Annotated in this window: 58 protein-coding genes, 1 other RNA gene and 3 pseudogenes (1 of these 62 running past the window's edge); 59 read left to right on the plus strand and 3 right to left on the minus strand. The window is 28.8% G+C overall.

What is annotated here, in order from left to right:
* Positions 1-133: 133 nt before the first annotated feature.
* Positions 134-277, minus strand: a complete 144-nt coding sequence (locus P344_RS06425) for a hypothetical protein (protein ID WP_156028604.1) — start codon at positions 275-277, stop codon at positions 134-136.
* A 362-nt stretch (positions 278-639) separates the two neighbouring features.
* Between P344_RS06425 and dnaA the strand changes: the two genes are divergently transcribed.
* From dnaA to P344_RS00125, 27 genes and pseudogenes are all read left to right on the plus strand, one after another.
* Entirely contained in the window at positions 640-1,992 is a 1,353-nt protein-coding gene (gene dnaA, locus P344_RS00005) for a chromosomal replication initiator protein DnaA (RefSeq protein WP_025316846.1), read from the plus strand.
* 167 nt (positions 1,993-2,159) lie between these two features.
* Positions 2,160-3,278: a DNA polymerase III subunit beta gene (gene dnaN, locus P344_RS00010; protein WP_025316847.1), complete on the plus strand. Its 1,119-nt coding sequence runs from the start codon at positions 2,160-2,162 to the stop codon at positions 3,276-3,278.
* A gap of 180 nt (positions 3,279-3,458) precedes the next feature.
* Entirely contained in the window at positions 3,459-5,387 is a 1,929-nt protein-coding gene (gene gyrB, locus P344_RS00015) for a DNA topoisomerase (ATP-hydrolyzing) subunit B (protein ID WP_025316848.1), read from the plus strand.
* 18 nt (positions 5,388-5,405) lie between these two features.
* Positions 5,406-7,847, plus strand: a complete 2,442-nt coding sequence (gyrA, locus tag P344_RS00020; protein ID WP_038677519.1) for a DNA gyrase subunit A — start codon at positions 5,406-5,408, stop codon at positions 7,845-7,847.
* Between the two features lie 26 nt (positions 7,848-7,873).
* Positions 7,874-9,142, plus strand: coding sequence for a serine--tRNA ligase (gene serS / locus P344_RS00025; RefSeq protein WP_025316849.1), 1,269 nt, complete (start codon positions 7,874-7,876; stop codon positions 9,140-9,142).
* Positions 9,143-9,210: 68 nt separating this feature from the next.
* Positions 9,211-9,303: signal recognition particle sRNA small type (gene ffs / locus P344_RS06225), an RNA gene on the plus strand.
* Positions 9,304-9,327: 24 nt separating this feature from the next.
* Positions 9,328-9,771 carry a deaminase gene (locus tag P344_RS00030; protein WP_025316850.1) on the plus strand — a complete coding sequence of 148 codons (444 nt, stop codon included), beginning with the start codon at positions 9,328-9,330 and terminating at the stop codon, positions 9,769-9,771.
* A gap of 56 nt (positions 9,772-9,827) precedes the next feature.
* On the plus strand, positions 9,828-11,975 hold the full coding sequence (gene dnaX, locus P344_RS00035) for a DNA polymerase III subunit gamma/tau (protein WP_025316851.1): 2,148 nt from the start codon (positions 9,828-9,830) through the stop codon (positions 11,973-11,975).
* Between the two features lie 201 nt (positions 11,976-12,176).
* Positions 12,177-12,470 (plus strand): toprim domain-containing protein, encoded by a 294-nt coding sequence (locus P344_RS07135; RefSeq protein WP_236681387.1) that lies wholly within the window; start codon positions 12,177-12,179, stop codon positions 12,468-12,470.
* A 63-nt stretch (positions 12,471-12,533) separates the two neighbouring features.
* Complete coding sequence (locus tag P344_RS07990) at positions 12,534-12,584, plus strand: hypothetical protein (protein WP_330216931.1); 51 nt, start codon at positions 12,534-12,536, stop codon at positions 12,582-12,584.
* A 13-nt stretch (positions 12,585-12,597) separates the two neighbouring features.
* Complete coding sequence (gene tmk, locus P344_RS00045; protein WP_038677522.1) at positions 12,598-13,245, plus strand: dTMP kinase; 648 nt, start codon at positions 12,598-12,600, stop codon at positions 13,243-13,245.
* Positions 13,235-14,080, plus strand: coding sequence for a DNA polymerase III subunit delta' (locus tag P344_RS00050; RefSeq protein ID WP_236681388.1), 846 nt, complete (start codon positions 13,235-13,237; stop codon positions 14,078-14,080). Before tmk ends, P344_RS00050 begins: the two co-directional genes overlap by 11 nt.
* Position 14,081: 1 nt before the next feature.
* Positions 14,082-14,804 (plus strand): tRNA1(Val) (adenine(37)-N6)-methyltransferase, encoded by a 723-nt coding sequence (locus P344_RS00055; RefSeq protein ID WP_025316854.1) that lies wholly within the window; start codon positions 14,082-14,084, stop codon positions 14,802-14,804.
* 11 nt (positions 14,805-14,815) lie between these two features.
* A complete protein-coding gene (gene tilS, locus P344_RS00060; RefSeq protein ID WP_025316855.1) occupies positions 14,816-16,153 on the plus strand; it encodes a tRNA lysidine(34) synthetase TilS in 1,338 nt (445 codons plus the stop codon).
* A gap of 81 nt (positions 16,154-16,234) precedes the next feature.
* On the plus strand, positions 16,235-18,307 hold the full coding sequence (ftsH, locus tag P344_RS00065; RefSeq protein WP_025316856.1) for an ATP-dependent zinc metalloprotease FtsH: 2,073 nt from the start codon (positions 16,235-16,237) through the stop codon (positions 18,305-18,307).
* Between the two features lie 381 nt (positions 18,308-18,688).
* The gene (locus tag P344_RS00070) at positions 18,689-18,874 is read left to right on the plus strand and encodes a hypothetical protein (RefSeq protein ID WP_025316857.1); all 186 of its coding nucleotides are present in this window, start codon (positions 18,689-18,691) and stop codon (positions 18,872-18,874) included.
* A gap of 285 nt (positions 18,875-19,159) precedes the next feature.
* Positions 19,160-20,094 (plus strand): annotated as a pseudogene (locus P344_RS08005) (isoaspartyl peptidase/L-asparaginase).
* 95 nt (positions 20,095-20,189) lie between these two features.
* A complete protein-coding gene (locus P344_RS00080) occupies positions 20,190-20,738 on the plus strand; it encodes a M20/M25/M40 family metallo-hydrolase (RefSeq protein WP_025316859.1) in 549 nt (182 codons plus the stop codon).
* Positions 20,725-21,000, plus strand: coding sequence for a hypothetical protein (locus P344_RS00085; protein ID WP_025316860.1), 276 nt, complete (start codon positions 20,725-20,727; stop codon positions 20,998-21,000). Before P344_RS00080 ends, P344_RS00085 begins: the two co-directional genes overlap by 14 nt.
* A gap of 3 nt (positions 21,001-21,003) precedes the next feature.
* Entirely contained in the window at positions 21,004-21,222 is a 219-nt protein-coding gene (locus tag P344_RS00090; protein WP_025316861.1) for a hypothetical protein, read from the plus strand.
* Positions 21,223-21,323: 101 nt separating this feature from the next.
* Entirely contained in the window at positions 21,324-22,181 is an 858-nt protein-coding gene (locus tag P344_RS00095) for an Hsp33 family molecular chaperone HslO (RefSeq protein WP_025316862.1), read from the plus strand.
* A gap of 108 nt (positions 22,182-22,289) precedes the next feature.
* Positions 22,290-22,709, plus strand: coding sequence for a hypothetical protein (locus tag P344_RS00100; RefSeq protein ID WP_025316863.1), 420 nt, complete (start codon positions 22,290-22,292; stop codon positions 22,707-22,709).
* Positions 22,710-23,050: 341 nt separating this feature from the next.
* Entirely contained in the window at positions 23,051-23,347 is a 297-nt protein-coding gene (locus P344_RS00105) for a hypothetical protein (RefSeq protein ID WP_025316864.1), read from the plus strand.
* A 271-nt stretch (positions 23,348-23,618) separates the two neighbouring features.
* The gene (locus P344_RS00110) at positions 23,619-23,840 is read left to right on the plus strand and encodes a hypothetical protein (RefSeq protein WP_156028490.1); all 222 of its coding nucleotides are present in this window, start codon (positions 23,619-23,621) and stop codon (positions 23,838-23,840) included.
* Between the two features lie 167 nt (positions 23,841-24,007).
* Positions 24,008-24,934, plus strand: a complete 927-nt coding sequence (locus P344_RS00115) for an ABC transporter ATP-binding protein (protein ID WP_025316866.1) — start codon at positions 24,008-24,010, stop codon at positions 24,932-24,934.
* A 195-nt stretch (positions 24,935-25,129) separates the two neighbouring features.
* Positions 25,130-25,930: a hypothetical protein gene (locus P344_RS00120; protein WP_025316867.1), complete on the plus strand. Its 801-nt coding sequence runs from the start codon at positions 25,130-25,132 to the stop codon at positions 25,928-25,930.
* Positions 25,931-26,007: 77 nt separating this feature from the next.
* Positions 26,008-29,346, plus strand: a complete 3,339-nt coding sequence (locus P344_RS00125) for an ABC transporter permease (protein ID WP_025316868.1) — start codon at positions 26,008-26,010, stop codon at positions 29,344-29,346.
* Positions 29,347-29,425: 79 nt separating this feature from the next.
* Here the strand turns inward: P344_RS00125 and P344_RS00130 are convergent, their stop codons facing one another.
* On the minus strand, positions 29,426-29,845 hold the full coding sequence (locus P344_RS00130; protein ID WP_025316869.1) for a hypothetical protein: 420 nt from the start codon (positions 29,843-29,845) through the stop codon (positions 29,426-29,428).
* 155 nt (positions 29,846-30,000) lie between these two features.
* On the opposite strand from P344_RS00130, the pseudogene P344_RS08010 reads away from it, so the two are divergent.
* From P344_RS08010 to P344_RS00255, 29 genes and pseudogenes are all read left to right on the plus strand, one after another.
* Positions 30,001-30,539: pseudogene (locus tag P344_RS08010) on the plus strand (tRNA-dihydrouridine synthase).
* Between the two features lie 23 nt (positions 30,540-30,562).
* Positions 30,563-32,065, plus strand: a complete 1,503-nt coding sequence (gene lysS / locus P344_RS00140; protein ID WP_025316872.1) for a lysine--tRNA ligase — start codon at positions 30,563-30,565, stop codon at positions 32,063-32,065.
* A gap of 8 nt (positions 32,066-32,073) precedes the next feature.
* Positions 32,074-33,078, plus strand: coding sequence for a class-II aminoacyl-tRNA synthetase family protein (locus P344_RS00145; RefSeq protein WP_025316873.1), 1,005 nt, complete (start codon positions 32,074-32,076; stop codon positions 33,076-33,078).
* A 2-nt stretch (positions 33,079-33,080) separates the two neighbouring features.
* Positions 33,081-33,635, plus strand: a complete 555-nt coding sequence (locus P344_RS00150; protein WP_051477548.1) for a 2-C-methyl-D-erythritol 4-phosphate cytidylyltransferase — start codon at positions 33,081-33,083, stop codon at positions 33,633-33,635.
* Positions 33,636-33,889: 254 nt separating this feature from the next.
* Positions 33,890-34,339 (plus strand): 30S ribosomal protein S6, encoded by a 450-nt coding sequence (rpsF, locus tag P344_RS00155; protein WP_025316874.1) that lies wholly within the window; start codon positions 33,890-33,892, stop codon positions 34,337-34,339.
* Positions 34,340-34,362: 23 nt separating this feature from the next.
* The gene (locus P344_RS00160) at positions 34,363-34,824 is read left to right on the plus strand and encodes a single-stranded DNA-binding protein (protein WP_025316875.1); all 462 of its coding nucleotides are present in this window, start codon (positions 34,363-34,365) and stop codon (positions 34,822-34,824) included.
* Positions 34,825-34,839: 15 nt separating this feature from the next.
* Positions 34,840-35,064, plus strand: coding sequence for a 30S ribosomal protein S18 (gene rpsR / locus P344_RS00165; RefSeq protein WP_025316876.1), 225 nt, complete (start codon positions 34,840-34,842; stop codon positions 35,062-35,064).
* Between the two features lie 344 nt (positions 35,065-35,408).
* Positions 35,409-35,576 (plus strand): hypothetical protein, encoded by a 168-nt coding sequence (locus P344_RS07155; protein ID WP_236681391.1) that lies wholly within the window; start codon positions 35,409-35,411, stop codon positions 35,574-35,576.
* 15 nt (positions 35,577-35,591) lie between these two features.
* A pseudogene (locus P344_RS00170) lies at positions 35,592-36,839 on the plus strand (cation:dicarboxylate symporter family transporter).
* On the plus strand, positions 36,793-36,939 hold the full coding sequence (locus P344_RS06430) for a hypothetical protein (protein ID WP_156028491.1): 147 nt from the start codon (positions 36,793-36,795) through the stop codon (positions 36,937-36,939). The pseudogene P344_RS00170 and the gene P344_RS06430 overlap by 47 nt, the downstream one beginning before the upstream one ends.
* Before the next feature lie 30 nt (positions 36,940-36,969).
* A complete protein-coding gene (locus P344_RS05825) occupies positions 36,970-37,323 on the plus strand; it encodes an NAD(P)/FAD-dependent oxidoreductase (protein WP_269078618.1) in 354 nt (117 codons plus the stop codon).
* 224 nt (positions 37,324-37,547) lie between these two features.
* Positions 37,548-37,835 carry a hypothetical protein gene (locus P344_RS00180; RefSeq protein ID WP_025316878.1) on the plus strand — a complete coding sequence of 96 codons (288 nt, stop codon included), beginning with the start codon at positions 37,548-37,550 and terminating at the stop codon, positions 37,833-37,835.
* A 3-nt stretch (positions 37,836-37,838) separates the two neighbouring features.
* Entirely contained in the window at positions 37,839-38,069 is a 231-nt protein-coding gene (locus P344_RS06435; protein ID WP_156028667.1) for a hypothetical protein, read from the plus strand.
* Positions 38,070-38,523: 454 nt separating this feature from the next.
* Positions 38,524-38,910 carry a hypothetical protein gene (locus P344_RS00185; protein WP_025316879.1) on the plus strand — a complete coding sequence of 129 codons (387 nt, stop codon included), beginning with the start codon at positions 38,524-38,526 and terminating at the stop codon, positions 38,908-38,910.
* A 93-nt stretch (positions 38,911-39,003) separates the two neighbouring features.
* On the plus strand, positions 39,004-39,651 hold the full coding sequence (locus tag P344_RS00190; RefSeq protein ID WP_025316880.1) for a nitroreductase family protein: 648 nt from the start codon (positions 39,004-39,006) through the stop codon (positions 39,649-39,651).
* A gap of 159 nt (positions 39,652-39,810) precedes the next feature.
* Positions 39,811-40,107, plus strand: coding sequence for a 50S ribosomal protein L31 (rpmE, locus tag P344_RS08015; RefSeq protein WP_025316881.1), 297 nt, complete (start codon positions 39,811-39,813; stop codon positions 40,105-40,107).
* Positions 40,108-40,218: 111 nt separating this feature from the next.
* Positions 40,219-41,064, plus strand: a complete 846-nt coding sequence (locus tag P344_RS07165; RefSeq protein ID WP_248679143.1) for a P-loop NTPase family protein — start codon at positions 40,219-40,221, stop codon at positions 41,062-41,064.
* Positions 41,065-41,080: 16 nt separating this feature from the next.
* Entirely contained in the window at positions 41,081-42,118 is a 1,038-nt protein-coding gene (locus P344_RS07170; RefSeq protein WP_248679145.1) for a hypothetical protein, read from the plus strand.
* 21 nt (positions 42,119-42,139) lie between these two features.
* A complete protein-coding gene (locus P344_RS00205; protein ID WP_248679147.1) occupies positions 42,140-43,018 on the plus strand; it encodes a DHH family phosphoesterase in 879 nt (292 codons plus the stop codon).
* Positions 43,019-43,107: 89 nt separating this feature from the next.
* A complete protein-coding gene (locus P344_RS00210; RefSeq protein ID WP_025316882.1) occupies positions 43,108-43,692 on the plus strand; it encodes a thymidine kinase in 585 nt (194 codons plus the stop codon).
* Positions 43,693-43,915: 223 nt separating this feature from the next.
* Complete coding sequence (locus P344_RS00215) at positions 43,916-44,104, plus strand: hypothetical protein (RefSeq protein WP_025316883.1); 189 nt, start codon at positions 43,916-43,918, stop codon at positions 44,102-44,104.
* 14 nt (positions 44,105-44,118) lie between these two features.
* Positions 44,119-44,250: a hypothetical protein gene (locus tag P344_RS07715; RefSeq protein ID WP_269078598.1), complete on the plus strand. Its 132-nt coding sequence runs from the start codon at positions 44,119-44,121 to the stop codon at positions 44,248-44,250.
* Positions 44,251-44,557: 307 nt separating this feature from the next.
* Positions 44,558-45,634 carry a peptide chain release factor 1 gene (prfA, locus tag P344_RS00225; RefSeq protein ID WP_025316884.1) on the plus strand — a complete coding sequence of 359 codons (1,077 nt, stop codon included), beginning with the start codon at positions 44,558-44,560 and terminating at the stop codon, positions 45,632-45,634.
* Entirely contained in the window at positions 45,634-46,491 is an 858-nt protein-coding gene (prmC, locus tag P344_RS00230; RefSeq protein ID WP_025316885.1) for a peptide chain release factor N(5)-glutamine methyltransferase, read from the plus strand. Before prfA ends, prmC begins: the two co-directional genes overlap by 1 nt.
* 42 nt (positions 46,492-46,533) lie before the next feature.
* Positions 46,534-47,949, plus strand: a complete 1,416-nt coding sequence (locus tag P344_RS00235; RefSeq protein WP_025316886.1) for a hypothetical protein — start codon at positions 46,534-46,536, stop codon at positions 47,947-47,949.
* Between the two features lie 98 nt (positions 47,950-48,047).
* Positions 48,048-48,587 (plus strand): L-threonylcarbamoyladenylate synthase, encoded by a 540-nt coding sequence (locus tag P344_RS00240; RefSeq protein ID WP_025316887.1) that lies wholly within the window; start codon positions 48,048-48,050, stop codon positions 48,585-48,587.
* A gap of 15 nt (positions 48,588-48,602) precedes the next feature.
* Positions 48,603-48,971 carry a hypothetical protein gene (locus P344_RS00245; RefSeq protein ID WP_025316888.1) on the plus strand — a complete coding sequence of 123 codons (369 nt, stop codon included), beginning with the start codon at positions 48,603-48,605 and terminating at the stop codon, positions 48,969-48,971.
* Positions 48,972-49,097: 126 nt separating this feature from the next.
* Positions 49,098-50,111, plus strand: a complete 1,014-nt coding sequence (locus tag P344_RS00250) for a hypothetical protein (RefSeq protein ID WP_025316889.1) — start codon at positions 49,098-49,100, stop codon at positions 50,109-50,111.
* A gap of 42 nt (positions 50,112-50,153) precedes the next feature.
* Positions 50,154-53,009: a ring-infected erythrocyte surface antigen domain-containing protein gene (locus P344_RS00255; protein ID WP_025316890.1), complete on the plus strand. Its 2,856-nt coding sequence runs from the start codon at positions 50,154-50,156 to the stop codon at positions 53,007-53,009.
* Positions 53,010-53,041: 32 nt separating this feature from the next.
* Here P344_RS00255 and P344_RS00260 read toward each other — a convergent pair whose 3' ends face one another.
* Positions 53,042-53,467 (minus strand): hypothetical protein, encoded by a 426-nt coding sequence (locus tag P344_RS00260; protein WP_148552263.1) that lies wholly within the window; start codon positions 53,465-53,467, stop codon positions 53,042-53,044.
* 615 nt (positions 53,468-54,082) lie between these two features.
* Between P344_RS00260 and P344_RS00265 the strand changes: the two genes are divergently transcribed.
* The 3 genes in view from P344_RS00265 to P344_RS00275 are tightly spaced (at most 12 nt apart) and all read left to right on the plus strand, a layout consistent with a single transcriptional unit that may run on beyond the window.
* Positions 54,083-55,489 (plus strand): BMP family ABC transporter substrate-binding protein, encoded by a 1,407-nt coding sequence (locus tag P344_RS00265; RefSeq protein WP_025316892.1) that lies wholly within the window; start codon positions 54,083-54,085, stop codon positions 55,487-55,489.
* Between the two features lie 12 nt (positions 55,490-55,501).
* Positions 55,502-57,073 (plus strand): ABC transporter ATP-binding protein, encoded by a 1,572-nt coding sequence (locus tag P344_RS00270; RefSeq protein ID WP_025316893.1) that lies wholly within the window; start codon positions 55,502-55,504, stop codon positions 57,071-57,073.
* Positions 57,057-57,671, plus strand: partial view of an ABC transporter permease subunit gene (locus P344_RS00275; RefSeq protein ID WP_025316894.1) — the start only. It continues 1,554 nt past the right edge of the window; only the first 615 of its 2,169 coding nucleotides appear in the window; the start codon lies at positions 57,057-57,059; the stop codon falls past the right edge of the window. The genes P344_RS00270 and P344_RS00275 overlap by 17 nt, the downstream gene beginning before the upstream one ends.

Below are 57,671 nucleotides of genomic sequence, written 5' to 3' on the forward strand. Positions count from 1 at the left end.
TTATTTCAATTAACAATATTAATCATTTGTTGAACTGTATGATGACTTAGATAGGGGATTTTGTATAAAGATCAAAAAATGTTTCTTCTAATTCATCTTTACCACTCCATTTAACTTTGGGGGAATAACATCGCTATCTTTGACTAAATTTAATTGTTGCTGAATTTTGTTGAATTACCACTGGTAAAGCACTTCAATTTACAAGATTATAGTTATATTGTAAAAATTCATTTTGCATATTAACATCATTAATTGAAAAACCTTTTTTAATTTTCATTTTAATTCTTTTTACCAAGTAAAAACTAAATTTAACAAAAAAATCTTCTATTTTTAGACATTTTTATATATCAAAATTATTAATGTCATCTTTTATCCACCACATTTTTTAAAATTAATTACATCAACAATATCAAAAAATAATTAGTTTTCCACAATTGTTATAAACATATACTAAATATGTTAATATTGTTAATAAGAATATAAATAGCCAATAATTATTGAAATTATCATATTTTTAAATTATTAACTACCTGTGGAAAACTTTGAAATTAAAGAGATGATTAAAAAAAAGACTATGACTTTTCCACATATTTATTTATAATAACTATTGGAATAAATAATTGGAGTGAATTAGAAACAATGAATACAAAAGAGTTATGAAACAATGTCAAAGAGATTTTATCACGTGATGAATCAATTCCCCCTGAAATATATAACTACTATATTAGTGATACCCAAATTTATACTGTTTCGGATAATAATTGTTTAATTACAACAAAATCAGAAATTGCAATTGGTGTTTTTGAAGCAGGTCTTAATGAAAAAATCAAACAAATTCTAAAAAAATTAACCGGGATTGAATATAACATTTCTTTTGAACTAGAAAAAAATATTAATAAGATCCCAACGACTAATAACAATATTGATACTTTAATTGGTTCTGATGATAATTCTTATTATGATTATTATACTTTTGAAAACTTTGTGAAAGGTGATTCTAACCGTGAAGCCTTGCAAGCCGCGTTAGCTGTTGCGGTTGACCTGGGAAAAAAATGAAATCCTTTATTTATCTATGGTGATTCCGGTTTAGGAAAAACCCATTTATTACATGCAATTAAAAATAAAGTTGATGAAATTTATCCCGGAACACAAAAAGTAAAATATTTAAAAGCGGATGAATTTGGAAAAATGGCAATGGATATTTTAAACCAGGGTCATGAAGTTATTGAAGCTTTTAAAACTTCTTATGATAAATTTGATTGTTTATTAATTGATGATATTCAATTACTAGCCAAACGAAATAAAACTAATGAGTTATTCTTCTATATTTTTAACTCTTTTATTGAAAAAAACAAACAAATTGTTATTACTTCTGATAAATATCCCGATGATCTTGGTGGTTTTGAAGCACGGATTATCTCTCGTTTTTCTTATGGGTTAAGTATTGGTTTGGATTTTCCCGACTTTGAAACAGCTATTAAAATTCTTGAACAAAAATTAAAACAACAAAATAACTTAGCTTTATTTTCAGAAGAATCACTAGAATTTATTGCTTTAAACTTTAATAGTGATGTTCGAAAATTAGAAGGAGCAATTAAACGGTTATTGTTTTTAGCTATCATGAACAAAAAACCAGAAGAAATTATTACCTTAAAAGATGTTGAAAAAGCATTCAAAAATGCCCCACTCCAAAATAATGAAAAAATAACTCCAAAAAAAATTAAACAAATTGTTGCTGATCATTATAATATAACAGTTAAAGCAATGATGAGTAAATCACGAATTAGTAATGTTATGCAAGCACGCCAATTAGCGATGTATTTTTGTCGGACAATTCTGGATGAACCCTATACCAGAATTGGGATCGAATTTGGTGGGAAAGATCATACTACGGTTATGAACAGTGTTAAAAAAGTTGAAAAACAAATTGCAACAAATAAAGAATTCAAACAACTTGTAAATTCTATTCGTAAGAAGATTGAAAGTAAATAACATTGTTTTCCACTCAATAATTTAATATTTAATAAGACAAAAATTAAAAGATATTATCATTTTTCCACAATATCAACACTATAATAATAATAAATTAAAGAATAATTTATAACAAAAGTGTATAATATTCTTATAAGATATAAATATGAAATTATGAGGTGCAATATATGATTATAAATATCAAAAGAGAAAAAATATTAGAAGAATTACTAAAAGTAAGTAGAATTATTTCACAAAGGACTTTAATCCCATCATTACTAGGAATCTTAATTGAAGTAAAAAAAGATAAAATTACTTTTATTACATCAGATGGTGATACTTCCATTAAATCAGAAATCCCAGTGGGCAAGGATTTAGTAATTAAATCAATAGGTGGCATTTTAATTAAAAATAAATTTATCATCGAAGTTATCCGCAAAATTGAAGATGAATTTATTACCTTAGAAGCAATTGAAGGTAGTTTAGTTAAAATTAAAGCTAATAATTTTGATTCAATATTAAATACCCTAAATGCTTCAGATTACCCTCATATATCATTTGAAACAGAAGGAAAAGAAATTACCTTTAATAATAACCTTTTAAAAGAAATTATTTCACAAACTTCTTTTGCCATTGGGGAAAGAGAAAAACGAATTGTGTTCAATGGTTTAAACATTCGAACTGATAAAGCAAATAATTTATTAGTAATTACGGCAACTGATTCGTTTCGTTTAGCATGCAAAAAAATTAATTATATTAGTGAAAATGATTTTGATGTTATTATTCCAGGAAAATTTATTAATGAGATTGGTAAACTTTTAACTGAAAATGATGATATTAAAATGAAGATTAGTGATAAATCTGTATGTATTATTTTAAATAATACAATAATACAATCAAAAATCATTGAGGGAAAATATCCTGACACAACCAAAGTAATTCCTGAGAATTTTGTTAGTTTATTGACATTAAATAATCGTGATTTAATTAAAATAATTGAAAGAGCTAGTGTATTATCAAATGAGTCCATGACCACAATTGTGACCTTAAAAATCAAAGACAATAAGGTATTTATTACTTCTTTTACCCAAGAAATTGGTAATTCCGAAGAAGAAATTAAAGATTTTCATTTAAGTGGAACTAACCAAACCATTACTTTTAATTCAAAATACATCTTAGATGCTTTAAAATCATTTAAAACAAAAGAAGTAACAATTAAAATGATTGATGAAACAAAGCCTTTAATTATTGTCGCAGATGAAGAACCAAGTTTACAACAATTAGTATTACCAATTCGTTCATATTAATAATTTATAAATTGTTTATAAGTTATTTTTTTATTTTTTACGATTTTTTTTGTATAATTTAGATACTAATTTTTGATAATAAAAAAAAATAATATTGCAGAAATTAATTAGATAATTCACACCTAATTTCTCTTAAAAATGGTAAAATATGACTGTATTGGAAATGAGGTTCTTTGTATTATGAATAATAACTATGATTCAGGTTCAATCCAAGTTTTAGAGGGATTAGAAGCAGTTAGAAAACGTCCAGGAATGTATATTGGTTCAACTAATATTAGAGGGTTACACCATTTAGTATGAGAAATTGTTGATAATTCAATTGATGAAGTTTTAGCTGATTATTGTGATCAAATTGATATTGTAATAAATAAAGATAATTCAATTACAATTAAAGATAATGGGAGAGGAATCCCTGTTGATATTCATAAAAAAACCAAAGTTTCAGCCTTAGAAACTGTTTTTACTGTTTTACATGCTGGGGGAAAATTTGATTCAAATACTTATAAGATTTCTGGTGGTCTGCATGGGGTGGGAGCCAGTGTTGTTAATGCTTTAAGTAAATATTTAAAAGTAGAGGTTTATAAAGATAATAAAAGTTATTTAATTGAATTTCATCATGGGGGAAAGATTTTAACACCCCTAAAAGAAATTGGAACAACTGAGTTAAGAGGGACAACAATTACTTTCCAACCAGATAAAACTATTTTTAAAGAAACAACAATTTTTAGTTTTTCAATTATTGAAGCAAGAATTAAACAATTAGCTTTTTTAAATAAAGGTTTAAAAATTTCATTAACTGATCTGCGAGAAGATGAAGTTAATAAGGTAACCTATCAATTTGATAATGGTATTAAAGATTATGTGGGAGAATTAAATAAAACAATTGGGTTACCGGTTAATGATATTTTTTATGTTGAAGGTAGTGAGGATAATATTCAAGTAGAATTTGGTCTGCAATATAATGATAGTTACTCTGATAATATTTTTTCATTTTGTAATAATATTAATACCCATGAAGGGGGAACCCATGAGGAAGGGATTAAGTTAGCAATCCAAAGGGAAATTAATAATTATGTTAAGAATTTAAATAAAAATAATAATAATAATAAAAATAATGATGACAAGTTTAATTGGGATGATTTAAAAGAAGGCTTAGCATGTATTATTTCTGTTCGAATTCCGGACCCCCAATTTGAAGGACAAACAAAAACGAAGTTATCAAATACGGAAGTTCGTAAAATTGTTTCAAATATTGTGGGGAAAGGATTAAATAGTTATTTATTAGAAAACCCCGATGATGCCAAAAAAATTATTGAAAAAATTAATTTATCACTCAAAGCACGAATTGCAGCGCAACGAGCAAAAGAAAATACACGACGAAAAACGGTTATGGATAGTTTTTCGTTACCAGGTAAATTATCAGATTGTGAAACAAAAGATGCTAATATTGCTGAATTATATATTGTTGAAGGGAACTCTGCGGGTGGAAGTGCCAAGGCAGGACGTGATCGGAAATTTCAAGCAATCTTACCATTACGCGGAAAAGTTTTAAATGTTGAAAAAGCTAAACAAATTAAAGTATTTGAAAATAATGAAATTATTTCAATTATCACTGCTTTAGGAGCGGGAATTAAAGATAATTTTAATTCAAAAAAATTACGTTATCGTAAAATTGTTATTATGACTGATGCTGATGTTGATGGGTCCCATATTAGAATTTTATTATTAACTTTCTTCTATCGTTATATGAAAGGTTTAATTGAAGAAGGTTGTGTTTATATTGCCCAACCACCATTGTATAAAATTCAACATGGTAATAAGGTTCAATATGCTTATTCAGATAGCGAATTAGAAGAAATCAAAGCAGGATGAAAAGAAGATAATATTAATAATTTTAACATTCAACGGTATAAAGGATTAGGAGAAATGAATTCTGATCAATTATGGGATACCACAATGAATCCTGAAAATCGCTTATTATTAAAAGTTTCTGTTAATAATGCAATTGAAGCAAATGCAATATGTAATGAACTAATGGGTGACAATGTGGAACCACGTAAAAAATTTATTAAGGAAAATGCTAAATATGTGAAGAATTTAGATATTTAATTAAGAGGAGATTAATAAATGAGTGCAGAAGATAATAAAAATTATGATGGTGAGATTAAAGTAATTGATATTGCTGATGAAATGAAAACTAGTTTTTTAGATTATGCAATGTCTGTCATTGTTTCACGTGCAATTCCTGATGTTCGTGATGGATTAAAACCAGTTCATCGTCGCATTCTTTATGCCATGTGGGATTTAAATATGACCCACGATAAACAACATAAAAAATCAGCGCGAATTGTAGGGGAAGTTATTGGTAAATACCACCCCCATGGTGATACTTCTGTTTATGAAGCAATGGTTAGAATGGCCCAGGACTTTTCTTATCGTTACCCTTTAATTGATGGACATGGTAATTTTGGATCATTAGATGGTGATGAACCAGCGGCGATGCGTTATACAGAAGCACGGATGAGTAAAATTGCCGGGGAGTTAATTAAAGATATTGAAAAAGAAACTGTTGATTTCAATGATAACTATGATGGTAGTGAAAGAGAACCTTCTTATTTAACAGGATATTTTCCTAATCTTTTAATAAATGGTGCAAGTGGAATTGCGGTTGGAATGGCTACTAATATTCCACCTCATAACTTAAATGAAATTATTAATGGTGTTATTGCTATTACAAGAAATAAAGATATTACAACCGCTCAATTAATTAAAATTATAAAAGGACCTGATTTTCCAACAGGAGCTTTAATAACAGCGGGTAATAGTTTATTAAAAGCTTATGAAACTGGGAATGGTTCAATTATTATTAGAGCTAAAATAAATATTGAAGAAAAAAATAATCTAAAAAATATAATAATATCAGAAATTCCTTACCAAGTTAACAAAGCACGATTAGTAGAAAAAATTGCTGAATTAATTAGGGAAAAAATAATTAATGGAATTGCTGATTTAAGAGATGAATCAAACCGGGATGGGGTGCGCATTGTTATTGAACTAAAACGAGATGCGCAAGAAACTTTAATTTTAAATAAGTTATATAAGATGACCCCGTTGCAAACTAATTTCTCATTAAATATTTTAGCTTTACATAAGAATCAACCAAAAATTATGGGTTTAAAACAGATTCTGAATTATTTTATTGAACACCAAGTTGAGATAATAATTAAACGAAGTATTTATGAATTAAATAAAATTACTAGTCGGTTATCAATTTTAAAAGGTTTAAAAATCGCGTTAGATAATATTGATGAAGTTGTGGAGATAATTAAAAAGTCCGATAGTTCACAAACAGCAATTTCTGCGTTAATGAAACGTTTTGAATTAGTTGTTGAACAAGCAAAAGCAATTTTAGAAATGCGTTTGCAAAGATTATTAGAATTAGAGGTTCAAAAAATTAATGATGAAATAATTGAAATTGAAAAAAGAATTATTGAACTTAATAGTTTTATTAATAGTCGTGAAAAACAATTAGAGTTAATGATTACAGAATTAGAAGTTATTAAAACAAAATATGGCGATGAACGCCGTAGTATGATTATTAAGGAAGAATTAACTAAAATTGATCCTGAAGAATTAATTAAGCGAGAAGAAATTTTAATTATGTTAACAAAAGATGGTTATGTAAAAAGAGTCTCAAATGATACTTTTAAACCACAGAATCGAGGCGGTAAAGGAGTAATCGGATTATCTAATTCAGAAGATGTCTTAAGTAAAATTATAAGTGCTAATAGTATTGACTCCTTATTAATTTTTACTGATACAGGAAGAGTTTATAAATTGCGAGCATACCAAATTGAATCTTATTCTCGACAAGCGAGAGGAATTCCAATTATCAATTTAATTTTAATTGATAAGAAAGAAAATATTAAGTCTATTTTAGCTATTAATGAATTAGATGAAAGTACTGATAATTTATTCTTTGTAACTAAAAGAGGAATTATTAAAAAAACTAAGTTATTAGAATTTAACCAAATTCGAAATACTGGGAAAGTTGCAATTGAATTAAAAGCAAATGATGAAGTAGTTGATGTTATCTTAACAAAGGGAAATGATGATATTATTATTGCAAATAGTGAAGGAAAAGTAATACGTTTTAATGAAACTGAAATTCGTGCTATGAACCGCCAATCAGTTGGGGTAAAAGGAATATCAAATGGCCCTAATAGTGAAGTTATAGGAATTTGTTCTGGCCGTGATGCAAAGTATATTTTATCAATTACTACCAATGGTTTTGCGAAAAAAACATTATTAGAAGAATATCACATTACTGGACGTGGTACTAAAGGGGTCAAATCAATGGCTTTAACCGAGAAAAAAGGAGATTTAAAATTTGTTAAATCAGTTGTTGGTGATGAAGATATTTTATTAGCAACAAAACATGGTAATATAATTAGAATTGCACTAGATCAGATTCCAGTTTCTGGACGAACTACAACTGGAATTAAAATTATTAAATTAGAAAATGATGATGTTTTAGAAGCTAGTGAGTTAATTAGAAAAAATGATTAAGAAAATGAGGAAGGAGATAATTAAAAATGTTGGACCAAAAATATGTGATTGAAAATATTGAGCAAGTTATTAAAAGATTAAATGATCGCCAAGATGATTTTTCATACTTAAAACAATTAGTTGATTTATCTGATCAACGCAAAAAATTAATTGCAAAATCTGAAAAATTAAAAGAAATTAGAAATAGTAATTCAAAAAAAGTTGGCGAATTAATGGCAGCAAAAAAAGTATCAGAAGCTGATGAACTTAAAAAATTAATTTTAGAAGCAAAAAAAACTATTGAATCACTAGATGAAAAATTAACCATTGTTGAAGAAAAAATTAAAGCAATTCTAGATGTTACTCCTAATATTCCTGATGAATCAGTACCAGTTGGAAAAGGCGAGGATGATAATGTTGAGATTAGAAAATGAGGAAATATTAGAAAAATAAATAATGTTAAAGAACATTGGGAAATTGCAACTAATTTAGATATCATTGATTTTGAAAGAGGAACTAAATTATCAGGATCAAAATTTATTATTTATAAAGGTTTAGGAGCACGGTTAGAAAGAGCAATTATGAATTTAATGCTAGATGAGCATTTGAAACGTGGCTATGTTGAAGTAATTCCTCCCATTTTGGTCCAACCTCAAATAATGCATGGAACAGGAAATTTACCAAAATTTGCAGCAGATGCTTATTATGTTGAAAAAGATAACTTATTTTTAATTCCAACAGCCGAAGTGCCAGTTACTAACATGTACCGTGAAGAAATCTTACAAGAATCACACTTACCAATTTGCCATTGTGCATATACACCATGTTTTAGACAAGAAGCCGGATCAGCTGGTAAAGATACAAAAGGAATCATTCGTCTCCATCAGTTTAATAAAGTTGAGATGGTAAAAATTACAACTCAGGAAGAATCTTTTAATGAACTAGAAAAAATGGTCAATGATGCTGAACATATTCTACAATTATTAGAAATCCCTTATCGAGTAATCATCTTATCAACCGGAGATATGGGATTTTCTTCATCAAAAACCTATGATTTAGAATTATGAATGCCTGGGCAAGATAAATATCGAGAAGTATCATCATGTTCAAATTGTAAAGATTTCCAAGCAAGAAGAATAAAATTAAGATACAAAGATAATTCTGGTATTGTTAAATTAGCTCATACATTAAACGGTTCAGGATTAGCAATTGATCGTGTTATTGCTGCAATCTTAGAAAATTGTCAAAACGCTGATGGTAGTGTAACAGTACCTAAATCCTTGCGACCTTACTTAGGGACAGATAAAATTAGTTAAAATGTTTCACGTGAAACATTTTATTTTTTAAAAATTAACCTTGCAAGTAAAACAATATAATATATAATAGTAATGTCATTACAATAGTTACATTCAAAACTGGTCAGGTCCGGAAGGAAGCAGCCATAAGACTAAGAACTATGTGTAATGGCATTTTTTATGGTATAAAGGTTATGGTGATATTAATGAAACATGAAAATGAGATATTTGAGAAGTTATTAAAATTTTCGCAGAAAGCAGTAAAGAAAAATCAGGTTCCAATTGCTGCGGCAGTAGTTGATAAAAACCGCCAAATTATTGGTCTAGGTAGTAATAAAACAAACAAAAAAATTATTACTTCGCATGCTGAAATTTTAGCGTTGAACGCAGCTTGTAAAAAGTTAAAAACTAATAAGTTAAATAATTGCTCAATTTGAATAACTGTTGAACCATGTATGATGTGTTTAGGAGCAATTTTTAATGCTGGAATTAGGCATATTTGCTATTTTTTAGAAAACGAAAAATCAGGTTTCATTAAATCTAACCATACCTTTGACTTATCAAAAATGTCTATTCACAAAGTTAAAGATCCTGAAAAAAATAATCAAGTAAAAAAAATTATGAAAGACTTTTTTAAAAAACTAAGATAGATAATTTTAGAATTAAATAGTAAAATTATCTTAGAGTAACTTTTAGGAGGAATAAAATGAATTATATATCATTGTATCGGAAATACCGACCAAATAACTTTGATAAAATAATAGGCCAAAAAGAAATTAAAACAGTATTAAAAAATGCTATAAAAAATAATACATTTTCACATGCTTATTTATTTTCCGGGCCTCGGGGAACCGGAAAAACTTCAATTGCTAAAATTTTTGCTAAAGCAATTAATTGTTTAAATTTAGTGGAATGTAATCCTTGCAATACATGTGAACATTGTGTAGAAATTAATCGCGGATCATCTGTTGATATTTTTGAAATTGATGCTGCTTCCAATAATGGGGTTGATGAAATTCGTGAAATTAAAAATAATGTTCAACTTTTACCTACTAAAATGAAGTATAAAGTTTATATCATTGATGAAGTTCATATGCTAACAAACTCAGCTTTTAATGCATTGTTAAAAACATTAGAAGAACCACCACATCATGTTATTTTTATCATAGCTACTACTGAAAGTCATAAAGTTCCTGCGACAATTATTTCACGTTGTCAAAAATATAATTTTAAAAAAATATCAAAAATTGAACTTGAAAGTAATATTAAAAAAATCTTGGAAAATGAAAATGTAAAATTTGAAATTCCGGCAATTCAACAAATTGTTTTATTGTCAGATGGTAGTGCTCGTGATTCATTAAGTATTCTTGAACAAGTTATTATGTTTTCTGATGGGGCAATAACTCTTGAAAATGTAAATACAATCTTTGCAACAATTTCAAAACAGAAAAAATTAAGTTTACTAAAAGAAATTTTTGAATATCAAACTAATAACGTTTTGCTTCAAGCCAAAGAAATTTATTTATCTGGAGCTGATTTTGAACTATTAACGATTAATATGCTAGATATTTTAAAAGAAATTTTTGAATATCAACAAACTAAGAATTCAGTTTTTTTAAGTGTGCTATCAGAAGAAGAAACACAAATTTTTGCAAGTAAACTAGTTGCGAAAGAATTATTAGAGTTAATTGATCTTTTCACAGAAATGTTAGTAAAAATGAAAATGAATAAAGCACAAGACATGTATTTTGAATTAATTCTTTTAAAAGCATTAGCTATCTTTGAAAATAATAAAAAAGATTTTGCTGATTTAGATTTGACATTAATTAGTGATAATAAGCTTACAGGTAATCATACTGATTATATTGAAAATAAATTTAAAAATATCAATATAAATGGAATAAATTTTGATAATCAAAATCACGAAAAGCCTTTAGTAAATGCAGAAAATTCAATAGATAATGGCCAACATTTTAATAGCGACAAAGAAGATATAAAAATTAAAGAAGAACCTAAAATACACCATGATTTTGTGCAACCAAATATTTTTTCCTTTGGTGATGAAGAAGATTCTGAAGTAGAAAATAATAATATTGAAATTAAAATAGAAGGAACCATTGAAAATCCAGTTTCAACAATTGAAACTGCCGAACTACCAGAACAAAAAATTAATGAGTCTAATGAACCTATTAATGAACCTATTATAGTTAAAGAAGAACAACAAGTAACTCAAATCGAAGCATTAAAAAAAGATCACGAAGAAAACAATGTTGAGGAGCCTAAACAACCAGAAAATATTTATAATTTAAATAAATTTAAAGATAATGTTAAAACAAATATTGACATCTATAAATTCTCAAATATTAATTATTCAATGCAACAAATTTTAAATATTTTAGTAAGCGCCGAAAAAAAACAACGTGAACGTTACGAAATTTTATTTGAAACTTTAATTAAAGAAAAAAGCAAAGATATTCCACTGGAAAAAATTATTAGTTTTTATAATGTTAAGTTTGTGGCTGCTTCTGATCAAGGAGTAATCATTGTAACAAATACAAAACCAGAAGCTAACTGAATTAGTCATGAGATGTGTGATTGAGAATTCAGAAATAAAATTTTTCAGAAACTAGATTTTGATTTTGTTATTATTGCACTAAGTGAAACAGAATGAAGTGATGTTAAAAATGATTATGTAAAATTGCGACAAGCTAAAAAATTACCAATGAGTTCAATTATTGATGTTGAAGAATTTTATCAAGATTTATTAGTAAAACAAATTGATAATTATGAAGAGCATAAAGAAGCTATTGAAAATGGTAAAGAAATTTTTGACAACATTAAAATTATTGAATAAGTTATTTTAGTAGGGGGATAAAAATGAATAATTATGATGAAATAATTGAAGAGTTAAAAACTATTTTAGGGATTGGTAAAAAAAGTAGCCGAAAGAATTTTCAATAAATTAGTAATCAATCCAGATGTTAATATCAATCTCAGTGAATTATTATCCCAAATAAAAGAGCAATTTAGTCAGTGTCCAACTTCTTTTTATTAAATGAAAGATAATCAATGTTTATTTTGTTATAATAATTTAATAGACAATACAAAATTATGTATTGTTACCAATGTTTTTGATGTTTTTACTTTTGAAAAAGCTAAAATCTTTAATGGTTTATATCATGTTTTAAACCAGGAAATAAATGTTAAAAATGGTATTACACCAGACAAAATTACAGTTAAAGAATTAGAAAGCAGATTAAATGATAAAATAATAAATGAAGTTATTATTGCAGTAAGTTCAACTTTTGAAGGTGAGGTAAGTGCTCAGTATTTAAAAAATATTATATAAAAATACCATATTAAAGTTTCAAGGCTTGCAAGAGGAATCCCTATTGGGGGAACGCTTGATTATATTGATGAATCAACTTTAAAGCAAGCTTTAGAAGGTCGAAAATATATATAAAGGGGTGAAGGTAATGTTATTTATATCATTCGAAGGGATTGATGGCTCTGGAAAAACAACCATTGCTAAATTATTAAAAGAAAAGTTAAAAAGCCAAGGTTATGAAGTTGTGTTAACAAGAGAACCGGGGGGCAATGAGATTGCTGAGCAAATTCGTGATATTATTTTAAGTAAAAAAAATTCACAAATAAATCCATGAACTGAAGCATTATTATATATTGCCGCACGGAAACAACATGTGAGTGAAGATATTTTACCGGCTTTAAAAAGAGGAGCCGTTGTTCTTTGTGATCGCTTCATGGATTCAACTTCTGCTTACCAAGGTTATGCCCGGGGACTTGGAATTAGAACGTTAGATGAAGTTCAATCAATTGTTTTAGGAACAACAAAACCAGATTTAACATTATTTTTTGATATTGAACCAACAGCTGCTCGTGGAAGAATGAAAGCACGGTTTGAAGATGAAATGGATCGTTTAGATTTAGAAAAACAATCTTTTCATGAGAAAGTTTATGAAGGTTACCAAGTCTTAATTAGTGAACATTCCGACCGAATTAAAGTAGTTGATGCGCGTAAATCAATTAATGAAGTTTTAGAACAAGTGTCATATTATATTGATGAAGTTTTAACAAAATTACAAGGAAATAAAAATGATGATTAATAATTTTGCACCAGCAGATTTAAAAAAACTTAATATCTTAAAAGAAAAAATTAATAATAATCTTTTACCTAATCAATTAATAATTTCATCAAATAATATAACAAAATTAAATGAATTTGCTAAACTTCTTAGTATGTTTTTAGTTTGTGAAAAAGAGCGGACTTTTGATTGTGACTGTGCAAATTGTGTTAGAATTCAAAACAATACTTATTATGATTTAAAAGCATATGGTGATTTTAATACTAGTATTAAAAAAGAAGAAATTCAAAATATTATTGAAGTTTTTAATTACTCTGCTTTAGAAAACAAAGGAGTAAAGATCTATATTATTAAAGGAGGAGACTTACTAACTTTAGAAGCGGCTAATGCTTTGTTAAAGTTTTTAGAAGAACCAACCGATAATACATATGCCATTATTTTATCTAATCAACGCAACAGAATTATTGAAACAATTAAATCACGATGCTTAAATATTATTTTAACAAATGATTTTAATGCGGTTAAAGATGAGAGTGATGATGCCAAACAAAAGTTTGTGCAAGCTTTTTTTAAAAATCTTGTTCACCAAAAAAATAACAATTATATTTTAATTCGCCAATTATTTGATTATACACCAATTAACTGTTATGAATATTTATCTGAAATTGCTAATGTCATCAAGAATAATAAGTGAGAACAATATAACCTAGATGAAAAAGAAATACTCTCGTTATTAAAACCAATTAAACATCATATTATTGAAGAATGTTCTTCAGCATGTAATCTTTTAGGGGGAAGTTTTAACAAGGAATTAATTTTAGAACAAGCAATAATTAAAATTAACCAGGTGGTATAAAATGAAGGTATTAAATGATTTATTAGATTTTGAAGGTTTACAATTATATCAAAGAACTGATATGTTTAATTTTTCTCTTGATTCAGTGTTACTAGCCAGATTTGCACGGTTAAACAGCCGCACTAAAAAAATTATTGATATTGGAACCAATAATGCGGTGATCCCATTAATTTTGAGTTGCTATACAAATGCTCAAATCACGGGGGTTGAAATACAAGGGGCAGCAGCCCAATTAGCGCAGGATAATGTGCACTTAAACAAAAAATCTTCGCAAATAACAATTATTCATGATGATATTAAACATTATGCCCAAGTTAATGCCCGCAATAAATTTGATTTAGTAATTTGTAATCCGCCATTTTTTAAAGTGGGAGAATCAAAACTGAATGAAAAAAGTGAACTGTTAATTCCGGCTCGCCATGAAGTTCACTTAACTTTGCCAGAAATAATTAGTGCAGCGCAGAAAATAACCGAGAACCGTGGTTATTTAGTACTAGTTCATCGAGCAACCAGATTAGATGAAGTTTTAAACTTATTAACAACCAATGATTTTGCTGTTAAAAGGATTAAATTTATTCACCCCTTTCGCGATAGTGAAGCAAATAATTTTTTAATTGAAGCACGTTTTAAGGGGGCACCAGGGGTTATTATTGAACCACCATTTATTGTACATAATGAAGATGGTAGTTATACCGAAGAAATTAAAGCGATGTTTAGAAAATAAGGGGGAAGATGATGAATTTTGATATGTTAGATAAGAATCAAAAATATATTATTGCTGTCTCGGGCGGACCCGATAGTATGTTTTTACTGGACAATATTTATCAAAACAAAGAATTTGATATTAATAATTTCATTGTCGGGGCTGTTAATTATAAAAAAAGATCAGATAGTGATATCGACCATCAGATTGTTATTGATTATTGTACCCGTCATAAAATTGCTTATTATGTCAAAGAAGTTAGCAGTGATGATTATCTAAAATATCAACAAGTTTCTCATAATTTTCAAACAATTGCCCGGGATATTCGTTATGATTTCTTTATTGAACTTGCCCAGCAGCATGCTTGTAGTGCTGTTTTAGTAGCTCACAATTTAATGGATAATATTGAAACCTATATTTTACAAAAGCAACGCAATAATATTGTTGAACATTATGGGTTAAGTCCAGATAGTATTTATTATTCAAAGTTTAGTCCAAACACGATAGCTATTAAAAGAATTATGTTAGATACTTGCCGGGAGTTTATTATTGAGTATTTAAATAATAATAAAATTAATTATGCGCTAGATTATACTAATATTTTAGGAATTTATAACCGAAATGTTATTCGGAGCGAACTTCAGAATTTCAATTTTGCAGATTTACTAACCGAAATGAAAAATCAAAATCATGCTAATGAAAAATTGAAACAAGCTGTCAAGGACTATTTAATTGATAATTTTGGTCAAATTAATGTTCCTAGTTTTAGCAGCATAACTGATTTAAAATTACAAAAGATGATTGTTTTTAATTATTTTAAAATGGCTAAGTTAATTAGTTTAATTATTAATAAAAAACGGAAATTTTTAGATGAAGTTGTGAAAGAAATAGCATCACCAAAACCAAACATTATGATTAAAATCAATGAGGAATACTTTTTAGTAAAAAGTTATGAAAATGTTGAAATCAAAACTAAGTTCCAATTAGCTTTGACAACTGTTATTATTGAGGATGGTCAACAAACATACCATTGAAAAAATCACATAATTACCGAATCAACAAAAAATAATTTTACTTTTTTTGTAAAAGCTGAACAGTTACCATTAAAGATAACCAATGACCCTGCAATTTTAAAAAATGTCTTGTTAAATGGTAAACAGTTAACAAAGATCTTTATCAAAGAAAAAATTAATCTGTTAATTCGTTTAAATTATGTTATTATAGATAAAAACAATGAAATTGTTGCAATTAATGATTTATTAAGAGCAAAATTGCACAAACCCTCATATATAAGTGAAAAATGTATGTTAAACAAGAAATATAATTTTAATGAAAAAGAAAAATTTATTATCTATTTTATGATAAAATAGTTTAGAATTACTGTTATTAAATTATTTTATGTTTGGTTATTAAGAAAATCATAGGTTCTACCATTAGGAAGGAAAAAAAATATGAACAAAAAGAGATTATGACTAGGGATTATATTAAGCTTAATTTTTATTGCTTTAATTATCTTAATGATTTTTATTTGGATGAGATCAGATGTCACAAAAATTAATCAAGGAAAAATGCAAGAAATAGTTAAGACGGGTAATTATGATGGCAAAAAAATGGATGAAATTTCAGTGAATGCCGCTGTTGGTCGTAATACTGTTGTTGTTCAAGGTGAAATTAAATATAAAGATGGTGGTAAAACTGTTGTTGTTAAATATTCATCAGAATGAGACCGTGGAAGTTTTGATGCTTTCAGTTATTACACGACAACTGATCCATCAGACCCTAGTAAAGTAACCTATCATAATCGTTGAATAGAAAGTTTCACTGCAAAAAGTGTTACTTTAAATGGTGGTTTTAATACCTATGATCGTGAATTTGTTCCATATTGAGAACAAGCGTTAGTGCAAATTGTCCCATGAGTATTATTAATTGGGGTTTCAATTTGGTTAATGGTTAGATTAACAAAAGCTTCTGGTGGAATGGGTGGTGCTAATCCATTCTCAATGGGAAAAAATAAAGCTCGTCAAATTCAATCAAATGTTCGCTTTTCTGATGTGGCGGGAATTAACGAAGAAAAAACTGAATTAGTTGAATTAGTTGATTATTTAAAAAATCCACAAAAATATTCAACAATGGGAGCGCGTGCTCCAAAGGGAGTGTTAATGGAAGGGCCACCGGGAACCGGGAAAACTTTATTAGCAAAAGCTGTTGCGGGAGAAGCTGGTGTGCCATTCTTCTCAATTTCTGGTTCTGAATTTGAAGAAATGTTTGTTGGGGTTGGTGCCTCAAGAATTCGGGAAATGTTTGGTGCCGCTAAGAAAGCGGCTCCATGTATCATTTTTATTGATGAAATTGATGCTGTTGGTCGTAAACGGACAATTTCAATTGGTAGTGGGGCCAATGAGCAAACCCTAAACCAGTTACTAGTTGAAATGGACGGATTTGGTACTAACACCGGAGTTATTGTGATGGCTGCTACCAACCGAGTTGATGTTTTAGACCCTGCGTTATTACGCCCAGGTCGTTTTGACCGCCAAATTCAAATTTCATTACCTGATATTAATGAACGGGAAGCTATTTTATGTTTACATGCTCGGAATAAATCAATTTCAACTGAAGTTGATTTCCGTCGAATTGCGGAAAGAACACCAGGGTTCTCTGGAGCACAGTTAGAAAACGTTTTAAATGAAGCAGCAATTTTATGTGTCCGCAAAAATATTAAAGTAATTACTGTTGATATTATTGATGAAGCGATTGACCGGGTAATTGGGGGACCAGCGAAAGAATCACGTAAGTACTCTGTTTTAGACAAACAAATTGTTTCTTACCATGAAGGTGGGCATGCTTTAATTGGATTAAAATTAGAAGCGGCAAGTAAAGTCCAAAAAGTAACAATTATTCCCCGGGGACAAGCTGGTGGTTATACAATTATGACCCCAAAAGAAGAAACAATGTTCCATAGTAAAGAAAACTTATATGCTACAATTACTGGATACTTAGGCGGAAGAGCGGCCGAAGAAATTATGTTTGGAAAAACTAAAATTACTACTGGGGCGCATGATGACCTTGAAAAAGCAACTAATATTGCTCGTCATATGGTTACTGAATATGGAATGAGTTCTTTAGGACTAGTTCAATTTGAATCACCAAAAGATGAATACACCGGTGGGGTGAAACGTTATTCAGAAGATGTTGCTGCTAAAATTGATACCGAAGTTCGTAAAATCTTGGATGATTGTTATGTAACTGCTAAAGCAATTATTTCAGAAAATATGGAAACGCTTCATTTATTAGCTGAAAGTTTACGTGTCTTAGAAACCTTAACTGCTGAACAAATTGAATTTATTAATAAAAATAACCGTTTACCAGATGAAGTTCTTCGTGAAAAAGAACGTTCAGCTAAACATAAAGAAAAAGAAGAAAAAGGTGAAATTTTAGAAGTTAAACCACGTGAACGTAAAAAAGAACCACCAAAAGATGACGACGATCACGATAAAAAAGATGATAAATCAAATAATAAAAGCTAAGAACACTGTCACTTGACAGTTTTTTCTTTTTAAATTAAGAAATCAAGGGGACAATGAAATTATCTTGTTTTTTTATTATTTAAGGTATAGTTAAATTTAAGAGGGGTATATTTATATGGGTCGTGGTAAAGATTTTGTATTAACAATTTCATATTTTGTTAACGAAATAAAGAACATTTTTTATTAGAACAAGATGAAGTAGCTGTCACTTCATTTGCGAATATTGCAACTAAAAATGATGTGTTTATTACAATCTCATTGGCGGGAACCGACACTTTTTTTTAGAAAGCGCGGGCCAATGTGCAAAGTCGAACGAAGCACATTGGATTGCAATTACTAGTTGTTTCGGGTTCAGTTTTTTAAAATGCGGACCAATTAATTGTGTTAGAAAGTAAAGAATGAAATATTTGGAACTTGTATAGTTTACGAGGACAAATGCTATTTGAATTTTGAAATGTTGTTTATTTAGCAACCATTCATAAATTAATGGAATCCGGAAATTACAAAAAGACCTTTGATTTATATCAGGAAACAGATGACTTAAGTAATGTAAAGATTAAGATGTAACATATTGTTAATTTAAAAAAATATTGGTTTAATCCAATATTTTTATTTATTTAATTTAATAATTATGGTTAAATTATAATATGATTAAATACTAATTTATCAAAGACATTTTTTGAATGGGATTAAAAATAATCTTTTTTATTTTATTTTTGGAATTTTTTTACTATTTTTAATAAAATTTAAAAAATAAAATAGTAATTAATATTTAATTATACTAAAAAACTATTTAATAGTTGATAAGCAAGGGGGATTAGATAAAATAAGGCTTTATTGCCCACTTGGCGCATGACTTATGAAGGGGTTAGCACAGTTGTTGATTGTTTAATAAAAATGTCACTGCGGGTGATATTTTAGAAACAATTATTAAAATAGTTGAAGATTACCTTACTATAAATCAGTTGGTTATGGAGAATTACCAAATGAAAATGGAGAAGTTAAATTAGACGCTGCTTTTATGAATGGTAATAATTTGACAATTGGTACAGTCGCGGGAATTAAAGATTTTAAAAATCCAATTAGTATGGCCAAACATCTTGCGGAACATGAACGCCATAATATATTGTTAGTTATTAGTGGTGCTGAAGCATAGGCGCATAAAAATGGGTTTGAAAGAAAAAATATGTTAACAGACCGTGCTAAATTAATGTATAACAACAAAGTTGCTGAACAAAGTGCTGCAAAGTTAAAAGTCTATGACGGTCATGACACTGTAGGAACGATTATTTTATATAACCAAGGATCAATGGGCAGCGGGGACGTCTACTAGTGGATTATTTATGAAAAAGCCGGGAAGAGTAGGTGACTCGCCGCTATCGGGATCCGGGTTTTATGTTGATAGTACAGTTGCTGGTGTTAGTGCGACTGGTTTAGGAGAAGACATTATGAAAGGATGTCTATCCTATGAAGTAGTTCGCCAAATGGCAATGCTACCTAACAAATCTGTTCAAGAAATTATTGATAAAGTTCTTTTTAATTTTCATCAAAAATTAAAAACAAGGTTTGGCGAAGTCGGAGGGATTTTCTTAATTGCAATGCGAAACAATGGGGAATGGGGAGTAGCTAGCAATGTTAAATTTTCATTTGTGGTGGCCACCACACATAAGTAACCACAAATCTATGTTGCTAATCCAAATTCCGACTTTACGAAAACTAATTATGATTTAGCAATCAAAAAATGACTAGATAACTATGAGAAAAGAATTAAGAGCCCACTTAAATAACTAAGTTTATTGAAAGAGAGGTTATGTTATGGAAGATATTGAAATGATTGCTTTTAAAATTATTTTAAATGCTGGAGATGTATTTTCCCATATGTATGAAGGTTGATGATAAAGGGCTATTGTTTGCTAATCTATATGCAATTAAAATTTTAAAAGATTTAAGTTATTATCCCAAAACTAAAATTCGGATTATTTTTGGGACCGATGAAGAATCACGAGGGTTAGGAATTAATTATTATATTAGTAAAGAAAAACCACCAATAATGGGTTATACCTCCGACAGTGTGTTTCCTGTTGTGTTTGCTGAAAAAGGAATTTTTACTTATTGATTAAATAAAAAAAATAATAATTTTGCTAATCAAATTTTTAATTTAAAAGGAGGAGATCGTTCAAATGTTGTTCCTGATTATTGTGAAGTAACTTTAAAAAACTTAGACTTTGATTTACCTGTACAACTTAATGATTTTTTAAAACAATATAATACAAATGATCAATATAAATTTGAAATAAAAAATAATAATGATTCTTGAATTATACACTCCTACGGGGTAACTGCCCATGCTAGTACTCCGGAAGAAGGGTTTAATGCTATTCATAATTTAATTAAGTTAATTATATGAATTACCATTAGTGCACGATGATAACTATAATTTTACTTTTGATGGGGCAAAAATGAATTGTCAAGTTAAAAATGATGAAATGGGAAATTTAACTATGAGTTTAGGATTGGTTGAACAAAATAACAAGGTGATTAAATTCAAATTTAATGTTCGCTATCCACAAAATACTAATATGACTGATTTAATTACTTGTTTAACAAAAATTATTGAACCATTAGATATTTATATTAGTGAAGAAAACGATACACCCACGCTATATTTTTCAAAATCAGCTCCTATGATTTAAATTTTGCATAATATATATCAAAAGGTAACTGGTTATCAAGATGAAATTGTAGCTTCCAAAGGATCAACTTATTCAAAACTAATGTCTAATATTGTGGCCTTTGTGGTAACTTTCTCGGGTGAGGAAACAACAGAGCACCAACCAAATAAATTTATTGATTTGCAAAAATTATTTAAAGCAATGGATATTTATGCCAATGCGATAATTGCGTTAAGTGAATAAGAAGGCACGATTTAAAATTGTTTTTGCATTTATTTTACTTTCTCGCCAATATATACTACAATAACAAAGAAAGAATTATATATAAAGAGGAGAACAATTAAATGGATAAAATTATAAAAGTTATTAGTGAAAATCATCATACCAAAATTACAGTTGTTGATGCCACAGAAAGTCTAAATGAAATTATTAGATTACAGGAAACTAACCCCTTAGCAACAATTGCGTTAGCACGAGTTGCCATTGGTACAATTTTAATTGGTAGTGACATGAAAGGACCAGACAATAAAATTACAACCATCATTAATGGGAGTGGTCCGATTGGTACAATTATGGCTGAATATACTGATCATCATATTCGTGCATTTTGTGCTAATCCCCAGTTTGATGAAACAAAAATTAAAAAGGAAAAAAATGTGATTTCACAAGTAGTAGGGACTGATGGATATTTACAAGTAATTAAAGATTTGGGGATGAAAGAACCCTTTACGGGACAAATTGATTTAGTATCAGGAGAAATTAACCTTGACATTACTTATTATTTAGTGAAAAGTGAACAAATAAAATCAGTAATTGCTTGTTCAGTGAAATTAAATGATGATGGAACTATTAATAAAGCAGCAGGTTTATTTGCCCAATTATTACCTAATCATGAAGAAGAAGACATTGATTACTTAGAAACAAAGGTTGAAAATCTTGGCAGCATAACGGAAAAATTAATTAAAGAAAATGATCTTAATAATATTTATAAATTAATTGATGATGAATCAAAATTTTTATCAGAAGAAACCTTTATTTTTAAATGTTCTTGCTCTCGTGAAAACGCATTAATGTCAATTAAATTATTAGGTGAAGAACAATTACATGATATTGTGGAAAAAAATAATGATGTTGAAATTGTTTGTGATTTTTGCTGCACAAAATATGTTATTAAACCAGAAGAAGTTGCAAAAAACTTTTAACATAATACAAACATTTTTTTTGTTTGAAATTTCATAATAATGAAAAAACTTAGTATAGTAAAATTATTATGTATGATATTTATGTATGAAAATAACAAGGAGGTCAAAATGAATTCAAATTATTCATCACAAAGATATCGACCACAATGTGGAAATATGGAAGTTAAAAAACCAGATGGTTTATGTGTGGCGGGGTGTATTGTTTCGCTTGTTTGCTCAGGGCTAGCACTTTTGGTATCATTTATTAGTGCAATTGTCTTTTTTACCGGAGCAGCATTTGCTGAAAAAGTTGTTTTAGGACCACAACCATACGTTGACCCGGGTATAATTAGATCAACCGGAATTGGAGTGGGAATTTTCTTAATTATTTTCTGCTGTGTTCAAATTGCTCCCGTAATTTTATGTTCACTTGTATTAAGAGGGCGAGCAAAAAGTAATATTGCTGCTGGTGTAGTATCATTAATCTTTTCAGGATTAATTGGCGGAATTTTAATTTTAGTTGGGAAATATGGTCCCGTTCAACCTTAACCTAACTAATGAGAACAACAACCACAACCAACAAAAGTGGAATAAAATATCATTTATATGATATTTTTTTATTTTATAAAAATAATTTGGTGTATACTTATTTAATAAGATAGTAAAGAAGGGGCACAAATGAAAAAACTTTTAAATTTTTTATTATCGTGGGCATTAACAGCAATTAGTACCAGTACAATGATGGTCTGTACAACTAATAATCCTCGTAAGAGTAAGTAATAAATTTGAAGATAATATTAATCAAATTTTAAATTTGCAAATATTAAGAAATTATGATCAGTTAGTCGTTGATAATCACCATAATTTGTATTTTACTATCAAAAAAAACAATGAAGACTTATAGTAATCTTTATTTTTTAGCTAACAAAACCAATACTCCAATTAAATTGTCGGGATTGCCGACTAATATTATTATTAATGATATTAAAATTAATCACCAAGATAATGTTTATGTTTTAACTAACAATGCGGGGTTGTGAAAATTACCAGCAACTACCATAACCTTTCAACATGTTGAAAATGTTAATGAACTAAATATTTTATTATTTTGTTTTGATCAGAATGATAATGTTTATTTAGTACCAATAACCTCTATAATAATATTGGGTCCAAAGCCTTTCTATTAAAATCAGGAACAACAGTTATCCAAGCAATTTATGATATTAAAACAAATGTTAATAGTATCGTAATTGCTCCTGATAACAATGTTTATTTTGGCTTAGCAAATAAATTGTATATATCAAAAAACCACGGGATTAGTACCGAAAAACTAAATGAAATTGATGGTGATTTGAGAAGAATTTTAGTTACTCCAAATAATAGTTTTTATTATGAAATTTTAAAATATAATTTTACAACCTTTATATAAATTAGACCGGGAAAAACAAATTTATCATAGTGATGAGTGATGAAGAATTAATGCGTTCTAGTGCCCAGGAAAATAATTTATTTTTTGCTTCCGAAAGTATTTTTTATATGATTACTAATGAACAAACTATGCAGGAAACATTTTATCTGCATCTAAAAAATATGGGTTATTATATTAATGATATTATTAATAAAGATGATACTGTTTATTTTACTAATGCAACTGGAATTTGATATTACCAAAATAACTAAAAATTGATAAGTTGCTATTTCTAATAATTTTGGTATGATATTTACGTGTGAGTGGGAGTTTTTATAAACTACTACAAAATTCATAGAGATATCGAAATTTAATATTTAAAAAGGGCACTTTGGAGAAGTGTTTATTTAAGCAATATTAAATTTAAAGGAGGATTAAAATGGCTGAGCAAAAAGATAAGGTTACTGAGCCAAAATCAGAAGCGCCCAAAGCTGTTAAACCAGCTAAAGTAAAGAAAGAAAAATATGATAACAGTGCGTTAAAAGAATTTAAAGCAAAATTAAAAGAACAACGCAAAAAAACTAAACAATATTCAAAACGAATTTTAAAAGGAGAAATTATTTCAACTACTGGTGAACAACCAAATACTGATAAATACGTTATTGAATTAGTTGATGTTAAAAAATCATACCTAACAGGTGAATTAGAAACACCAGTTCTAAAAGGAGTTGACCTAAAACTAGAAAAAGGGGACTTTATTGTTATCTTAGGTCCTTCTGGTTCAGGGAAAACAACATTATTAAATATTATTTCTGGATTAGATAAAGTAACCAGTGGTGATGTGTTTGTGATTGGTTATAACTTATCATTATTAAAAGATGTTGATTTAACTAAATTCCGTCGTGACAATGTCGGATTCATTTTCCAACAATATAATTTATTAACTAACTTAACAGCAAAAGAAAATGCTGAAGTAGGGGAAAATTTAAGTAAGGCAAAAAATAAAGATATGACAATTAATGATATCTTTAAAACAATTGGAATGGAAGAACAAATGAATAAATATCCGCACCAAATGTCAGGGGGACAACAACAACGGGTTTCAATTGCAAGAGCCTTAGCTAAAAATCCTGACATTCTTTTCGGAGATGAGCCAACTGGGGCGTTAGATGAAGAAATGGGACGAAAAGTGTTAGAAATTCTAGTCGAAGTTAATAAAAAATATAAAACAACCGTGATTATTGTTACCCATAACCCAAATATTGCCGATATTGGAAATACTGTTATTCACGTGCGAAATGGTTTAATTGATCAAATTAAACACAATGCTAATCCCAAAAAACCAAGTGAAATTGATTGGTCTTAGTCCAAAAAAGATAAATTATTTAAGAATAATTTATCTTTTTTATTTAAATTGACTTAATTAGTTTATTTAAGATATAATAAAGTTTACTAAGGGATAAAGAAAGGAGTATGAAAATGGTGAACAAAACTAATCCTTTTTTTTTTAAAAGCAACTGTTGAAAATAATCATCATAATTTTGAATTATTTGCTAGCCTGTTGGCAATTTTTAACTATTCTTTATTTATTGCCCTTTTTTGTTTATTTGCGATTATTACTTTAAGTTTAAAAACAAGATGGTTAATTTATCGAAAACCGTTTAATTATCATCAGCACTTATTTATTTATCTAAACTTCTTCTTTTTTATTTTAATTTATACTTTAATGAGTTTTTTTCATTATAAGAATTTTAATGATGTTAAAATAAGTACTTATTATATTTCATATTTGTATATTTTATATTTATTTTTACCAGTTTGAATTTGCTTAATGTTAGGAGTTTTTTGCAAAAATAATTTGTTAATCAAAATGGCAAAAACCACAATGATTTTATTTTTAATAAGTGTTTTAACACCAGTAATATTTTTAATTCATTATAGTTTAATTTTAAACCAACTAACTACTTTAATTTTATTAAGTGTTCTTTCGAATATTTTAAAAAGTTATTTATATATCTTTTTATTAGTGTTAAATTATTTAGTATTAAAAGGATTAGTTTTAACCCTTCTTTGTTGTTTATTAAATTTAATTAAATTAAAAAATAATTACAAAGATTGGTTAGAAATCTTTATTATTAAATGACAGCAAGAAGCATTAGCATTGTTAAAAACAATTTATACTTTTGAATTGTTGTTTTCATATTTTAAAAATTTAAGATTAATTAAAAATTATAAAACAATGACAGAAGATCCAACCCTAGCGGTTGACTATGATAATTATGATGATAAAGCAAAAATGACTTTTTCAATTAAAGCATTAAAAATTTTTATTAATGGTTGAAAACAGAGTTTAAATAATTAAGTAATAAACTTTCTGAACTTTAAAAAATTATTAAGAACAAAACAAAAATATTTTAATTAAATAAAAGGAGTTTTAATATGAGCAAAGTTTTGAAAAGTTATTTGCGGACTTATTTAAAACAATGAATTGAAACAATTGGTTTAATTTTATTTGTCACAATTATTTCAATGGCTATTATCGGAATGTTAGCCTCGCCCTTACAATTAATGGGAAAAAATAATCAAATAAAAGCGCAATCAAATGAATGAAATTATAGTTTAATAAGTAAGCCAACGCAATTTGAAAATAATTTTACTTATGAATATTTTGTTGATGATTCAAATGAATATGGGATTAGTCCAATTATTGATAAGGGATCTGATCCAAATAATTATGGAATTTTAAGTCAAACCGGTTATGATACTTTATTAAGTAAAGATGGTGATCCGCGGGCAAATTCTGATGCCCAGTTAGCATGAGGACAAGATTTAAAATTATTATTAAATACTTATTTTAATTACACTGAAAGTCCGACAAGCTTTACAGATGCTGCTGGTCAACCAATCTTAGCTAGTAAATTTTTTAATCCAACTTTTAAAGATAAACTTAAAAATTATTATAATGATGTTAGTTATTATGTTAATAGTAAAGTAATGTTAAAACATCAAGATAAATTTGCTTTTTCCTATGATTTAACATTTTACTACGAGGTTTTTAAAAATAGTACTAATGTTGTTCCGGACTATTACCTATATATTACCAACGGAACGGAAAATATTAATCCCATCACGAAAACTTGAATTGATAATTTAATTATTACGCAAGGAGTAAACGATTTAAAAAATAATAAAATTGTTATTACTGATAAATTTGCTAAAGATAACAATTATCAAATTGGTTCTTCGTTAGACTTTGCGATTTTAGGAACAATTATTCCGGAATTAAACCAACCAACTATTAGTGGGTTCGGAACTAAAATTGATACTTTATCCCAAGTCAGTGATTTTTCAATGACTGGAGATGCCAAGAAATATGCAGCAGTTTTTGTTAACGAAAATATTCTACAAGAACTATATAGCAAAGCATGACAACAACCAAATAAAACAAATAGTTTTAAGTTTCATATTGACCAGAGAATAAATTTTATTAATGGTAGTGATTATCAAACCTTAAAAAATGTGTTTAGTGCTACTAATGATCAAGATAAAACAATTTATGATATGGGAACTGCAGTTTTGACTAGTTTTGGAAATCTAAAACCAGTTAGTTCAATTAACTCGATGAATATGATGGTTACTATCTATACAATTTTAGGGGTGGTAATGATTATCTTAGCTTTTGTTTTCATTAGTTTTGTGATGAAAAAAGAAATCAATAAAACAAGAAAACAATTAGGTATCTTTAAATCCATGGGTTATCTAACAAGTGAATTATCATGAATATTTACTGTCAAAACTTTAATTACTATTTTATTAGGAGTTATTTGTGGTTATTTAATTTCAATCCCATTACAAATTTATATGTATGGTCAATTTGAAAAAATTGTAACCTTTGCTTATAACCAGGTTTACTATGCAGCCGGGTTTATGGTTATCCTCTTTATTGTAATTCCGTTAATTTTTACAGTTGCCTCTTATATTTTAACTTTCTTATATATTAAAGAACCAGTTTTATCATTAGTTAATAATGGGGCAAAAGCAACCAAAAAAGTTCGCACTGGTTTAGTCTACCGTTCACTTGCTAAACGTGGTAAAGCTTTTACTTGAAGATTACAGATGGCATTCACGGCTCGGAATAAAGGGAAGTTTGCTCTAGTAATTATCTTATTCTTCTATTCATCATTTATTTTAATCCTGATGTTAGGAGCGGTCGGTGTTGGTAAATCAATTGTTAGCGGAATGTTTAATAATTTAAATCCTAACCTTGATCATCAAGAAACCTTTCGGAATTTTCCGAAAACTAATAGTAACGATAAAGGAAAACTAACAGTTGCCGATGATTTTTATCAAAAGTTAGATTTTAAATATCAAACTTATCAAAATGTTGAAGATATTAATTTTAATAATAATAGTGCTGATTTATTCCATCAGGATGTTATTAAGATTGATCCAACTGCTCCAGATGCGAAAGATCAATATTTTGATTTATTTAATAAATACCAAGTTGTTAACGGTAGTGTTAACCAACATTTATATTTACGTGATTTACAAACAATCTTTTTAGCAACCCAAAATAGTAGATCTGGTAAAACCGGTACTGTTGATCCAAGTCAATATAGTGCGTTCTCATCATTAATGTTAAACTCACTAATGATGGGAGCAAATGCCAATACGATTGTTACATTTAATGAATTATGATATAACCCTACAAATGAAACTACAGTTTATGGATTATCCGTTGTTCCGGATGGCAATTTAGATGAAAATAATATGCAAATTATTGGATTATCAAATAATCAAAAAATAGGAGGGTTATATACTTCTGCTTTTAGTTGAAAAGGAATTAACAACGAACAAATAACAAAAATATTTGCTGACTATAATAGTAATGATAATACTATTCCCGGGATAATTTCAATTAAATTAGCGAAAGATGGTAAATACAAAATTGGTGACACCATTAAAGTTAAATCAGCAACTCCGAATAAGATAGAGGTAAATGTTAAAGTTGAAGGAATTATTAAAAACGATATAATTGGTGCAAACATTTATACTGGTTATCATAATTTAATTAATAATCTGTTTGCCCCTAATACAATTGACCCCAATGATCCAAGTAAAAATATTTATAGTGGTCTCTATTCTCAACAACAATTATATGAAGGAAAAATTGATTTAAATGACATGGAAAATTCAATTTCTAAATTGAAATTTATTGGTAATAATTTATCAATTGATGCCAGTCCTGGTCAAAATCTCCTAGAGGCATTAACTAATTTACAAACCCAAGCTGTGAGTGCAACCTTAGTTAGTGCGACTTCTAATTTCTCAATGTTACCATTAAATATTTTAAAATCTTCAATTGATGATATGCTTGATAAACAGAATAATTTAATGATCTTGTTTGAAGTTTTAACAGCCTTAATTGTTCTAATTTTATTAGCTGTCGTAGTAATGGTTATTATTGATGAAGTGATGCCAATTATTTTAACAATGAAAGCAATTGGATATAAGAATAATCAAATTAATTTTGCAATTATAGGCAGTTATGTCATTTCAATAGTTATTACCTTTATTGTGTCATGGTTAGCGTCAATGTTAGCGTGGCAAGGAATGGGATTATTATTGTATTGATTATTTAAAATAGTAATTGACATTCCAATTGACTACCAAGGTCCATTAATTGCCTTAGCAGTTATTACATTAATTTTAGGAACTTCTTGGTTAGTAGCAATGAATACTATCAAAAGATGAAAAGTAACCCAGATTACTGAATAATTTTAAAAACATCAAAAATAAATTTATGAATCGTAAGAAGGTTAAATTTATTGGCAATGTTTTTATGGAAAAGTTAAAATTAAGTTAATGATTTACTTGGGTGCGAATTTATTATTTTTGCTTTAAACAACCTACCACATAAATTACCAAATGTATAAATAAATATTATTGAAGCAATTAAAAGTTCAATGATTGCTCAACAATGAAACGAAATAATCAAAATTTCTTGCCAATCAGGATTGTTAATGATATTTGCCAGATATTCACCATACATATTTTTTCCTACCGCCGAAATTGCTAACGGAAATATATAAGATACCAAAATAATATTAAACTTTTTTTCTAATAATGTTTTTAAGATTAAGACATAAAATAAGAAACTAGCAACTAAGGGAATGTTTCCAATTATTAAAATTATAATATTGGAGTCCTGATTTTTTTCAATTGATGCAAAATTATAATTATAAGTTAGCAGTAAAATTACATTTAATGTAATCAAGAAAATTAAAAATGAAGCTAGAAATTCTTTGTGGCGATTAAAAAATAAATATCCTAATTAAATAAACAAAACTAAAAAATGAATAAAATTAAAACAATATACCACAAAATTTGAACAAAATTCGGTTAGGATGAAATGAAGAAAATATTAACTGTGTGGAAGTTGCCAAGTTAATTGAAAAAGCAGGGGCCAAGCATTTGCGTTACATGGTTGCACGCATAATCAATTTTATAGTGGGAAAGTTGATTAAAGTTGAATCAATAAAGTCAAGGGAGAAGGGAGTCGTTAAAATTCTGGTGATTGGAAATGGTGATATTTTTACAGTGGAAGTTGCCAAACGGATGTTAGATGAAACTGGGTGTGATGCGGTCATGATTGCATGGGGGCGCAAGGGAGCCCATGGTTTTTTCAAGAAATTAACCACTATTTAGCACCCGGTAAAAAATTGGCACCACCAAGTATTGAAGAATGAAAACGAGTGATTTTCCACCATGATGATTTATTAATTGCTTTAAAAGGTGAACGAATTGCAATTAGTAAAATGCGTAAAAACTTAGCTTTTTATTTTAAAGGAAAACCAAATGCAACAGATTATAAAGCACGAGCAACGCGGATTGAATCAAGAATTGATTTAGATAATGTTGTAAATGACTATATTGAGTATTATAATAATTCTTATAATATGAGTAAATAATTATTAAGAAATGGAGAAAAAAGATGGATAATAGAAATTTTAGTGAGCAAGAGAAAATTAGACGCGCTAAATTAGATAAATTAATTACCAAAGGGAAAAATCCTTTTGTCATTGCCAAATTTGAAAGAACACATACTAGTAAAGAATTGCATGATGAGTTTAATAATTATACCAAAGAGCAACTAGAAACCATGGACGTTCCGGCTTTAATTAGTATTGCGGGAAGAATTAGAATGTTTCGTGAAGCCGGAAAAGCAACTTTTGCGACTTTACAAGATCAAAATGGCACTTTTCAGATTTATGTTCGAAGTGATGCTATTGGGGATGAAAAATATCAAGAATTTATTGACTTAGATTTAGGTGATATTATTGGAGTGACGGGAACAATGATGAAAACTAAAACTGGCGAATTAACTGTACGGGTAAAAGAATATCATTTATTAAGTAAGTCGTTAAAACCATTACCAGATAAATATTATGGAATGAGTGATATTGAAGAAAAATATCGTCGTCGTTATGTTGATTTAATTATGTCACCAGAAACAAAAGATGTGTTTATTAAAAGAAGTCGGATTATTTCCTTAATGCGTGAATATTTTAATAACAAAGGTTATTTAGAAGTTGAAACTCCTGTTCTACAAGCAATTCACGGCGGGGCCGCCGCTAAACCATTTATTACCCACCATAATACTTTAGATATGGAATTTTATTTACGAGTGGCCACAGAGTTACCATTGAAAAGATTAATTGTTGGAGGATTTGAAGGAGTTTATGAAATTGGGCGATTATTTCGAAATGAAGGAATGGACACGAGACATAATCCTGAATTTACAACGGTTGAAATTTATATTGCTTACCAAGACATGAATTTTTTAATGGATTTAACTGAAAATACAATTTGTTATATTGCCAAAAATATTTTGAATGCTGATGAAACAAAATATGGTGGTCAATTAATTTCATTTAAACAACCATGAAAACGTTGACATATTGTTGATGCAATTAAAGAAACAAGTGGAGTTAATTTTTGACAAAAAATGTCATTTGCCGAAGCTAAAAAATTAGCTCAGGAAAAAAACATTCATGTTGAACAATTCCATACTAGTATTGGACATATTATTAACTTATTTTTTGAAGAATTTGTTGAACCAATTTTAGTCCAACCAACATTTATTTATGGTCATCCTGTCGAAGTATCACCGTTAGCAAAAGCAAACGCTAGTGATGCTAGGTTTACTAACCGGTTTGAATTATTTATTAATGGCCGTGAATATGCCAATGCGTATTCAGAGTTAAATAATCCAATTGAACAATATAATCGTTTTGAAAGTCAGTTGACAGAACGAGACAATGGAAATGATGAAGCTCAGGAAATGGATATTGATTTTATTGAAGCATTAGAATACGGACTACCACCAACGGGAGGATTAGGAATTGGTATTGACCGGTTAGTAATGTTATTAACAGGGCAAGATTCAATTAAAGATGTCTTATTATTCCCCCATATGCGTCCACGAGGAAAATAGGTGATTTTATGGCACACGGAATCCACATTGGATATTCTTCAATTTTAACTTTACAAGAAACAATTGCGGCAATTGCCTTAATTAAATTTGAACTTTTAAAACGTTTTACTAAGGAGTTTAACTTGTTAGAAGTTGATTTTCCGTTAATTTGTAGTGAAGAAACTGGTTTTAATGATGATTTTCGAATTACCGAACGACCAGTTGATTTTGATATTCAACCAAGTGGAATTGTGGGAGAAGTTTTACAATCACCCAATAAATGAAGAAGATATGTTGTTAAAAAATATGGCATTCAAGAAAACGAGGGGTTGTTAACATTCTCCAATGTTTTGCGTCGTGATATTAAACAATCCGATGTTAATGCTGTTAATTTTACTGAAATTGGTTTTGACAAACTATTAGGGAAAAATGTTTTTAGTTTTGACCTCATTCATGTCACTGTTGAAAAGGTATGAGAATGTTTGGGCGCAATTGAAAAGATTTTAATTAAGAAATATGATAAATTAACTGAAAAATTTGATAAGCAATTTAATTGAATTGCCCACAATGAATTAGAAAAATCAATGCGGTTATTAACTTACCAAGAACGGTTAAATAAATATACTCGGGAAAATGGGGCAACTGTGCTTTATGGGTTAGAAGAAATCATTCAGGATGGTATTTTAGTTCCGAATGAATCACAAGATACTTTTGATTGGAAACTATATGCCAAGATTTTTGTTTATAATTTTTACCAAGAAAAAGCAATTTGCATTGGTTATTGTGGAATTACTGTTGATAAAGAAGTTTTAAAAAAACAAACAACAATTACCAAAGAAACTAATAAGATTAAAACCAAATTTGATGCAATGATTGCAACCAATGAATTACCAGTGACTTTAAGTTTTGGAATCTATAAATCACAATTAGATTTATATTTACTAGAGAAACAACATATTAGTGAAGTAATCTCCTCAGTTTGAGAAGATGACTTCATCGAATATGCAGAAAAAAATGAAATTCAGGTGCTTTAATAATGAATGCTACTTATAGTGTGATTATTGTTGGAGCTGGTAATTCACAACGCTTTCAAAGTAAAAAAAATAAGTTATTATTTAAATTAACAAATAATTTAACAATAATTGAAACAACTTTACAAACCTTTTTAAATGATCAAAAATGTACCCAAATCATTGTGGGAGTTAATGATGAAATTTTTGCTTATTTGCAACCAAAATACCAGCGTAACCAGAAGGTTATTTTTACAACTGGTGGTAATGAACGGGTTGATACCATTAAAAATTGTTTATTAAACAATAAGATTATTAATGATATTATTCTAATTCATGATGGAGCTCGTTGTTATTTAACAAATGATTTTATTGATAAGATGTTAGGTGAATTTGTTGTGAATAATTATGAAACCTTAATTCCCCTGTTAAGAATTAATGATGCGATTAAAAAAATTAATGATAAAGAAATTGTCGAAACGGTTCATCGGTCAGAGTATGGGTTAGTTCAAACTCCCCAAATGTTTAAAACTAGTGTTTTATTAGGAGTATATCAAAATTATCAAAAAAAATCCTCATAAACTAAGCCCAATTTATGATGATAGTCAATTAGTAGAATTATACGCCTCCGAAATTACGATTCATTATTTTCCAGGAAACAAGGATAATATTAAAGTAACTTATCTGGAAGATATAATTGATTAAAAACTTTGGGAAAATATTATATTTTATAATAATATAATGTATAATTTGTTGTGAGTTAATAATATAAAGTTTGGAATTATTAGCTCCTTGTCCGGTAAGGACCAATAGACCATAAGGAGGAAATTTTAAAGTGCGTAAATATGAAATTATGTATATTTTAAACCCAGAAAGTAATGATATTAAAGCATTACAAAACAAATTGCATGCTATTTTAGAAAATAATGGTGCAAAAATTGAAGAAATTGGTGACTGGGGAGTAATGGAATTAGCTTATCCAATTAAAAAAAGAAAAAAAGGACATTATACAGTTTTAATTGTTAATACAACTGCTCAAAATGTTGATGAATTTGTCCGTATTAGTCATATTGAACCAGATGTGTTAAGAATTTTAGTAATTAACACAGAAAAAGAAAAAGTATATCTCCAATCAACAAAATATGCAAAAACAGAAGTAAAAAACGATAAAGTCGAAAGAAATGATCGTAAACCTGGTGGCAAAAAATTTGAAAAAAAATGAGACCGACTAGATAACAATCAACAACCTGCTGAATCAGAAAACTCAGTTAAAAAAGATCAATAAATTATAAAAGGAGTACAAACAAAATGTTAAATAGAGTTACCTTAGTAGGAAGACTAACAAGAGATTTAGAATTACGAAATTCAGTTAATGGAAAACCATTTGTTGCTTTTACAATGGCGGTTAATAGTTCATTTAATGACCAAGTCGCTTTTGTGCCGTGCTTTGCTTGAAATAAAGTTGCCGAAAACATGGCCCGTTATTTAAAAAAAGGTTCGCTAATTGCCTTAGATGGTAGAATTCAAACTAGAACTGATAATAATAATGGTCAGCAGATGACTGTTGTGCAAGTGGTCGCTGATAGTGTGTCATTCTTAGACTCTCGTAATACTAATTCAACTACTAATGTTGATAGCATTCCAACTCCAAATAATGTTGATTTTGATAATATTACGTTTGGTGAAAATCAACAATCATTACCAAATCCCCAAAATGATAATGACGAACCAATTAGTTTTGACGGGGATGATGCCATATTATGAGATTAAGAAAGGAAGTCTATAATGAACCCAAAATTTAAAAGATTTAAAAAACAATGTTATTTTACTAAAAATAAAATGAATTATATTGATTATAAAGATGCTGAATTACTAAAAAAATTCACGTCAAATAATGGTCAAATTTTGCCAAAAAGAGTTACAGGAACTTGCGCCAAACACCAACGCATGTTAGCGACAGCTATTAAAAGAGGTCGCCAAATGGCATTATTACCATTTGTAATTGACTAGGATAATGATGAAAAGAAAACTATTACTATTAGAGAATTTTATTCTCTAATAGTTTTTTTCTTGGGAAAAGACTAAAATAAAACTTAAAAATAGTTTATAATTAAACTATTCAAAAACTATGGAGATATTAAATGGAATTTTTAGCAAGTGATAATAGTAACGCACTACATGATTTTGTGGCAATTTCTCAATGACAATCTTTAGTTAGTATTGTAATCTTTTTTTTGGGCTGATCGTGTTATTACTATGAATCTTTATTAAAAAAACTAAAATTCGTTTTATGTACCGGGTAATTATTGGGTTAGTTATTGGGCTAGGGCTTAAAGTTGTTATCCAAGCAATAAATGGCTTTCCTTAATAATAGTGATCATCCAAGTAGTTCAATGATTAACCCGTGAGTTGATCCTAATGTTCCCAATCCTGTGGCTAATCCAATTTACCAAATATGGGGGTGCACGAGTTATCAATTTGGGTTAATTTATTTAAAATGATTTTTATTAATGCCATTTTAATGCTAACAGTTCCATTTGTTTTTAGCAATTGCAAGAGCAATCGCCAGACCAGGCCATGATAAGAAAACTCGCCAAGAAATTATTATTATGGTAGTAATCTTATTAGTAAATATCGCGGTTGCTTTTACCATCACTTTCTTTATTGGTTGGGCTTTTAAAATTGGGTATAGCTTTATTATTAATGGCAGTGGTAATTATGATGGTGATGCTTCGAAACCACTACCCCAAATTATCTGGAAATATGTTCCCTCAAATTTTATTGGGACTTTTATTGGCATTGCAATTATTCCAGTAATGGTTATTGGCGCTTTAATTGGGTTAGCTGTTAAGAAATCAACTAAAAAACCTCCTGAAGATATGCAAAAAATTCTTGATGGCTTTAAAAGATGATGAACAATTGTGATGTCATGTTTAATGTTTGTGATTAAACTAATGCTTTACGCGGTAATGTCAATGATTACTTATTCAATAATTTTACGCCCAATTGGTTATCTGGGCAAAATTGTAATTGTAATTGGAGTTGCTTATTTATGTTTAGTTATTGCTTTAATTTGACATACAATTACGTTAGTAATATTTGGAATCAATACTATCAAGTGATGAAAACATGCTGTTCGCCCGCTAATTCAAGGGTTTTCAACCCAATTTTCGAATGCAACATTAACAATTACAATGGACACACTTTAAAAAATAATATTAAAGTTAAGGAAAGCTTAGTCAGAATTTCTGCACCATTATCAACGACAATGGGATTAACGGCCTGTGCAGGAGCCCAGTCGGGGGATCATTGTGTCATTTATTATGAGTGCTGGATTATATGACTTTACCATCGCCCATTTCTTTATTGCTTTATTGGTGACAGTAATTGCGTCATTAGGAATTGCTTGTGTTCCGGGCATTGCGAGTGTGGTTACCACCGGAGTATTAGGCGGACTGTGGTTAAGAGAATTATACATGCCAGTTTATAGTATTATTGGTGCTTTAGATGGTCTCTTTGACATGGGGCGAATAGGAGTTAATGTTACCGGGAGAGTTCAAGCAACTACGATTGCCACACGCTTAACTCATGCTTTAGAAAGTGATGAACTTTTATTGTTTAATGTTAATGGTAAGACTTTATTTGGTAAAATAAGAGCGAAGTTTCATAAAAAGAAAGAAAAAAAAGAAAAATTAAGCAAAATGAATAATTTTAAAAATTACAAAAGAGGGAAACATAGTGAAAGTTATTATTGCTGCTACTGCGGGAATGACTACCGCAATTAAACTAAAAAGAAATTTAAAAGACAAGGTTGAAATTGTTGTTTATCAAAATCTGAGTTATCCTTCCCTAGGAAGATGTGGAATTTCATATTATGATTGCTAGAACGGTTGAAAAATTTACACCGAAGAAGGAATTACTATTCATACCAATTATGAAATTACCAATGTTGATTTTCCAAATAAAACAGTGAAGGGAATTAATTTAATAACAAAAGAACCGATTGAAGATTATTATGATAAATTAGTGATTGCTGTCGGAGGGAGTTTAGATAAGTTAGATTTGCCAGGAAATGATGCTCATAATATCTATGCGCCCGCGTCTTTAGAAGCAGCTGTTAAAATTCGCGAAGAATTAACTGACAAAATTAAAACGGTGGTTGTAGTTGGTGATGGGCCAATTGGTTTAGAGTTTTGTGAAAATTTTACCCGAAATGATAAACGCGTAATTTTAATTGAAGAACAAGACCAAGTGTTAAAAGATTTATAAAAACAAAATAATTAACCAAATTGAACTAACAACTCGGGAAGTTGTTACATGTTGATTTAGTAATTTGTGCCTTAGGCTTCACTCCAAATACCCAATCTTAGCTGATAGTGAAATTAGTATGAGTCCTCAAGGCTCACTTGTGGTTAATGACCGGTTAGAAACAAATATGTATTAGTGGAAGTTTACCAATCACGCTTGTTATTTGTAATGCCCAACGTTCAGTAATGTCATTAGATGATAATAGTAATGATATTTTGGAAAAAGATCACAGTTTTAGTTATCATGATATTACTTACTGATCTTCTGATGCAATTAATTCTGACGCATATAAAAATGAGTTTATTAATAATTTAACCAATGCGATTAAAGATGGTGATAAACAAGTTGATTATAATGAGTTTGTTAAAAACGATAGTAGTGGGCAAGCTATTGTCTTTAAGTTACTCGCAGCTTACAAGCCAGTTCAAATACCGGTTCGGAAATTAAAAAATACAGTGATATCAAGGTTTTAGAAAATGATTTTAATACCACCATATATGATCAGGATAATAAAACAACTGTTGAATTTAAAGATGGTTCGTGAACTAATTCTCCCCAACCATGTTGAAATTAAAGCAGAATATAAAGAGGACACTAAAGTATATGTGGTGACTTTTAGTATTCAAATTGATGTTAGTACAAAAGGAAAGACAGATAAATTTGTCGGAACCCGCCGCGATATTATTGGAACTAATAATAAGTATTAAAGTAAATTAACTGATATTACCGGAGCATTTGCAAGTCATCAAAGTAGTGCTAACTTATTAGTTGATCGCAGTAATAGTTACTTTAACAAAGGAAAAATTTTTAAAAATAATAAATGATATATGACAAATTCGTATGACTATCGTTATAAAGTTCAATTTTATTTTAGCTTAACATAATAAAAAAATATTTGGTTTAAAATACCAAATATTTTTCATTTTTTTAAAAGTAAAAATCAATATTTTCAAAGAAAATCCTTGAATTATACTAAAAAAATAAGTTATTAACAACAATTCAAAATTTAAAAAGGAAAAAAATATTTAAAAGCCGATATATATTTATGAATTGATGATTATTTGACTTTTATTTTAAAAAAGTTTACCAACATTTACAGTAAATTAAACTTAATGATTAAGCGAAATAATGGTGATTTAAAACTTAGGTTTCCGTATGTCCATGGTATTTTTTAAAAAAGAAAGGTTTTTCGTTGTCCTTTTTTATTATGGGGATTACACCTTAGCTAATCCCTCCGGTAACATTATTTTACAATTAGATTTTAATAATATTGTAGTTAACCTAATTTTTCGGTGAACAATTTTAAAGGCGAATAAAATTGCCACAAGTCATTTATTAAAAATTATTCGTTTTTATGATGTTCGTAATGCAATGGAAGTAATTGAGTGTGCAAAATTATTATCGGAAGAATGGGAAGCAAAATATCTTTATCAGTTTTCATATTATGTTACGAATGCAACGGAAATGAATTTAATGAATTATCAAAATCCCCTGCCGGTTTTAAGAAAAGATAGTGTTTTAAAGAATTTCTTGAAAAATATAAATTAGGAGAAATTGAAATTTGTTATGTGATGTTTTTAGGTGCATTTAATTATTAAATCCGATATAATTTAAAAGCAATAAAGTTAGGAGAAACGTAAAATGTCAGTAAAAGATGCAATTGAATGACGAAAAACAGTCAAAATATATGATGATAACAGAGCAATTAGTTCTAAAGAATTAGAAACAATTATTGAGGCTGGGCGTATGGCCCCTAGTTCAATGGGATTAGAAGTTTGTAATATTGTTGTGATTAAAAATAAAGAAATTAAAGCAAAATTTGCGTATGATGTTTTAAACGGGTCAAATGTGGAAAAAGGTTTAAAATGTGATACTTTGGTATGTTTAGTTGGTTATAATGCAACTTATTTAGTCTCCGATGAATTTTTAAGAAGTCGTTTACATCGGAACGAAGCATTAGATGAAAAGAAACTAAGTGAAACCATTGAAAAATATCGCCAATATTTAGAAAACCATAATAATTTAACTAGTTATGTTGATAGTCAAGTCTATATCACAACTGCTTTTATGACCCTGCAAGCTGCTGATTTAAAAATTGGAACAACAATAATTGGGGGCTTTAATGCTCATCATAGTAATGATTTATTACATGAACTTGGTTATATTGATAAAAATATTAAACATACCGTATTGTTATTAGCACTTGGAAAATATGACGAAAAAACAAATGGCGCAACTTTTGCTCGGAAAAGAATTAGCACCGAAGAATTTGCAAAAATTGTTAAGTAATAATCTCTTGCAAGCATAAAAATTAAAACAATAAAACAAAAACCAAATAAAAACAACAAATAAATCTATTGTTTTTAATAAAATATATGTTATTATAATAAATGTCGTAAATTAATATACCAAGAAAGTATATTAATCTTAATAAGAGAGGTGAGTATTGTGGCAAAAAAAGGTATCCATCAAAAATATTTTGATACTAAAATTACATGCACTACTTGTGGAACGGAATTTATGAGTGGATCAACTAGAGGTGAAGAAATTAAAGTTGATACTTGTTCTTCATGCCATCCATTCTACACTGGTAACCAACAATTTGCGAATGCAGCAGGACGAGTTGAACGTTTCAAATCTAAATTTAATAAAAAAGAAGAAATTGCTAAACAAACTGCCAGTTTATCAAAAGCACAAAAAGATTTAAACAAAAAAATGCAAAAGATAAAAAAGAAGCACCCGTAACTGCCGATAAATCAGAATAAAATAAATAAGACACCATTCATAATGGTGTTTTTTTTGCTTATTTCGGTATAATATTATATATTTAGAATAAATAGAATTTTGGTGGAAAAAATGGGTTTAGAGTTTAATAATATTGTTTATAAAAGATATAAAAAAATTATTTTTAATGATTTATCTTTTAGAATTAATAATAAAGAATCATTAGTCGTTTTTTTTGAAAATAAAATTAGCCAACGTTATTTTTTAAAATTTTTATTAGGAAAGAAAAAGGTTAATAAAGGGACAATTTATTTAAATAAAAAAAATATTACAACATTGTTAACGAAAGAACGTAAAATCGCTTATGTTCCCCCAGCTGCTTTCCGCTTAGGATTTTTACCAACAAAATTACGATTAACTTATAATATTCTAAAAACACCAAAGTTTTTACACGAAGCAACAATCAAATATTTAAAAAATAAGTATGCTTATCGCGAATTATTAGCAATGGATAATAATAAGTATCGCAAAGATTTAATTAATAAAGTTGATAAAATTCTTGAAGAATATATTTATAATTCAATTAAAATTAAAGAACAATGAATGGAAAACTACCGGAATGGGATTAAACTTTTCCATGAAAAAGAAATTAAAAAAGTTTTAAAAGAAGATGTGACGGGAATTTTATTTCAAACTGTTAAGACTTATGTCTTAAAAAAAGAAGAATTAAGAATTCAAGAAGGTTACTTAGCCTTTTTACAAGCGTTATGAGATAAAATTTATTATATTTCAGAATTAGATTATTCGTGTGATTGTAAATATATTGCTAAACGACGAAAATTAAAAGTTAAATTATTTGCTTTTAATGAAGCAAAACTAATTTGTGAAAAATATCTTAAAATTTTACGAACAGAAATTGTTTACCAGCGTTACCATATTTTTAAAGCACGGAAATCTTTAAAAAAAATACCGTTTTAATGTTGTTAATATTTTAATGAAAGATAGCCAAAAAAAGGAAATTTTAAAAGCAATTTTAAAAACTTGAATCCAACTTTCAGATGATCAGTGGTATGAGTATAATGAGAAACAAGAACAGTTAATTGTCACTTTATTACCCGATGAAGCTTCAATTATAAAGGGAAAAGTTATTGAGCATTTTCACAAATATCATTTAGCAATGTTAAATGACACGTTTATTACAAAAAAAGAAGATTATAGTGAATTAATTGAGAAGGTTAAAAATAAAATTGTGAGTGTTTCCAATCAAGCTTATGACTATGTTAAAGAACTAATGTTAGATTTAAATATTAAAATGAATTGACTAAGATTAACCAAAAATTTAAGTAGTTTTGATCACACCAAAATCCGGTTAATTAATGCATTGTTAGCTAAAAAAGAACTAATTGTTTTACATCATACTTTTGATAATTTAACCCAGAGTGAAGCAAATGAGTTATATAATATTATTAATAATATTAAAAATTATAATCCTCAAATTTCTGTTCTTGTGGTTGTTAAAAATATTGAAAATATCAAAAATTATGTTAATGGATTTTTACTATTTGATAAACAAAACCATTATAAAGTGATTTCCCAAGTGCAGGCCACAACCACACCGATGACATTGGAATTATACAAAACAATATTTGCGACTTCTGAAAATATTTTTCGGGGAATTTATCATTTATCCAACCAAACAATACAATTAGATGATATTATCATTAAAGCGGCTAATTTACCTTTAATAAATAATCAAGAATATATAATTGCGATTAATCCAAAGTATCTTAGTTTTGAAAAGACAAAATTATATAATAAAGAAACCACTTTACATTTTAAAGGGTCTGTTAAAACTGTTAAAAAATCAGGAGGAGCCATTGTTTGTTATTTTGAAACCCATCATAATAAGATTTTTAAATTAATTGTTGATAACCAGCAATTAAATTTACGAAAATTAACAATGATTTATTTTGAAAAAGGAGCAGTTTTGGTATATGATAAAGAAACGCAAAAATTATTAGGAATTATCTAAGATAGAAAAGAGATGTTAAAAATGCGCGAAAAAATGGATTTGATCTTAGCAAAGATTAAAGAATACGACAAAATAATTTGCTTACGTCATATTTCCCCGGACGAGGATGCTTATGGCTCATCATTTGGGTTGGCTAATTTTATTAAGGAAAACTATCCAACTAAAAAAGTCCTAACTGATGGGGAAGCAAATGATAATTTATCATTTTTAGGTGTTCCCGAAAAGTTAACGGCTGAAGATTACCAAAATGCGTTAGTAATTGTCACTGATACTGCTAATACTGAACGCATTGATAGTTTGTATTGGCAAACATCCCAAGAAGTGATTAAAATTGACCACCATCCCGATGATACCCCTTATGGAGATCTTTCCTGAGTTGATGCGAAACGAATTGCTGCTTCAGAAATGGTGAGTGAGTTAGTTTTCCATAGTAAATTAAAAGTTTCACCAGAAACTGCGCGGTTGTTATACACAGGAATTATTACTGATTCAAATCGTTTTTTATTTCGCAACACCACAAATGTGACCTTAATTCTGGCAAGTAAACTTTTAGCAACTGGTTTTGATGTGCAAGAAATTTATCAAAATTTATATTTGGAATCATGAGCTAATGTAAAGTTTAAAAACTACTTGCAAAATTTAGTTGAAATTAGTGCGCACGGTGTTGGGTATATTAAAATTACCGATGAGATGTTACAGCAGCATCAAATGACATATGATCTTGTTAAAGGGTGAGTTAATATCTTAGCTAATATTAAAGAAATTAAAATTTGGTTATTTTTTATCGAAAATAAAGCTGAAAATTTTGTTAGTGTTAGTATGAGAAGTCGTCACTATAATGTTAATAAGGTTGCAAAAAAAATACCATGGGGGAGGGCATTTGTTAGCAAGTGGAATTAAAATGCCAAACTGGAATTGGTGTGCAGCTATTATTAACGACTTAGATAATTTGATTATTAATAATGATGTTGTGGAGGGGGCGAATTAAAATGTATTTTTTAAATAGAAATGCCAAAATTGGGTGAGTTGAAGTTATTACGGGTTGTATGTTTGCAGGAAAAACCGAAGAATTTATTCGCCGGATTGTGCGCTTAAGTTATGCTAAATTTAAAATTCAGGTTTTTAAACCAGCAATTGATAATCGTTATAGTAATGATAATGTTGTTAGTCATAGCCAAAAATCAATTAAAGCAATTTCAGTTAACAATACCAAAGAATTATTAGCAAAACTAGCACCCTATACGGATGTGGTAGGGATTGATGAAGTTCAATTCTTTGATAATGAAATTGTGAAAGTAGCAGATGATTTAGCGAACAAGGGAATTATTGTAATTGTGAATGGTTTGGATAAGGATTTTCGAGCTGAACCATTTCTAAATGTGGAACAATTAATGAGTAAGGCAGAAGAAGTTAAAAAGTTACATGCTATTTGTGTTAAATGTGGTAATTTAGCTAACCGTACGCAACGATTAATTAACGGGAAACCCGCTAATTACCATGATCCAATTGTGTTAATTGGTGAAAAAGATAAATATGAAGCGCGTTGTCGCCATTGTCACGAGGTTGTTTACTAACAACTTCTTTTTTTGTAATGGGAAATGAAAGAGTAATATAATTTTAGTATGGTTTTGAATCGAAAAAAAGACATATATAAGGATATTATAGTATTGTGGAAAGAGACATAGTTGTTTTTTTGACATAAAAATAAAGTATTAACACCAATTTGACATCCGTTTATTTTGATTGAAGTCAATTAAAAAGGATTTGAATCATTACAAATAACATCAGTTAAATACGATGAACATGATAATCTTAAACAGTTATTATCAAGAGCAATTAGTTCGCAATGATAATTTTGTGCAAGTTGATGAGCGCAATGCGTTTAAATATCATTCATTAGTTATTTGTGATAAATATTACTTTATTAAATGAGGAAAAGACAAGTATCAATTATCAAAAATAATATTAAACAATGTTGAGAACTAAGGAGTATATTACTTATGTCAAATAAATTAGGGTTAAATGCCGAAGCAATTTTCTTTACGGGGGCAAAACCAAAAGTTGTCTATAAAGTACATTTTGTTGAAAACTTACGAATGAATTCTCGCCTTACTCTTTATTTAAGTAATTAAATTTACAAGAAGGTGACTATGTCGTGGTAGGGGTCAATGTTTTTAAAGTAAGTTTAAGAATTATTAAAAAACACCCTGTCAAAAAAACTTTTGAAAGTGGAGAATCCGTCTTTCCTGGGTTGATGCTTTAGCTAATTTACTAAAAATTCAAACAATTGTAAATGAACATAAATAAGAAATTCTTTACCTGAATTTTTTATTTTAATTTCAACTGATAATTAATAAATTATTTAAATAACTACTATTCTTTAAAAAGATATATTATATAATTGTTAAGTATTAAATAGTAATTTGAGGTGGGAAGAAAATGAATCAGAAAACAATTGACCGTTTAGAAACAATGTTAAAACGAAAACAACAAATTGAAGGAGAGTTAGTAAATCCAGAGATTGTTAATGATGTTAAAAAACTGACAGCACTATCAAAAGAGCAAGCACAAATTGCTGACATTGTTGATGTTTATTTGCAATATAAAAATATTTTGCAAAATATTAAAGAAGCAAAACTGATTTTAGAAACGGAAAAAGAAGGAGAGTTAATTGAATTGGCAAAAGAAGAAATTAAAACTTCGGAAGTAGAGAAAGAAGAACTGGAAGCAGAATTAAAAATAATGTTATTGCCAAAAGATCCCAATGATGAAAAAAATGTTATTGTAGAGATTCGCGGAGCTGCTGGTGGTGATGAAGGTAATATTTTTGCTGGTGATTTGTATCGAATGTATTTGAAATATGCGGAGCAACAAGGTTGAAAAATTGATGTGATTGAAGAAAATGATTCAGAAGCAGGCGGATTTTCCTCAATTTCTTTCATCTTAAAAGGTGACCGGGTTTATTCAAAAATGAAATTTGAATCGGGAGCCCACCGTGTGCAAAGAGTTCCGAAAACTGAAAGTAAAGGACGAGTTCATACTTCAACTGCCACAGTAGTAGTTCTTCCTGAGATTGAAGAAGTTGATTTTGAAATTAAACCAGCAGATTTAAAAATTGATACCTACCGAGCTTCTGGAGCTGGCGGACAGCATGTTAACACTACTGATTCAGCTGTTCGAATTACCCATATTCCAACAGGAACCGTAGTAACTTCACAAGATGGCCGTAGTCAACATGATAATAAAGCATTAGCAATGCAACATTTAAGAAGTAAACTATACGAAGAACAACAACGTAAAATTAATGAAGAGCGTGGTAATTTACGAAAAGATGCGGTCGGAACTGGTGATCGTAGTGAAAAAATCCGTACTTATAACTATCCACAAAACCGGGTGACTGATCATCGTATTAACTTAACTTTGCAAAAGTTAGACCAAATTATGGAAGGCAATTTGGATGAAATTATTACAGCATTAATGAACGAAGAACAAAGTTTAAAAATGGAAGGTAATTAATGACTGTTAATGAATTAATTAAAAAATCAGAAGATTTTTTAGCGGATAGTGATGTTATTAATTATAGTGCTGATATTAAAACTTTAATTGCATATTATAGTAAAACAACAATTTCAAAATTATATGCTTGTCAGAATGAACCAATTTCTTTTGATTTTGATCAGTATTGACAAGATTTAACAGCTTATAAAATTGGCAAACCAATTCAACACATTACAAATGTGCAGTTTTTTTATGGTTATGATTTTTATGTTGATAATAATGTTTTAATCCCCCGCTATGAAACAGAAGAATTAGTAGATGAAGTTAATAATTTAATTGATCAATATCAATGGGATGATCCCCATAATTTAACTTTAATTGATATTGGGACTGGGAGTGGGGCAATTGCTATTAGCTTGGGGCTAGAAAATCCCCAGTTAAAAGTGTATGCAAGTGATATTTCACCCGCCGCCTTGACAGTTGCGGCAAAAAATATTAACAACTTAAATGCTCACAATGTTAAGTTATTAGAAGGAAATATATTAGCACCGTTTATTAAAAATAATATTAAAGCTGATATTTTAGTTTGTAATCCGCCCTATATTCCCCAGCATCAAGCAATTAGCAAGCGTGTTAAAAATTATGAACCGCATGTTGCTTTGTTTGGCCAAGAAGATGGGTTATTTTTCTATCAAAAAATTTTTGAAAATTGACAAGCAGTTGTGAAAACAAAAGCAATTTTATGTTTTGAATATGGTTATGACCAAAAAAAAGATCTAGAAAAATTAGTTAAACAATTCTTTAAACATTCCCAATATAAATTCATGAAAGATATCAATAAAAAATGAAGAATGTTATTTATATTTGTTTTGTAGTAAAATATATACAATCAAAAAGTTAGTAGTGAGGTCAAATCAATGAATGAAACTAAGAACGCAAAAAAATGGAAGATGATAGTTACTGCTTTTGCAGTAGTTTTAGCCATTATGGTTCCTTATTTCATTTTTATTTTTGTCTCACATAGTGATAATGTTTTAAAAGAATATTTTCAATTTTTAAAAGAAGTTCCAACAGCTAGTTTACAAACATTTACAAATCCTCTATTACCTTCAAAACTTTATATTTTAGTTTTTCCCTATATTGCTTTTGGACTATTAGGAGTAGCGATTTTATTTGCCTGCTTTTATGGTGGTTTTCACCACCGAATTATTTATTTTAGTAAGAAGTTGTTTTTAATTTCAATTATCTTAATTTTAGGGTTATTATTTGCCAGTTGTTTACTATTTTCTTTCGCGGAATATCAGTACGGAATTTTTAATGATTGGTGTAAATCAATCAAAGGCGGTTCGGATAAATTTAATGAAATTTTAGCCCATATTAATTCATTAGTTCCTACAACATTACCAAACCGTGACCAAGTAATTGACCATTTAATTAACTTAGCAACGGGAACCGGTACTCACAACCCATACCCATTTGTGTGAATTGGTATTAACACCATTTGGTGAATTACTGGATTGCAAATTTTCTTTATTATTTTTATTACCTTACGAACAAGTTTTAAAATTGAACAATTATTAAGTACAACAATAAAAATTCAAAAAAATGAAGAAATTGCAGTTTTAAAAAATACTTTTAACCAGGGGTTAGCGAAAAAAATTTTGGGATTATTCCTAATTCCAACTGAATTTAACATTTCATTATGAACAATTATTTTTTCGGTTGTTATTTTTTCTCCTTACTTAGTTTATACTTTTAGCATTGCAATTACTTCAACACAAGCTTATCGCTTTTTATTATATTCATTTATATATCCTAAATTAACAAGAAATATTATTATTCCGGGAACAATCGATTTAAATGATTTACCAAATAAAGAATATTATGACACAATGGCCAATCATGCTCCGGTTAATTTTTTTCTTATTGTAAATTTACCAATTATTGCAACTGCCCTAATTGCAGCGATGTTATTTGCTTTTATCTTTGTGATGTTAAAAAGACCTAATTTATCAAAAGCCGGGTTCATTAGTTTATATAGTGGTTTTTTAGCCATAGTTTGTTTTGGGTTAATTGTTTATTTATATTCACAATCTTCACTAGGATGGTTAGTTGAATTTTGAAATAACCAAAGTGGAACTTTTAAACAACAGATTACCACAAAAATTTTTGGAACTCCTAATATTAGTTATTTTTGATTTCATGGGAATGAATTAATTGCGAGTGGAATTCTTTCGTTTTTCTTTTTAGGGGTCTTATCAATTATTGCCATTTCTCATATTTTAAAAATTAAAAAACAAGATCAAACTACCAAAATTGTTCGTCAAGCCTAAGCCATTATTTAATTAAGTTTTAAAATAATGTTTTTTTCTTCTATAATACTTCTTAAAATTTAAGATATAATTAAATTAAAAGATAATGAGGGATTTTTATGAAAATTTATCATCTTGCCGACAAGAAAAAAATTATTGCAGCATTTAAAGAACACCAAGTATTAATTATTCCAACTGATACAATTTATGGTTTTGCGTGCACCATTGATAATTTAGCAGGTAAAAAAAGAATTTATGAGTTAAAACAACGTTTAGAAAAAATGTACTTATCATTAGTAGTTGATTCATTATGAACAGCAAAAAAGTTAATTAAAATTAATAAAAATGATTTGAAATATTTTAAATCAAAAAATTCAATTACTATAATTGGTGAAATTTATGCGAGAGTTAATGACCAATACCACATTACTTTTAATAATACGATTGCGGTGCGGATTACAAAGTGGAAATGATTAAAACAAATCTTAAAAAAAACAGGACCAATTTTTGCTACCAGTGTTAATATTACTGGCCAACGTTATGGGAAAGAACTTAATGATTTTAAAGATTTTGCGGTGGATGTTATTGTTGATAATGGATATTTAGATAACCAACCATCAAAAATTTATAATGCTTTAACTAGAGAATTTGTTAGATAGGAGCCAAATTAAAAAATGAAAAAGAAAAAAAGACTGTGGTTTAAAATTATCAATTTTAGTGCAATTAGTATTTTGTTTGTGTTAACAATTATTTTTTTAGTACTCTATATTTTATATCCAGGCAAATATGACCTGGCATTTTTCATTTTTGTTTTTATTTTTGGATTGTGAATTGTTGTGCTCTTTACCGGAACATTTTTATTTTATAAAAAAGAAGACATTGCAGAAGGAACAAAAAAACTAGTTGCTGATTATAAGAAAAAACCTAAAAATGATTATGAAGATACAATTAATGAGGAACCAACAGCAGAAAAAGAAACTAAAGAAGAGGAAATTAAGCGCTTAGAAGAAGAACTTAAAAAATTAAAAGATCCTGAAAAATAAGGATTTTTATTTTGAAAAAAGCATAATATCATACCAAATTGTAAATGGAAATGCAATTTTTTTCAAATTTTTTTTATAAATTATGTTATAATTAATATGTAGATAAATGATGCAGGAGGGCTAGACATGTACATCAATCCGTATGAGAGAATGAAAAACTTAAAACTTAATACTGACGAGGATGAAAATAAGGAAACAAAAGAATTTGATTATTGAAATCTTGTGAGCGGAAGAAAAAATAAACCAGAAGCATTTAACGAAGGATTGGATTTAGAAAACCACAATTTACAACAGAGTTTTCATAATAACGATCAAGCGGCAACAAATCAAAAAATCAATGGTGCTATTTCTTTAAATAGTTATGAAATAGTTCGTGATATTATTAAGATTTTTAAAGAAAAAGATAGTTTAGTGCAATTTTTTTTAACTCTAAATACTAAAGGCAATAATGATGTTATTACTGAGTTGTCAAATTTATTTTTTTCAGTACCATTAGTTAATTTAGATATGGCAAAAATTGATTTATATGGTTCACCATTTTTATTTTTGTTAAAAAAAATTATAAAGGGACTGCCACAAGTCGGATTAGAAGATAAAAAAGTCTTATGGGACCGTGTTAAATTATTCGCCAGAACGTTAAAAAGCAACGAAAAAAGTAACAACACCTCTGATTCAAATACCGCGGTTATTATTAACGAACTAGAATTTGATGATCCGATTGAATATATTCATAAAGAATTTAGTGAAATAATTCGGGCTTATGAAATTAAAGAAAATATTATTATCCTATTTAATAATGTTGATCTTGTTGGTTATGAAAAATTCCGTGAATTATTTATCTTAATTCATACTATTTTCAAAGGTCTGACAGCATTTAAAGTAATTACGGGATTTAATCCAATCTTAGTGGAAAGTTATATTAAAAAGAATTATGATGAAAGTTTAGTTACCGAATTAATTAACCATGAATTACAAATTTTTGACCGTAAGTATAATTTACTTACAAATGATAATTCTGAACAAGATTATGGGCAACAACCAGAAACAATGACAGCGCCAATTGTTAATAACGAAGAACCGTTAGATCAAGAAGAAGATACAATTAGTTTTGATTATTGAGCACTACGTGGTGGGCGATAAGATTGTAGGAACATAGATAGATTTTTAGGAAGGAAAAAGAAAATGTTTATATTTTTAGTTATATTTGGTTGAATATTATTCATTGTTGGAGCAATTGTCCAGATTTTTGCCGCTATTATTCAAGCTTTAGTAGTTGCTAAAGTGACGCTTCCCGGTACTATTTTTGATATTAATGATGTTTTCCAAAAAACAATTTTTAAACAAGATAAGATTATTGATACTTTAGTTGGAAATGGATGAGCTTATGCAATTATTGCCTTATTATTATTTACAGCATTAGTAACAATTGCATTAGCATCATTCGAATTAGCAAGAATAATAAAAGGACAACGCATTGCGAAGCCTTATATTAAAATGTTTTTTGTTGCATTAATTATTGCATCATTAGTATTTGGTAAAGTATCAGCATTAATCATGCCAACCTTTATCTTTGTTGGACTATTATTTATTGAATCAACCCTATTTGATGTTGAAGCAATCCGCAACTATGCTGATGAACGAAATATGATTATTGTTTACCGCGAAGACAAACGTTTTGAAAGAGAGGTAAACAAAGAGGGAAAGTATCTTGGAAGCGTCACTTCGGGAGTTGGAGCGACTACCGTCGAGACCGCAGACAGCGCAACAAATTTCAAAAACAATGACTTAATAAACGGGGATGATAATAACAATGAAACATCACCAATAACTAAGAAAACACTATTTAGAAAAGCTGAATTAGATGATATTTTTAATGTTGCTAACGATAAAGCAAACGAAGCGGAAATTGCTAATTTAATTAATGATATGAATCGTCCCGCTGAAGCAGTGCAAAAACCACTGCCTGTAAAACCTAGTGATTTAAAAAACCTACCAAATGAACCAGTTGCAAGTCCAGTTGCATCAGAAAGCAAACCGCAAGAAGCCATCTTGCAAGAAACAGTTTGTTTTTCACCAAATACATATGATTATAAAAATGACCAACCAGTGGCGGCGAATGCGAATGTTGAAATTTTAACCGACCATGTTGAACCAGTTGCAAATCACAATCCAGAAGAACCAGTAATTGTTGCCCCTAACGAAGCAGAGGTGGTGACATCAAGTATTGAAGAAAATGATGTTTTAACAAATAACAACGTGGATTCAAATCTTGATGAAGCCCTTAATGATATCATTGAAAGTAATTACCAAGTTAATTATTCTAAAAAAGAACAAAAGTTATTTGTAAAATGAGAACAATTATATCAACAAGCAAAAAATTTACAAAATGAAGTTGACGAGGAAGCCCAAGCAGTTTCCCAACCAACAAAAGCAATTAAAAAGAAAGCTAAAATTTATAATAATTTAGCTAAAGAGGCCAATACCTTAGCAAATAAATTAAATCTTAGCCCAGATAAACAATTGAAATTAATGCAAGTTACTAAAATTTTTGGCAATGCCTCAATGAGCACCGAAGAATTTATTAACGATAATGTGTTAGATTTTAATTTAGATGATGTATTAAGTGATGATCAGCCCAAACAAGAACCAATTGAACAAGAAGGCTATGATTTTCAAGAAGAAGTACCAACAGAAAGTGAAAATTCATTTATGACAAATACATGCTATGAAACATCACCAACAGTTTCTGAAGATTTAATGGAAACAATTAAAGAGAATATTGCAGAAGATGTTTTTGAATTATTAGATGATAAGCAAAGTTCTGAAGATAGTTTAGAAGAACGTAATAATGAAGAAGATGATGCAGAAAGTGCATTCCTAAAACATTTAGAACAACTTGACCATGGGATTACTGAATTTAATAATTTAGATAATTTATCAGCCGAATTAGATGATGTTCTAACAAATAATTTTGATAAATCACAATTAGATGTTCCGGTTACCAAACCAGTTAAAGCTACTAGCGAAGAAGAAAAAAATGATGAAGTTGTGCCATCTGTTGTAACAGCAGAAGCAACCCCAGTTGGTGAATTATTAAATGAAGAAGTGAGCTCGGAAGAATTTGTGGATGAACCAACAAACGAAACTGCTTCGAGCCCAGTTCTTGCAGAAACACTGATTAACATTAACATACCTTCTGAACCAAGAACCCAAGATCCAGTTGCTTCTGAACAAGTTAATGCTCAACTAAATTTTGAAGATGAAGTGTCTTATAGTCTGGATGAATTAGATAACAAAATTATGAATGATGATTTTAGTGATTTAGAAGATGAAGATGTTTTAGCAAATCTTAAAAAACAAAGTGATAACGTTCGGGCAGCAAGTTCACAAGAGCAGACCCCTCCGGTTGCTAGTGAGATTCAAAACCCTGTGTTTAAACAAGAACCAGTTTCTTCACCAGGGTTTCCAACAAATCAAATTAGTGAAGAAATTAGTGATCTAACAACTAATCAAACAGCTTTTGCTAGTCAATTTAATAACAAAATTGATAAGTTAGAACAGTTAATTATTAATTCAACAAATACTCAACTTGAACAAGGGCAGTCATTAAAAAAAATTCAATCAAATATTAAAGACTTAACAATGAAGTTAGAATTATTAGAAAAACAAGCTAATGACTTAGCCAAAAAATTTGATGAAGATGAATTAAGACAAATTGAACTTCGTCGGGGAGTAACACCAATTGATCAGTTCTATCCAAAGGTGGATGGGATGAGTTTTGCCTCAGCGCGTTATAACTTATATAATCGCACTGGATGTTCAAATACTTATGGTGCTTTAGCAACTACTGGGGTGTCTCACCAAAGCGGAGACTTATACCAAAATAAAGATCCAAAACGAAAAGTTCAAGATATTTTAGGAACATGCATGAACCGGGTAGATTACAACCATATTAATTTACATAATGTTTCAAAATATACTAAACAAGACATTCCGTATGAAACAGATTGTCAATTATGTCAAAAAGCAAAAAAATAAAAATCCCCTTTAGGGATTTTTTTATTTTATACTTAATTTTTAATAAAAATACATACAACACCGATAATAATTGCTAAACCAGCAGCAATTGGGACTAGGAAAACTGAAAAAAAAATAACTCCAACTTTAACTATTTGGTAAAAAGTAATTTCTTTGTTCATTGCATCTAGCATATCCTGTGGAACACCACTCGTTTCTGCAATGGTTGTTTGATCTTTTAGACTATCAATTAAGTCTTTATAATCTTTGGAAAGAGCATTGTCAACTCCGGATTCAGTTTCTTTTGCTTCATTACCAATTGAAATATTTTTAGTAACGGGAGCTAAGCATTTATAGCCGTTTATTGTTCCTCCCATCTCGTTATCAATTTTTACTCCTAAACATCGCAGACCAATTACTAGAAAGATAATAGTTAGTATTCAGAAACCAGCCATTATTAAAAGAAGTTTTTTCTTCATATTTATTTACCTCATTTCTTTCTATTTTTGATACTAATTAAATTTTATTAATAAACCGGGGATAATACATTTATTCGCTACTAAAATATTTTTTTAAATTATGAAAATTAAGTTCTAACTGAGATTTTAATTCTTTTAAACAACAATGATAAAGATTGGTTTTAAACAGGATTTCATAAAAATGAATAGGAGTTATTTTTTATAAAAATTTTATAAAAAATAAATTTTAATTATAAAAATATTATTTTAATATATAATAGTGTTAGAAATTAAACGGTACATTCTTTTCTACGGAGATTTCTTGAAGAATAGGACAGAAATTCAGATTAAAAATAAAGGCTAGAGTTTTATTATTTAATTAATGACAATTTTCTTTGTTTTTAAGTGTTTTTTTTTAATTAAGAAGTTAATTTTTAGAAAAGATAATTTGTTTCTTGACTTACAATCTTATTAATTTAAAATTTAATTAAGCAATAAAGTGAAGAAAAGTTGGTAGTTGTTAGTTCTGATAAGGGCAAAGAAATAATACATTAAATAATATTGCGATCATTTTTATATGAAAAAAAGTACTTAATTGAAAACAAATTTAAAAATTATATAGGAGGGGTTAATGGAATGAAAAAACTTCTTGGATTATTAATGGCATTGTCACTAGTGGCAACATCAGTAACATCAGTTGTTTCATGTACCAAAAAATACACTTTTGATAGTGATGTTTGAGTTATAACTGATGGGGGAACAATTAGTGATAATTCATTTAATCAATCTGCATGAGAAGGAGCTAGTGCTTATTTGGTATCTAAGCAAGATCCAACTCATTATGGACCTGGTGATAAATGAAAAAGTAGTAAATGACGAGCAAGTTATTTTGAAGCGGCTTCACAAACAACATCTGATTTTAGGGTGGCATATGTAACATCTAAAATTGCGGGAGCTAAAACAATGATTTTACCAGGGTTTAACCATGGAAATACCATCGGTTGGGCAGCAAATCTTGCTGATAATCTAATTTATATTGATGGTTCTGGTCAAGGAGTTCATTTGGATATGGATAAAAATAAACCAGTTGCCAAAAATATTATTGGTTTACAATATGAAGCTGAATCATCAGGTTTCTTTGCTGGTTTAGCAGCAGCTGTATACCTAAATGCGAATATTAAAGAATTCGGAACTAATCTTAAAATAGCAACATACGGGGGGATGGACAATTCCAGGGCTGTATCAAACTATATGTGAGGATTCTTAGTTGCTTTTGATATTTTTAACAAAATTATCAAAGAAGATCCAAAATATCCTAAACTGGGATCTTTAAAACGAGTAGTATTAAACCTTGTTAATACCTTGAACCCAGATGTCAAAACATTAAATTCAATTAGTAAAGTAGAAAATGTTTTAAGCCCTGATGAATCATGATTTTCACAATCATTTGAAGCTGGGCATGGAAAAGATATTTCTGATTCATTAATTAGTAAAGGGGCAAATGTTATTTTCCCAGTGGCGGGACCACAAACCCAAGACACAATTGATCGGATTAAATATAATAAATCAAATGCCAAAATTGTCGGTGTTGATACTGAACAATCAAAAATTTATGGTGAATATTATATTATTACTAGTGCGTTAAAAGAAATTGCAACATCGACCCAAGATGCATTAAAAAATATTTATTCTTCAGCTTGTGGGTTTGACCCAAGTTCTAATAGTTGAAATAAACCACAAACAGATACTTGTTGAATTAATACTGACCAATCTTCACTACGCCACCCAAGTTGAACTGGAATTGAACCAACAAAATCAATTCCTAAAACAGTTACGGAGTTAATTCATAATACTAGTGATGATAGTGCAAAAGATACGGCGTTTGATAAAATCGTTGCTGTTCTAGAAGCAGTTTATTCAGTTGGAATTAGTGGAAACCAGCCAGTGGCCGCAAAATTCTTCCCAGGTACTTTGGCAAATACTTACCAAAGTCAAGATGAATTAAAAGATTATATTTGACAAGCTATTGAGGATAAATTGTAGGAGGCAAATTGTATGAGTAGTCAAAATGAATATGCAATTGAAATGAATAACATTACCAAAATTTTTGGCGAATTAGTGGCAAATGATGATATTACTTTAAAAGTTAAAAAAGGTGAAATCCATGCGCTAATTGGTGAAAACGGGGCCGGAAAATCAACCTTAATGAGTATTTTATTTGGGTTATACGAACCAACAAAAGGTGAAATCTTTGTTAATGGAAAGTCCGAATATATTAGTAATCCAATTAAAGCAAATAAATTGGGAATTGGAATGGTTCACCAACACTTTAAACTAGTAGATATTTTTACAGTGTTAGATAATATTGCGTTAGGTCATGAAAAGATTACCGGAAAAGTGTTTTTAGATAGAACTTCTGAAATTCGTGAAATTTCAAAAATTGCAACAAAATATAACTTAGAAATTGATTTTCGGGCAAAAGTTTCTAATATTTCAGTTGGAATGCAACAACGGGTAGAAATATTAAAAATTCTTTATCGCGGAGCAAATATTCTAGTATTTGATGAACCATCGGCGGTTTTAACACCCCAAGAAATTGAAGGGTTATTAAATATTATGTTAGATTTAAAAAAAGATGGTAAAACAATTATTTTTATTTCGCATAAATTAGATGAAGTTAAAAAAGTAGCTGATAGTGCAACGGTTATTCGTAAGGGAAAAGTAGTTGATACTTTTAGTGTAAAAGATAAAACCCAAAAAGAAATTGCCGAAGCAATGGTTGGCCGTCAGTTAATTGAAATTAAGAACACAGGAGTTGAACCACAAGTTCAGGTTCTTTTAAAAGTTGAAAACTTATCAATTAAGAAAAAAGGAATTACTAAAGTAATGGCGTTGGATAACTTTAATGTTGAAGTGCATGCTGGTGAAATTGTGGCGATTGCCGGAGTTGAAGGAAATGGACAGTCGGAATTAGTAAATGCAATTACCGGATTAGAACATTTCCACCAAGGAAAAATTCTTTTTAATAACATTGATGTTACAAAAGTATCAATTCATCAAAAATATGAAAATGGAATGTCACATATTCCTGAGGATCGTCATAAACATGGGTTAGTATTAGACTTCAATGTTATTGACAATGTTGTTTTACAAAATGTTGATAAAAAACCATTTTCAAATTATGGATTATTAAATAAATCAGCGATCCAGTTATATGCTCAAGATATCATTACCAAATATGATGTTCGGGGAGCAAACTCAGGATTCGCAGTAGCACGGGGATTATCAGGGGGTAATCAACAAAAATTAATTATTGGACGAGAATTAAGCCGTAAACATAAAATTTTAGTTATTGTCCAACCAACACGGGGATTAGATGTTGGGGCGATTGAATATATTCATACTAAAATTTTAGAAGAAAAAGCAAATGGGAATGCAATCTTATTAGTTTCTTATGAATTAGAAGAAATTATGGGATTAGCAGACCGGATCATTGTTTTACATGCTGGTAAAATTAGTGGAGAAGTTGCTGGTAATCAAGTAAAACGTGAAGAAATTGGATTAATGATGGCAGGTACATATCACCAAAGTAGCAAAGGAGAAGGTAAATATGAATCAAGCAATTAAAAACAATTCTTGGTTGCTAACGCAAAAGACAAGAATCTTCTTTCGTTCTAATGAGTTTAAAACAAAAATGAACTATGTAAAAGCTTCAATTTGTGCCATTATTGCCGGAGCAATTTTAAGTTTCATTATTCTTGGTGCTAATGATGCTAATCCACTATTATTTTTTAAATATGTTTTTTCATTAGCATTCCAACCGCTAATGTTAGATCAAACATTAACATACTGAGCAATTTATATTGTGGCGGGGTTATCTGTTGCAATTGGGTTTAAAGCCGGATTATTTAACATTGGGGCGCCAGGCCAAATGTTATTAGCAGGAAGTATGAGTTTAGTGTTGGGATTAAAAAATCCCCATATTTCACAAGGAGGAGGAGTTGTTAGTGCTTTGATAATTTCCATTCTAGTTGGTTCTTGTTTAGCAGCAATTGCCGGAGCGTTAAAAGCTTACTTTAATATCCACGAAGTTGTGACAACAATTATGTTAAACTGAATTGTTTGATATGTAATGAAATGGATGTTTATGAACCAATCATTTGGGTTATGAGAAGCAAGTCGGAACTCAACCAAAGATATTACCCAAGTTACTGATAATTTTAAC

The sequence above is a fragment of the Spiroplasma mirum ATCC 29335 genome, from assembly GCF_000565195.1.
Lineage (GTDB): Bacteria > Bacillota_I > Bacilli_A > Mycoplasmatales > Mycoplasmataceae > Spiroplasma > Spiroplasma mirum.